This is a genomic window from Mycolicibacterium hodleri, assembly GCF_025822245.1.
GTDB lineage: Bacteria > Actinomycetota > Actinomycetes > Mycobacteriales > Mycobacteriaceae > Mycobacterium > Mycobacterium hodleri.
Genome location: NZ_JACKTL010000056.1, coordinates 1 through 57,671, shown reverse-complemented (window position 1 = coordinate 57,671; position 57,671 = coordinate 1). Strand labels below are relative to the sequence as shown.

43 protein-coding genes and 2 pseudogenes are annotated in these 57,671 nt (G+C 68.8%); 24 read left to right on the top strand and 21 right to left on the bottom strand.

From position 1 onward, the window contains the following. The first annotated feature begins 288 nt into the window (after positions 1 to 288). From pks2 to H7J06_RS24025, 5 genes and pseudogenes are all read left to right on the top strand, one after another. Positions 289 to 6,553: pseudogene (gene pks2 / locus H7J06_RS24045) on the top strand (sulfolipid-1 biosynthesis phthioceranic/hydroxyphthioceranic acid synthase). A 59-nt stretch (positions 6,554 to 6,612) separates the two neighbouring features. Then, a complete protein-coding gene (locus tag H7J06_RS24040; protein WP_264041812.1) occupies positions 6,613 to 8,103 on the top strand; it encodes a condensation domain-containing protein in 1,491 nt (496 codons plus the stop codon). A 6-nt stretch (positions 8,104 to 8,109) separates the two neighbouring features. After that, entirely contained in the window at positions 8,110 to 9,471 is a 1,362-nt protein-coding gene (locus tag H7J06_RS24035) for a hypothetical protein (protein ID WP_264041811.1), read from the top strand. After that, positions 9,468 to 10,799 (top strand): hypothetical protein, encoded by a 1,332-nt coding sequence (locus H7J06_RS24030; protein WP_264041810.1) that lies wholly within the window; start codon positions 9,468 to 9,470, stop codon positions 10,797 to 10,799. Before H7J06_RS24035 ends, H7J06_RS24030 begins: the two co-directional genes overlap by 4 nt. Positions 10,800 to 11,036: 237 nt before the next feature. Beyond that, positions 11,037 to 14,246 carry an MMPL/RND family transporter gene (locus H7J06_RS24025; protein ID WP_264041809.1) on the top strand — a complete coding sequence of 1,070 codons (3,210 nt, stop codon included), beginning with the start codon at positions 11,037 to 11,039 and terminating at the stop codon, positions 14,244 to 14,246. Positions 14,247 to 14,259: 13 nt separating this feature from the next. On the opposite strand, the gene H7J06_RS24020 is transcribed toward H7J06_RS24025, so the two are convergent. The 5 genes and pseudogenes from H7J06_RS24020 to H7J06_RS24000 all read right to left on the bottom strand — a co-directional run. Next, positions 14,260 to 15,051 carry an ABC transporter permease gene (locus tag H7J06_RS24020; RefSeq protein WP_264041808.1) on the bottom strand — a complete coding sequence of 264 codons (792 nt, stop codon included), beginning with the start codon at positions 15,049 to 15,051 and terminating at the stop codon, positions 14,260 to 14,262. Continuing rightward, positions 15,048 to 15,803: an ABC transporter permease gene (locus H7J06_RS24015; RefSeq protein ID WP_264041807.1), complete on the bottom strand. Its 756-nt coding sequence runs from the start codon at positions 15,801 to 15,803 to the stop codon at positions 15,048 to 15,050. Before H7J06_RS24015 ends, H7J06_RS24020 begins: the two co-directional genes overlap by 4 nt. Beyond that, a complete protein-coding gene (locus H7J06_RS24010) occupies positions 15,800 to 16,729 on the bottom strand; it encodes an efflux ABC transporter ATPase subunit, DrrA-related (protein ID WP_264041804.1) in 930 nt (309 codons plus the stop codon). The genes H7J06_RS24015 and H7J06_RS24010 overlap by 4 nt, the downstream gene beginning before the upstream one ends. A gap of 1 nt (position 16,730) precedes the next feature. Beyond that, positions 16,731 to 18,458 carry an AMP-binding protein gene (locus H7J06_RS24005; RefSeq protein WP_264041802.1) on the bottom strand — a complete coding sequence of 576 codons (1,728 nt, stop codon included), beginning with the start codon at positions 18,456 to 18,458 and terminating at the stop codon, positions 16,731 to 16,733. 487 nt (positions 18,459 to 18,945) lie between these two features. Beyond that, positions 18,946 to 19,395, bottom strand: a pseudogene (locus H7J06_RS24000) (PPOX class F420-dependent oxidoreductase); the annotation flags it as partial. A 41-nt stretch (positions 19,396 to 19,436) separates the two neighbouring features. Here H7J06_RS24000 and H7J06_RS23995 point away from each other — a divergent pair. Beyond that, the gene (locus H7J06_RS23995; RefSeq protein ID WP_264041799.1) at positions 19,437 to 19,799 is read left to right on the top strand and encodes a MerR family transcriptional regulator; all 363 of its coding nucleotides are present in this window, start codon (positions 19,437 to 19,439) and stop codon (positions 19,797 to 19,799) included. Here H7J06_RS23995 and H7J06_RS23990 read toward each other — a convergent pair. Continuing rightward, the gene (locus tag H7J06_RS23990) at positions 19,780 to 20,514 is read right to left on the bottom strand and encodes a hypothetical protein (RefSeq protein ID WP_264041798.1); all 735 of its coding nucleotides are present in this window, start codon (positions 20,512 to 20,514) and stop codon (positions 19,780 to 19,782) included. The two genes, H7J06_RS23995 and H7J06_RS23990, sit on opposite strands and share 20 nt — an antisense overlap. A 46-nt stretch (positions 20,515 to 20,560) precedes the next feature. Next, positions 20,561 to 20,926, bottom strand: coding sequence for an XRE family transcriptional regulator (locus H7J06_RS23985; protein ID WP_264041797.1), 366 nt, complete (start codon positions 20,924 to 20,926; stop codon positions 20,561 to 20,563). Between the two features lie 135 nt (positions 20,927 to 21,061). Between H7J06_RS23985 and H7J06_RS23980 the strand changes: the two genes are divergently transcribed. Together H7J06_RS23980 and ileS are read left to right on the top strand one after the other, a co-directional pair. Further along, positions 21,062 to 21,685 (top strand): hypothetical protein, encoded by a 624-nt coding sequence (locus H7J06_RS23980; RefSeq protein WP_264041796.1) that lies wholly within the window; start codon positions 21,062 to 21,064, stop codon positions 21,683 to 21,685. Between the two features lie 229 nt (positions 21,686 to 21,914). Beyond that, positions 21,915 to 25,025: an isoleucine--tRNA ligase gene (gene ileS / locus H7J06_RS23975; RefSeq protein WP_264041795.1), complete on the top strand. Its 3,111-nt coding sequence runs from the start codon at positions 21,915 to 21,917 to the stop codon at positions 25,023 to 25,025. Position 25,026: 1 nt separating this feature from the next. On the opposite strand, the gene H7J06_RS23970 is transcribed toward ileS, so the two are convergent. From H7J06_RS23970 to H7J06_RS23955, 4 genes are all read right to left on the bottom strand, one after another. Next, positions 25,027 to 25,260 (bottom strand): RNA-binding S4 domain-containing protein, encoded by a 234-nt coding sequence (locus H7J06_RS23970; RefSeq protein WP_264041794.1) that lies wholly within the window; start codon positions 25,258 to 25,260, stop codon positions 25,027 to 25,029. 10 nt (positions 25,261 to 25,270) lie between these two features. Further along, positions 25,271 to 26,611, bottom strand: a complete 1,341-nt coding sequence (locus H7J06_RS23965) for a hypothetical protein (protein WP_264041793.1) — start codon at positions 26,609 to 26,611, stop codon at positions 25,271 to 25,273. Positions 26,612 to 26,631: 20 nt separating this feature from the next. Then, positions 26,632 to 27,138: a DUF2505 domain-containing protein gene (locus H7J06_RS23960; RefSeq protein WP_264041792.1), complete on the bottom strand. Its 507-nt coding sequence runs from the start codon at positions 27,136 to 27,138 to the stop codon at positions 26,632 to 26,634. A gap of 109 nt (positions 27,139 to 27,247) precedes the next feature. Further along, positions 27,248 to 27,718: a hypothetical protein gene (locus H7J06_RS23955; RefSeq protein WP_264041791.1), complete on the bottom strand. Its 471-nt coding sequence runs from the start codon at positions 27,716 to 27,718 to the stop codon at positions 27,248 to 27,250. Between the two features lie 176 nt (positions 27,719 to 27,894). On the opposite strand from H7J06_RS23955, the gene H7J06_RS23950 reads away from it, so the two are divergent. After that, the gene (locus H7J06_RS23950; RefSeq protein WP_264041790.1) at positions 27,895 to 29,250 is read left to right on the top strand and encodes a DNA polymerase IV; all 1,356 of its coding nucleotides are present in this window, start codon (positions 27,895 to 27,897) and stop codon (positions 29,248 to 29,250) included. A gap of 6 nt (positions 29,251 to 29,256) precedes the next feature. Here H7J06_RS23950 and H7J06_RS23945 read toward each other — a convergent pair whose 3' ends face one another. After that, a complete protein-coding gene (locus tag H7J06_RS23945; protein ID WP_264041789.1) occupies positions 29,257 to 30,192 on the bottom strand; it encodes an asparaginase in 936 nt (311 codons plus the stop codon). A gap of 73 nt (positions 30,193 to 30,265) precedes the next feature. Between H7J06_RS23945 and lspA the strand changes: the two genes are divergently transcribed. The 5 genes from lspA to dnaE all read left to right on the top strand — a co-directional run bounded on the left by lspA (position 30,266) and on the right by dnaE (position 37,133). Then, positions 30,266 to 30,907, top strand: coding sequence for a signal peptidase II (lspA, locus tag H7J06_RS23940; protein WP_372515404.1), 642 nt, complete (start codon positions 30,266 to 30,268; stop codon positions 30,905 to 30,907). After that, positions 30,907 to 31,836: an RluA family pseudouridine synthase gene (locus H7J06_RS23935; protein WP_264041788.1), complete on the top strand. Its 930-nt coding sequence runs from the start codon at positions 30,907 to 30,909 to the stop codon at positions 31,834 to 31,836. Before lspA ends, H7J06_RS23935 begins: the two co-directional genes overlap by 1 nt. A 38-nt stretch (positions 31,837 to 31,874) precedes the next feature. Then, positions 31,875 to 32,735 carry an EamA family transporter RarD gene (rarD, locus tag H7J06_RS23930; protein WP_264041960.1) on the top strand — a complete coding sequence of 287 codons (861 nt, stop codon included), beginning with the start codon at positions 31,875 to 31,877 and terminating at the stop codon, positions 32,733 to 32,735. Positions 32,736 to 32,873: 138 nt separating this feature from the next. Further along, on the top strand, positions 32,874 to 33,575 hold the full coding sequence (locus H7J06_RS23925; RefSeq protein WP_264041786.1) for a TetR/AcrR family transcriptional regulator: 702 nt from the start codon (positions 32,874 to 32,876) through the stop codon (positions 33,573 to 33,575). Between the two features lie 12 nt (positions 33,576 to 33,587). Further along, positions 33,588 to 37,133, top strand: coding sequence for a DNA polymerase III subunit alpha (gene dnaE / locus H7J06_RS23920; RefSeq protein ID WP_264041785.1), 3,546 nt, complete (start codon positions 33,588 to 33,590; stop codon positions 37,131 to 37,133). Here dnaE and H7J06_RS23915 read toward each other — a convergent pair. Continuing rightward, complete coding sequence (locus H7J06_RS23915) at positions 37,130 to 37,882, bottom strand: hypothetical protein (RefSeq protein ID WP_264041784.1); 753 nt, start codon at positions 37,880 to 37,882, stop codon at positions 37,130 to 37,132. The genes dnaE and H7J06_RS23915 overlap by 4 nt on opposite strands. Before the next feature lie 29 nt (positions 37,883 to 37,911). On the opposite strand from H7J06_RS23915, the gene H7J06_RS23910 reads away from it, so the two are divergent. After that, a complete protein-coding gene (locus H7J06_RS23910; protein ID WP_264041783.1) occupies positions 37,912 to 38,298 on the top strand; it encodes an SRPBCC family protein in 387 nt (128 codons plus the stop codon). Here H7J06_RS23910 and H7J06_RS23905 read toward each other — a convergent pair. Continuing rightward, positions 38,295 to 38,492, bottom strand: a complete 198-nt coding sequence (locus H7J06_RS23905) for a hypothetical protein (protein ID WP_264041782.1) — start codon at positions 38,490 to 38,492, stop codon at positions 38,295 to 38,297. The genes H7J06_RS23910 and H7J06_RS23905 overlap by 4 nt on opposite strands. Positions 38,493 to 38,603: 111 nt before the next feature. On the opposite strand from H7J06_RS23905, the gene ilvA reads away from it, so the two are divergent. Further along, positions 38,604 to 39,899: a threonine ammonia-lyase IlvA gene (gene ilvA, locus H7J06_RS23900; protein WP_264041781.1), complete on the top strand. Its 1,296-nt coding sequence runs from the start codon at positions 38,604 to 38,606 to the stop codon at positions 39,897 to 39,899. Between the two features lie 28 nt (positions 39,900 to 39,927). On the opposite strand, the gene H7J06_RS23895 is transcribed toward ilvA, so the two are convergent. Together H7J06_RS23895 and H7J06_RS23890 are read right to left on the bottom strand one after the other, a co-directional pair. Then, entirely contained in the window at positions 39,928 to 40,650 is a 723-nt protein-coding gene (locus H7J06_RS23895; protein ID WP_264041780.1) for a GAP family protein, read from the bottom strand. A gap of 30 nt (positions 40,651 to 40,680) precedes the next feature. After that, complete coding sequence (locus H7J06_RS23890) at positions 40,681 to 41,970, bottom strand: glycosyltransferase (protein ID WP_264041778.1); 1,290 nt, start codon at positions 41,968 to 41,970, stop codon at positions 40,681 to 40,683. Positions 41,971 to 42,135: 165 nt separating this feature from the next. On the opposite strand from H7J06_RS23890, the gene H7J06_RS23885 reads away from it, so the two are divergent. Further along, positions 42,136 to 43,326, top strand: a complete 1,191-nt coding sequence (locus tag H7J06_RS23885; RefSeq protein ID WP_488199454.1) for an Rv1490 family membrane protein — start codon at positions 42,136 to 42,138, stop codon at positions 43,324 to 43,326. 14 nt (positions 43,327 to 43,340) lie between these two features. Here the strand turns inward: H7J06_RS23885 and treZ are convergent, their stop codons facing one another. Genes treZ through sucT form a run of 4 tightly spaced genes read right to left on the bottom strand, consistent with a single transcriptional unit; the run spans position 43,341 to position 51,628 of the window. Continuing rightward, positions 43,341 to 45,074: a malto-oligosyltrehalose trehalohydrolase gene (treZ, locus tag H7J06_RS23880; RefSeq protein ID WP_264041776.1), complete on the bottom strand. Its 1,734-nt coding sequence runs from the start codon at positions 45,072 to 45,074 to the stop codon at positions 43,341 to 43,343. Beyond that, positions 45,067 to 47,325: a malto-oligosyltrehalose synthase gene (treY, locus tag H7J06_RS23875; RefSeq protein WP_264041775.1), complete on the bottom strand. Its 2,259-nt coding sequence runs from the start codon at positions 47,323 to 47,325 to the stop codon at positions 45,067 to 45,069. The genes treZ and treY overlap by 8 nt, the downstream gene beginning before the upstream one ends. A 5-nt stretch (positions 47,326 to 47,330) precedes the next feature. After that, positions 47,331 to 49,466, bottom strand: a complete 2,136-nt coding sequence (glgX, locus tag H7J06_RS23870; RefSeq protein ID WP_372515403.1) for a glycogen debranching protein GlgX — start codon at positions 49,464 to 49,466, stop codon at positions 47,331 to 47,333. Beyond that, entirely contained in the window at positions 49,463 to 51,628 is a 2,166-nt protein-coding gene (sucT, locus tag H7J06_RS23865) for an acetyltransferase SucT (RefSeq protein WP_264041773.1), read from the bottom strand. The genes glgX and sucT overlap by 4 nt, the downstream gene beginning before the upstream one ends. A 77-nt stretch (positions 51,629 to 51,705) precedes the next feature. Here sucT and H7J06_RS23860 point away from each other — a divergent pair, with 77 nt between their 5' ends. Genes H7J06_RS23860 through H7J06_RS23845 form a run of 4 tightly spaced genes read left to right on the top strand, consistent with a single transcriptional unit; the run spans position 51,706 to position 55,390 of the window. Continuing rightward, complete coding sequence (locus H7J06_RS23860; RefSeq protein WP_264041771.1) at positions 51,706 to 52,998, top strand: adenosylmethionine--8-amino-7-oxononanoate transaminase; 1,293 nt, start codon at positions 51,706 to 51,708, stop codon at positions 52,996 to 52,998. Positions 52,999 to 53,038: 40 nt separating this feature from the next. Then, positions 53,039 to 54,199 carry an 8-amino-7-oxononanoate synthase gene (locus tag H7J06_RS23855; RefSeq protein WP_308205827.1) on the top strand — a complete coding sequence of 387 codons (1,161 nt, stop codon included), beginning with the start codon at positions 53,039 to 53,041 and terminating at the stop codon, positions 54,197 to 54,199. Beyond that, on the top strand, positions 54,196 to 54,870 hold the full coding sequence (gene bioD, locus H7J06_RS23850; RefSeq protein ID WP_264041770.1) for a dethiobiotin synthase: 675 nt from the start codon (positions 54,196 to 54,198) through the stop codon (positions 54,868 to 54,870). The genes H7J06_RS23855 and bioD overlap by 4 nt, the downstream gene beginning before the upstream one ends. Position 54,871: 1 nt before the next feature. Continuing rightward, positions 54,872 to 55,390 carry a 2'-5' RNA ligase family protein gene (locus tag H7J06_RS23845; RefSeq protein ID WP_264041769.1) on the top strand — a complete coding sequence of 173 codons (519 nt, stop codon included), beginning with the start codon at positions 54,872 to 54,874 and terminating at the stop codon, positions 55,388 to 55,390. Here the strand turns inward: H7J06_RS23845 and H7J06_RS23840 are convergent. Further along, positions 55,343 to 55,972, bottom strand: a complete 630-nt coding sequence (locus H7J06_RS23840; RefSeq protein ID WP_264041768.1) for a TetR family transcriptional regulator — start codon at positions 55,970 to 55,972, stop codon at positions 55,343 to 55,345. The two genes, H7J06_RS23845 and H7J06_RS23840, sit on opposite strands and share 48 nt — an antisense overlap. Before the next feature lie 28 nt (positions 55,973 to 56,000). Between H7J06_RS23840 and bioB the strand changes: the two genes are divergently transcribed. The 3 genes from bioB to H7J06_RS23825 all read left to right on the top strand — a co-directional run. Then, positions 56,001 to 57,041: a biotin synthase BioB gene (bioB, locus tag H7J06_RS23835; protein ID WP_264041767.1), complete on the top strand. Its 1,041-nt coding sequence runs from the start codon at positions 56,001 to 56,003 to the stop codon at positions 57,039 to 57,041. A gap of 1 nt (position 57,042) precedes the next feature. Continuing rightward, positions 57,043 to 57,243 (top strand): biotin synthase auxiliary protein BsaP, encoded by a 201-nt coding sequence (gene bsaP, locus H7J06_RS23830; RefSeq protein WP_264041766.1) that lies wholly within the window; start codon positions 57,043 to 57,045, stop codon positions 57,241 to 57,243. Between the two features lie 2 nt (positions 57,244 to 57,245). Then, positions 57,246 to 57,671 (top strand): DUF2567 domain-containing protein (locus tag H7J06_RS23825; protein WP_264041764.1); only part of this gene is annotated, 426 nt, incomplete at its 3' end.

Below are 57,671 nucleotides of genomic sequence, written 5' to 3'. Positions count from 1 at the left end.
AGCTGTCGGTGTAGTGTCCCGACCGAAGAATGTTGAAGTGGAAAGGGGGGTAACGGATTTGCCGAGTTTTTCGTACTAATGGTTCGTACTAAAAGTTCGGTTTGCTGGTCCGGAACTCCTTATCAATACTCAACCCCAGGTGCAAATGGAAAGGTCACGCAACTGATCCACAGCGCCGAAGGACCGACGTCTTCATGCAGCACAACCGGGTCGGGAGCCTTGGTTCGTTCGTTGGAGAGGGTGAAGTAAGTGGCAGAGACACCGGTCTCCCCAATAGCCGTGATCGGCATGGGGTGCCGTCTTCCCGGTGGCATCGACTCGCCAGCGGGTCTGTGGGCTGCGTTGTTGCGCGGCGTCAACGCGGTGACGACGGTTCCGCTGGATCGCTGGGACGCCGAGGAGTACTTCGACCCGGAGCCCGGTGTGCCAGGACGGTCCGTCTCCAAGTGGGGCGCGTTCATCGACGACGTCGCCGGATTCGACGCCGACTTCTTCAACATCAACGAGCGCGAAGCGATCGCGATCGACCCCCAGCAGCGCCTCCTCCTGGAGACCGCGTGGGAAGCCGTCGAACACGCAGGCATCGACCCCGCGACCATCGCGAGCTCGCTGACCGGCGTCTTCATGGGGATGACCCACCAGGACTATCAACTGCTCGCCGCCGACGCCAACGCCGTCGAGGGTCCGTACGGATTCACCGGCAGCAACTTCAGCTTGGCCTCGGGGCGCATCGCCTACCACCTCGGCGTGCACGGTCCCGCGTTCACCGTCGACTCGGCCTGCTCGTCGAGCTTGCTCGCCGTGCACATGGCGTGCCGCAGCCTGGACGACCGCGAGAGCGACATGGCCCTGGCCGGCGGCGTCTCCATCATGCTGGAACCCCGCAAGATGTCCTCCGGCTCTGCGCAGGGCATGTTGTCCGCTACTGGCACCTGCCACGCCTTCGACGTGCACGCGGACGGCTTCGTCTCCGGCGAGGCGTCCGCAGTGCTGATGCTCAAGCGCCTCGACGACGCGCTCGCCGACGGTGACAACGTGTTGGCAGTCATCCGCGGGACGGCGGCCAACCAGGACGGTCACACGGTCAACATCGCCACCCCGTCGCGGGACGCGCAGACCAAGGTCTACGAGGCAGCCCTGGCGGCGGGTCACGTCGACCCCGCCACCATCGGCATGGTCGAGGCTCACGGCACCGGAACGCCGGTCGGCGACCCGATCGAATTCGCCAGCCTGGCGGCCGTCTACGGCAAGTCCGGGCCGGTTGCGCTCGGATCGGTGAAGACCAACTTCGGGCACGGCCAGTCCGCGTCGGGCGCGGTCGGGCTGATGAAGGCGATTCTGTCGCTGCAACACGGCGTGGTTCCGAAGAACCTGCACTTCACCGAGATGCCGGACGAGATCGCCAGCATCGAGTCCAACCTCTTCATCCCCATTGAGGAAACCCCGTGGCCGGTCGAGGGCGACCACCCGCGGCGCGCCGCCGTGTCGTCCTACGGCCTGTCCGGAACGAACGTGCACGCCGTCCTCGAGCAGGCACCCGCCGCCCAGGCGACCCGCACCGTCGACTCGACGACGACACCCGAGCTGGCCGGTCCCACGCTGTTCCCGCTGTCCGCCACGACGCCCGAGGAGCTGCGGCGCACGGCAGGCAGGCTCGCCGACTGGATCGAGAGCCAGACCGACGAGGACTCCAAGACGGACCTGTCCGACCTCGCGTACACGCTCGCTCGCCGACGCGCTCATCGCCCCGTCCGCACGGTCGTCCTCGCGAACGATCATGCCGAGCTCGTCGCCGAACTCCGCCGCGTCGCCGACGGTGACGACCCGTACGAAGCCGCGGTCGGCAAGGGCGACCGCGGCCCGGTCTGGGTGTTCTCCGGGCATGGGTCGCAGTGGGCGGGCATGGGCTCGGCCCTGCTCGCCTCCGAACCGGTGTTCGCCAAGACCGTCGCGGAGATCGAACCTCTGATCGCCGCCGAATCCGGGTTCTCGGTCACCGAGGCCATGACCTCGGCCGACGTCGTGACCGGCATGGACAACGTGCAGCCCACCGTGTTCGCCGTTCAGGTGGCGTTGGCCGCCACGATGAAGTCCTACGGCGTCGTGCCCGGCGCGGTGATCGGCCACTCCATGGGGGAGGTCGCCGCCGCCGTCGTCTCCGAAGCGCTCTCGCTGGAGGACGGCGTCAAGGTCATCTGCCGCCGGTCCCGCCTGATGGCCACCCTCGACGGGTCCGGTGCCATGGCGTCGGTCGAACTGCCCGCCCAGCAGGTGCTGTCCGAACTCGCGGCGCGTGGCGTCAACGACGTCGTGCTCTCGGTCGTGGCCTCCCCGCAGTCCGCGGTGGTCGGTGGCGCCAAGGAGTCGGTGCGCAAGCTGGCCGCCGAATGGGAAGCACGCGGGCATCATGGCCCGCGAAATCGCCGTCGACGTCGCATCGCACTCCCCGCAGGTCGACCCGATCCTCGACGAGCTGACCGAGGCGTTGCAGGACATCGAGCCGAACGAGCCGACGGTGCCGTACTACTCGTCGACGCTGTATGACCCCCGGGACCCCGCCGACTTCGACGCGTACTACTGGGCCGACAACCTGCGGCATGCGGTCCGCTTCGCCGCCGCGGTCCAGGCCGCCCTCGAAGACGGCTACCGCGTGTTCGGGGAACTCTCGCCGCACCCGCTGCTGACCTACGCGGTGGACCAGAACGCCCGCAGCCTCGACGTCCGCCTCGCGGCCCTGGCCAGCTTGCGACGCGAGCAGGAGCTGCCCAGCGGACTCCGCGGTTTCGTTGCCGCGCTACACGGTGCCGGTGCCGCGGTCGACTACGCCGCGCTGTGGCCCGTCGGCGCGCTCGTCGACGCACCCCTGCCGACGTTCCACCACCCGCGCCTGATGCTCACCAGGGACGGCCAGGAGCAGGGCACGTCCACCCTTGCCGTCCATCCGCTGCTCGGTGCGCACGTTCGGCTGCCCGAGGAGCCGGAACGCCACGTGTGGCAGTCCGACGTCGGCACCGACGCCCAGCCGTGGCTCGCCGACCACCAGGTGCACGGCGTCGCCGCCCTGCCCGGCACGGCGTACTGCGAGATGGCCATCGCGGCGGCCCGCACCGTCTTCGGCGACGCGTCCGAAGCCCGCGACATCGTGTTCGAGGAGCTGCTGCTGCTCGAGTCCGAGACGCCGATCTCGGCGGTGGCCTCGCTCACCGCGGACGGCATGACCGACTTCCAGGTGACCACCCGACTCGAGGGCGAGGAGATCCGGCGGGCCACCGCCGTGCTGCACACCGCCGAAGACTCCGCCGACCCAGCCACCTACGACGTCGCCGCACTCCGGGCCGAGCACCCCGTGGAACTCAGCGGGGCCGAGATGCGCGACTGGTACGACGCCAGAGGCATCCAGTACGGACCGGCGTTCACGGGTCTCGTGGCCGCGCACACCACCCAGGGCCCCGGCGGCTCCGTGTTCGCCGAGGTGGCGCTGCCCGGCTCCATCCGGTCGCAGCAGGGCGCCTACGGGATCCACCCCGCGCTGCTGGACGTCTGCTTCCAGGCCGTGGGTGCGCACCCCGACCTCCACACCGACGCCACCGGCACGCTGATGCTGCCGCTCGGGGTGCGGCGGCTGCGGGCGCATGCGTCGACCCGCAACGCCCACTACTGCTACGTGCAGCTGGTGAACGCCAGTGCCGGTTCGGTCGAGGTCGACGTCGAGGTGCTCGACGAGCACGGTGCGGTCGTGCTGACCGTGGCCGGCCTTCGCCTGGGTACCGGCGTGTCGGAGCAGGGACTGCGCGACAAGCGGCTCAACGAGCGGCTGCTGACCATCGACTGGCGTCGTCAGGAACTGCCCGCCACCGACGTAGTCGGGCACGGGCACTGGATCCTGCTCAGCACGTCCGACGAGCCCGACATGCTGGCCCACCAACTCGCCGACGTGCTGAAGGCCGGCGAGGCCGACGTCACCGCGATGACGTGGACGGCCGACGGCGATCACGCCGCCTGCGCCGAGTTGCTGCGCCGGACGCTCGTCGCCCGGCCCAGCGCGGGCGTCGTGGTGATCCAGGACCCGCGGACCGCCGAGGCCGACCTGGTCGCCGACGGAGCGGACCACGTCCGTCACCTCGTCCGCGTGACCAAGGTGCTGCCCGACGTCGCCGGCGAACCGCCGCGGCTGTTCGTGCTCACCAGGGGCGCGCAGACGGTGCTCCCCGGTGAGGTGCCAAACCTCGCCCAGGGCGGCCTGCGTGGACTCGTCCGAGTCATCGGGATGGAACACCCGCGGATGCGGCCCACCCAGATCGACGTCGACGACGCCACCGACGTGAAGCTGGTCGGCGCCGAACTGCTGTCGTTGTCCGACGAGGACGAGACGGCCTGGCGCGACGGTCACTACTTCACCGCCCGCCTCAACGTCACGCCGCTGCAGCCCGAGGAACGCCACAGCACCGTGGTGCACCCCGACCGCGACGGCATGCGGCTGCAGATCCGCACCCCTGGAGACCTGCAATCGGCCGAACTGGTCAGCTACGAACGGATCCCACCGGGACCCGGCCAGATCGAAGTGGCCGTGTCGGCGTCGAACCTGAACTTCGCCGACGTCCTGGTCGCCTACGGTCGCTACCCGTCCTTCGAAGGTCGCATGCCCCAACTGGGTGCGGACTTCGCCGGCGTGGTGACGGCCGTCGGTGCGGGTGTGACCGACCACGAGATCGGTGACCGCGTCGCGGGCATCTCGGCCACCGGCGCATGGTGCACGTTCGTCACCTGCGATGCGAACCTCGCGGTTCGCATCCCCGCCGAACTGCCGGACGCCACCGCCGCCGCGGTTCCCAGCGCGCACGCCACCGCGTGGTACTCGCTGCACAACCTCGCCAGGATCAGCTCGGGCGACAAGGTGCTGATCCATTCCGCCACCGGCGGCGTCGGTCAGGCCGCCGTGGCCATCGCACAGGCCGCCGGGGCAGAGATCTACGCCACCGCCGGCAGCCCGGATCGTCGGAAGATGCTGGCCGACATGGGCGTAACGCACGTCTACGACTCGCGCAGCACCAAGTTCGCCGACGAGATCCGGCGCGACACCGACGGCTACGGGGTCGACGTCGTGCTGAACTCGTTGCCCGGTGCGGCACAGCGGGCTGGGCTGGAGTTGCTGACCTTCGGCGGCCGGTTCGTCGAGATCGGCAAGCGCGACATCTACGGCGACACCAAGATGGGGCTGTTCCCGTTCCGCCGGAACCTGTCGTTCTACGCGGTGGACCTCGCCCTGCTGACCCTCGTCGCACCGGACACGCTGCGGAGCCTTCTCGAGGTCGTCTACCAGCAGATCGCCGACGGCGTGCTGCCGCCACCGCAGACCACGCACTACCCGTTGGCCAACGGCGCCAACGCGATTCGCGCGATGGGTGCCGCCGAACACACCGGCAAGCTGGTGCTCGACGTACCGCGCACGGGTCAGTTCGCCGCCGTCGTGCCCGCCGACCGGGCGCCGGCGTTCCGCTCCGACGGCGCGTACGTCGTCACCGGCGGACTGGGCGGCCTCGGACTGTTCCTTGCCGAGAAGATGGCGGCGGCCGGTTGTGGCCGCATCATCCTCAACGGTCGGTCGGCGCCGAAGCCGGAGACGCAGCGCGTCATCGAGCGGCTCCGCAAGTCGGGCACCGAGGTCGAGGTCGAACTCGGCGACGTGTCCGAAGCGGCGACGGCGGCCCGAATGGTCGCCGCGGCGACCGCGACGGGGATCCCGCTGCGCGGCGTGCTGCATGCCGCCGCGGTCATCGAGGACGCCACGCTCGGGAACATCACCGACGAACTGATCGACCGGGACTGGGCGCCCAAGGCGATGGGCGCATGGCGACTTCACGAAGCCACCGCCACCGCGTCACTGGACTGGTTCTGCTGCTTCTCGTCGGCCGCCGCCATGGTGGGTTCGCCGGGACAGGGCGCCTATGCAGCCGCCAACAGCTGGCTGGACTCCTTCGCGCGGTGGCGCCGCGCCCAGGACCTGCCCGCCCAGGTGGTGGCGTGGGGGGCGTGGGCGCAGATCGGCGCCGGCCAGGCCATGGCCGACAACGAGGGCATGGCCATTGCCCCCGAGGACGGTGCGTACGCCTTCGACACCCTGATGCGTCACACCCGGGTGTACAGCGGCTACGCCCCGGTGGCAGGCGCGGCGTGGCTGACCGCGTTCGCGCAGACCAGTCCGTTCGCCGAGGCGTTCGCGTCGATGGGCCAGGACCGGACGGGGTCGAGCGAGTTCCTCGAGGAGCTGCGGCTGCTGCCGCGCGAGGAGTGGGCCGCCCGAGTCCGCCGCCTGATCTCGGAGGAGATGAGCCTGATTCTGCGGCGTTCGGTCGACGCGGACCGGCCGCTGTCGGAGTACGGCCTAGACTCCCTCGGGACGTTGGAGTTGCGCACCCGGCTGGAGTCCGAGACCGGCGTGCGGATCGGCTCGACCGACGTCACCACGGTGCGCGGTCTCGCCGAGCGACTCAGTGAGATGATCGCCGTGGATCTCGACGTCGACTCCGCCGCTGCTCCGGCGGTGTCGCCATGACCATCGAATCAGCGCCGATGACGTCGCTCACCGAAGTTTCAGGACCAGGGGAGAGATAGATGGTTGCGATCAAGGCGATCCATGACTGGATCGGGGCATCCGGTGACGTGGTGTCCTGGCACCCGTCGCCCGCCAGCCGGGCCAAGGTGATGAACGCTCCGGTGAGTGCCGTGCCGCCCAGCTATCAGCAGGCTCAGCACATTCGCGGCTACCTGGACCACCTGTCCAAGGGCAGCGACATGGCGCGGCTCAACATCCCCGCGTGGGACATGCCGGGCCAGTGTGACCTTCGCGCGATGTCTCACGTCATTACCGCGTACCTGCGCCGCCACGACACCTACCACAGCTGGTTCGAGATGGCCGACGACGGCCAGATCGTGCGCCGGACCGTGGCCAACCCGCGTGACATCGCGTTCGTGCCCACCAAGTACGGCGAGATGACGGCGAACGAGTGGCGCGAGCACGTGCTCGGCACGCCCAATCCGCTGCAGTGGGATTGCTTCTCGTTCGGCATCATTCAGCGCGCCGACCACTTCACCTTCTACATCAGCGTCGACCACGTGCACACCGACGCGATGTTCATGGGTCTGGTGCTCGTCGAGATCCACATGATGTACGCGGCCCTGGTCAGCGGAGCGGGTCCGATCCCGCTTCCCGCGGCGGGCAGCTACGACGAGTACTGCGTCCGGCAGAACGCGCTGCTGTCCGGCCTGACGCTGGAGTCGCCGGAGGTGCGGGAGTGGATCCGCTTCGCGGAGTGCAACGACGGCACGCTGCCGCACTTTCCGTTCCCGCTCGGCGATCCGCCGTGGTCCAAGACCGGTGACCTGGTGACGGTGCGGCTGCTGGACAAGCAGCAGTCGGACCGGTTCGAGGCCGCCTGCACCGCGGCCGGTGCTCGCTTCATCGGTGGCGTCTTCGCGTGCGCGGCCATGGCGCAGGAGGCGCTCACGGGTTCGACGGACTACCACGTGATCACGCCGACCACGACGCGGTCGACGCCCGAGGAGTTCCAGACGACCGGGTGGTTCACGGGCGTGGTTCCCGTCTCGGTGGCCGTCGACCCCACGTCCTTCGGCGACACCGCCCGCGCGGCGCAACGCTCGTTCGACGGTCGGATGTCGTTGGGCCCCATCCCCTTCGACCGCGTGCTCGAACTGGCCGACGGGAAGCACGGGCTGCGCGCGCCGGACCCCGGGGTGCCGATGGTGTCGTTCCTCGACGCCGGTCTGCCGCCGCTCTCGCCGAGCATCATCGCCGAATGGGAGCGGATGAACGGCAGGGTCTTCAGCGACGCCCGCTCCGCCTACCAAATCGGGTTGTGGGTCAACCGCGGCGAGCGGGAGACCTCGGTGACCGTGGCGTTCCCGGACAACCCCATCGCCCGGGAGTCCGTGGACCGCTACCTGGCGGCCATGGTCGCGGTGTACCTGAGCGTCGCCGACGGTGCGATGGCAGCACCCAGTCGTGGTCACGTGCGGCACGGGGAGGCACTGCACCGCAACGCCGTTCGCGATCGTGAGCCGCTGTTGCCGATGGCCAAGGGCTGACCCCGGGTGCCGACGGAGACTCGGCCGGGCACCGACTCCCTGCTCGACCACGTCGACCAGGCGCTGTTCCTCGGTCTGCGCGCCACCGGACAGTCCGCCGCCATGCAAATGGTCTGGGTCTACGAGGACGCCCCGAACTGGGATGAACTGCGGCGCTCTCACCAGGACTTCGGATTCGGCCTGGCCGGCAGGCTGATCGAGCCGTCGGTGCTGCCGTTCGGCCGGCACCGCTGGGTGTCGTCGCTGGGGCCCGCCGCCCCGCTGGACGTGGCGGTCACGCCCCGGCCACGGGCCGAGCTCAGCGACTGGATCGACGAACGGGCGCAGCTGCCGATCGACCCGGAGCATGGCCCCGCCTGGCACATGGCCGTGCAGCCGCTGACCGACGGGTCGACCGCGGTCACCCTGGTCGGTTCCCACTGCATCGGCGACGGCGGGGCGGCCTTCCTGTCGGTCTTCGAAGCCGTCATGGGTGCCCGCCGCGACCTGGGTTATCCGTTGCCCAGGTCACGCACCCGGCGCCAGGCCTTGCTTGCCGACACCCGTCAGACGGTGCGCGACCTCCCCGAGCTGGGGCGGACCCTGGTCGCCGCGGCCAAGTTCCTCCGGGCCAAGCGGAAGACTTCGGACGCACCCCCGTCGGCGCCGAAGCGCGCCGCGGTGAGCCGTCCGGGCGAGACGGTGATCGTGCCCGCCATCTCGGCGTTCGTCGACCTGGCGAAGTGGGATGCACGCGCGGAAGCGCTTGGTGGCAACGGCCATTCACTGCAGGCCGGTCTCGCGGCCCGGCTCGCGGTACACCAGGGCCGGGCGCTGGCCGCCGACGGCACGGTCGGGCTGATCGTTCCGATCAACGACCGCACCCTGGAGGACACCAGGGCCAACGCGGTCAAGTTGGCGTACGTCCGCGTCGACCCGACGCACGTCGCCAAGGATCTGACCGACACCCGCACCGCGGTGCGCGAGGCGCTCAAGGTGATGCGGGAGAAGCCGGACGAGGCGTTGGCCCTGCTGCCGCTGAACCCGTTCGTGCCCAAGGTGGCCGTTCGGCACAGCGCGGACCTGGCGTTCGGCTTCACCGACCAACCGGTGTCCAGTTCCAACGTCGGCGACCTGCCCATCCAGGTCGCCAGCCCAGGCGGCGCTCCGGCGCAGCAGGTGATGCTGCGCGGCATCGACCAACGCATCACCCGTGGCGTGCTCGAAGAGCGCAGCGGGCTGTTGACCGTCGTGTCGGGACGGCTGAACGGCAAGGTCACGATCACCGTCGTCGGCTACCAACCCGGTGCCGAGAACACCAAGCAGGCGTTGCGCGACCGGTTGGCCGCGGTCTTCGAGGAATTCGAACTCACCGCGGTGATCGTGTGAGCGACCGGTTGGCCTACATCGACCAGGCGACGTTCCTGTCGATGCAGGCGACCGGCCGCTCCCAGTTGGTCCAGTACGTGTGGGTCTACACCCATCCGGTCGACATGCAGCGGTTGCGGCGCTTTCACCGAAACGTCGGGCACGGATTTGCCGGACGCCTCGTCGAACCGTCGATTCTGCCGTTCGGACGGCATCGGTGGGTTGCCGCAACCGGGCCGGCGGCACCCCTCGACGTCGACGACGCGCGCGCTCCCGGCGAGCTGGGCACGTGGCTCGACGAGCGGTCCCAGCTCCGAGTCGACCCGGTCCGCGGACCGGGATGGCACCTGGGCGTGCTGCCGATGACCGACGGTACGACGGCGGTGACCCTGGTGGCGTCGCACTGCCTGCTGGACCACGGGGCCTCGGTCAGCACCGTGGTCGACGCCGTCGGCGACGCGCCGCGCGACTTCGGCTACCGCTTGCCACGATCCCGGACGCGGCGGGCTGCACTGGCCTCAGACGCCCGCCAGGTGGCGCGCGACCTGCCCGACTTCGGGCGCACCGTGATCACCGCGGCGAAGTACGCATACCGGAGCCGGAAACAGATCTCGGCGTCGAGCGCAGCCCGGCCGCAGGCGGCGCCCGAGGGGCCGGACGGCCCACTGGTTCTGGCCGCGGTGTCGGCGGTGGTCGACGCCGCGGACTGGGACGCCCGTGCCGGTGATCTGGGTGGCACCGGATACTCGCTACTGGCCGGCTTCGGGGCCGTACTGGGGGAGCGGATGGGCCGGGCGCGACCGTCCGACGGCGCCGTCACGCTGCTCATCGCGTTGAGCGATCGCGGGGGGCCGGAGGATCGGCGCGGCAACGCCATGCAGATTGCCACGGCGACCGTCGATCCCACCTCCGCGACTGGGGACCTGACGGTAGCCAGATCGGCTGTGCGAGAAGCGTTTTCCGCGGTCCGCGAGGGCGTCGACGACAAGCACGCCCTGCTGCCCATCACGCCGTTCGTGCCGACGCGAGCCGTGCGGCGCACGGCCGAGGTCATCTTCGGCGATCTTCCGGTGTCGTGCTCCAATCTCGGAGAGATCCCCGCCGCGATGGCTCGCGCCGACGGGACCGACGCCGAGTTCATGCTGTTCCGCCCCGTCGACCAGGGCGTCACCCGGGCCGCCCTCGAGCGGGCCGGCGGCCAACTCGTCGTGGCGGCCGGACGCGTCACCGGCAACGTGTCGCTCAACGTCGTGGGTTACGAAGTGGGCGCGGACAACACCCGGGAGTGGTTGGCCGACAAGGTCGTCCGCACGCTCGCCGACTTCGGCCTCAAGGGCACCGTCATCTAGGCGCGGCCAGCGTCTCGCTCACCTCCGCCCGCTCCTCGCAGTTCTCCCGCGACGTCGAATCTCGTCGACCGCGAAGCGGTCGATCGGTACGAAACGTGTTGGTTTTCCGACGATCTGCCGGTTTTGCCCGCAGCGCACACGGTGGGTGCACGTGGGTCCTCAGAACGTCGCCGCGAGTGCGCTGGACGCCGCCGTCGGCTGGACCGGCACCGTTGCTGGCCGGTGTAACCTCACATGATGTTCACCCGCGGCGATACTCGTGGCGTCTCGGTGCACGAAGTGTTCGAGGCGCTGGGTCGATTCGTCGTCCGGCGCCCCATCGCGATCATCGTCTTCTGGTTGGCTCTGGTCGGCACGCTGTTCCTGTTGATCAGTCCGCTGTTCGTCGTCGCGCAGAGGAACCCGCCGGATCTGCTGCCGAAGGACTCGCCGATCCTCGCCGCGGGCGACCACATGAAGAACGCCTTCAAGGAGGCCGACGGCGGCAACGTCGCCGTCGTCGTCCTGTCGAGTGACGGCGAACTGACGTCGGCCGACGAGGACGTCTATCGGAAATTGGTGGCCGCGCTTCGCGCCGACACCGAGAGCGTCAAGTCGACCCAGGACTTCGTCACCATCCCCGAACTCCGCGACGCGATGACGAGCAAGGACAAGCACGCCTGGACGCTGCCGATCAGCCTGGAAGGCGCCATGGGCTCCGGGCCGGGTCAGGCGGCCTACAGCAAGGCCCTCGACACGGTGGAGGAGGTCACCAAGGATTCGTCCCTCAAGGTCAACGTCGTGGGTGCGTCGGCGACGTTCGAGGACCTGAACAAGCTCGGTGAACACGACCAGACGATCATCGAGCTCTCGACCGTGATCACCATCTTCACCATCCTGGTCATCGTCTATCGCAACCTGGTCGCGATGTTGATGCCGCTGATCACCATCGGCGTGTCGATGGGCGTCGCACAACAGGTGGTCGCCGGACTCGGTGAACTGGGCCTGCCGATCGGTCCGCAGACCATCGTGCTGATGACGGGCATGTTGATGGGCGCCGGCACCGACTACGCGGTGTTCCTGTTCAGCAGATACCAGGAGTGTCTGCGGCGGGGGATGGCCTCCGACGATGCCGTGGTGTACGCGCTGGCGACCATCGGCGAGGTGATCGCGGGCTCGGCCGCGACGGTCGCGCTGACATTCATGGGTCTGTCGTTCGCGACGCTGGCGGTCTTCTTGACCGTCGGGCCCTCGTTGGCCGTCACGATCCTCATCGCGGTGCTTGCGGCCATGACGTTGCTACCCGCTCTCATGGTGCTCGCCGGCCGGCGGGGATGGGTCAAGCCGCGCAAGGACATCACCGGGCGGTTTTGGCGCACCTCGGCCGTGCGCATCGTGCGACGGCCCCGGGCCTTCCTTGCCGCCAGCCTCGTCATCCTGCTTGCCCTCGCCGGCTGCGCGACGCTGATCAAGTACAACTACGACGACCGCAAGAATCTCCCCGACGACGCGCCCAGCAACCAGGGTTACGACGCGCTCGTCAAGCACTTTCCCGTCAGCACCACCATGCAGCAGTTCATCCAGATCTACGCGCCCAACGTCGACCTTCGGTCGCCCAAGTCCCTGGCCGACCTCGAGCAGATGGCCACCCGCATCAGCCAGGTCCCTGGCATCGACTCGGTGCGTGGCATCACCAGGCCCAACGGCGAGATGCTGCAGGAAGCGAAGTCGACCTACCAGGCCGGCGAGGTGGGTGGCAAGCTCGCCGATGCGTCCGGCCTGATCGCGACCAACGACCAGAACCTCACGTTGCTGGCCAACGGCGCGCACCAGCTGGCCGACGTCAACAACCAGATCCGCCTGCAGTTGCTCGGCTCGATGGGATCGATCCGCGAGGTCTTCAGCGGGCTCATCCAGGTCAAGGAGGCCATGGGTGACGACGTCACCTTCGACGACCTGAGCAAGCAGGCTGCCGTCTTGGCCAACATGCGGTCGGTGGGGGATTCGCTGGGCAACAGCCTGGACACCGTGACCAACGCCTACGACTCGTCGAAGTCGATGCTGGTGGTGCTCAACAGCAGCATGGCCTGCAACATCGACCCGGCCTGCGTGAGCTCGCGGGCCGAACTGCAACGCCGCGTGGACGGCTACAACCCCGGCGACATCACCTATCTGAAGGCGCTCAGTGCCGGACTGAAGGACACCAAGGGCACCGACCGGCTCGACGACGTCATCCGCAAGGTCGGTACCAATCTCGAGCGGGCCTTCGCCGGCCTGCAGCAGCTCGGGATCGAGGACGAGGGCGATCTGGACGCCAAGCTCGGCGAACTACGCCAGAACGCGAACAAGCTCGCCGACTCCAGCAAGCAGCTCGCCGACGGCGTTCAACTCCTGGTCGACCAGACCCGCAACATCGGCGGCGGCCTGGATCAAGCGTCGGGATTCCTGCTCGCGATGAAGCGCGACGCCTCCGACCCGGCGATGTCGGGGTTCTACATTCCGCCCCAGGTGCTCACGCAGAAAGAGTTCAAGAAGGCCGCGCAGCTGTTCGTCTCCGACGACGGGCACACCGTCCGGTACCTGGTCCAGACGGCGCTGAACCCGTTCGGTGCCGAGGCGATGGACCAGGTCGACCTCATCCTCAAGGCCGCCGACAGCTCCAAGCCCAACACCAGCCTCGCCGACGCGCAGATCACGATGGTCGGGTTCTCGGCGTTCCAAAACGACATCCGAAACCACTACGACCACGACTTGACCTACATCGTCATCATGACGCTGGTCGTGGTGTTCCTGATTTTGGTGGCCTTGCTCCGAGCGATCGTCGCGCCCATCTATCTGGTCATGTCGGTCGTGCTGTCATTCGTCTCGGCCATGGGAATCGGCGTCGTGTTCTTCCAGTTCATCCTGGGTCAAGACATGTACTGGAGTGTCTCGGGCATGGCGTTCCTGGTGCTCGTGGCAGTCGGCGCCGACTACAACCTGCTGCTGATATCTCGAATTCGCGACGAAGCGAAGTACGGCGTGAGGTCCGCGGTCATCAAGACCGTCGGAGCCACCGGAGGCGTCATCACCTCGGCGGGCCTGATCTTCGCCGCGTCGATGTTGGCGCTGACGGTCAGCAGCTTGTCGACGGTGGTTCAGCTCGGCTTCGTGATCGGCGTCGGTCTGCTGCTCGACACGTTCATCGTGCGGACCATCACCGTCCCGGCGGTCGCCGTCCTGATGGGCGACCGCAACTGGTGGCCGTCGAAGACGCCCCGGCAGATGATCGAGGAGAAGCGTCGGCACGCCCGGGCCGAGGCCGCGCAGGCTTACGAGGACGAGGGACCGACCGGTCCCATCCGAACCGGCGCCGTCGACTACGACGCCCACGACGACGAGGCGGACGACGCCGAGGGGGACGACGGCTATGCGGTCGCGGTGCAGACCGCCAGCCGCATCAACGCCGCGTGGCGCGACGACGAGTAGACGCGCCGCTCCGTCAGCGGGCGGACCGCGCTGCGGTGCGGTAGGAGCGCATCACGAGCATCCCGGCCACGATGGCGATCGCGACGATCCAGGCGACCGTCAGCAAAAGGGGTTGCACGGCGAAACTGCCACGCGCAAGACTCGTCATCGCCTCGATCGTGGCGGACATTGGCTGGTACCGGACCACCGGGCGAATCCACGCGGGGAAGAGCTCGAGCGGGGCCACCCCCGAGCTTGCGAACACCGCGCCGAGCGACAGTCCGTTCAACCAGTTCAGCAAAGCGAGGCTGTGACAGCGAAGGGCAATGAGGATGACCACGGTTGCGTACACCGTCACCCACAGCACCGGGATTGCCGCAAACGCCAGCGCGGCAAGGAGGCCACCGTGGAATCGCATCCCGAGCACCGTTCCGACGATCGCGATCACGACGGTCGCCACCACGGTGCGAACAGCCTCCGCCAGCAGGGTCCCGGTGAGGGCACTGGCCCGTCTGACGGGCATCACCCAGAAGCGAGCCATCAGACCGTTCTCCCGCTCCGACGGGATCGACAGGGCGGCGGCGACCGATCCCGACATGCCGCCGGCCAACGCACACATCGACACGACGGTGTCCAGGCTGTCGGTGCCCGTCAGGCGGGTCATCGACTTGCTGACGAGCATGTAGTAGACGATCAACAGAATGGTCGGGAACAACAGCGACTGCAGCGGAACCAGGGGGTTGCGCCGCCACCGCGTCATCAACCGGCCCGCGAAGACCGCACTCTCGACGGCGAGCGGAAACCGCCGGGCCTCGACGACGGTCATCCGCGCGGCCCCCGTTGCCGACCGTGGCCCGTGATCGCGAGGTATCCGAGCCCGAGCAACAGACCGACGCACCAGGCCAGCGTGATCGCCAGGTTCACCCCGTCGACGTGGCCGCTGGCGAAGCCGCGCAGGGTCTCGGTGATCTGCGAGATCGGCTGGTACTCGACGAAGGGCTGCACCCAGGTGGGGAACGACCCGACCGGCGCCATTCCCGTCGAGAGCAGCACCAGCAGCAGTTGCGGGATGAGAAGCAACTGACTGGAGGTGTCCGACCGCTTGGCGCGGGTTCCGGTGGCCTCCGCGCCGAACGACAGCGCCAGCGTCAGCGTCAGGCAGAGCGCGACGAACATGATTCCGAACGCGGGGCCGCCGTCCATCCGGAAGCCGAACGGGTAGGCCACGGCGAACGCCGCGATCAACGCGAGGGCGCCCCGGATCAGGCAGTACAGCATCCGCGCCATCATGGGCGCGTACACCGAGATGGGGAACGTCCTCAGCCGGACGCCGAACTCCGAGGCACGCTCGTGCGCCGCCAGGTCGGTGGTGTTGAGGGCGCCGAAGAGCATCGCCTGCACGACCACCGCGGGCAGCACGTACTGCGGGTAGCCGATGCCGCCGGTGTCGATGACGTTGCGCAGCCCGACGGTGAACCCGACGAAGGTCAGCACGGGCACCAGCACCGCGAACACGATGTCAAGGTTGCGGACGGAGGCCCTCACTTGGCGTTCGGTGAGCGCGACGACTGCCGTCATACCGTCAGCGTAGGACCGGTGAGATGCAGGAACACCTCGTCGAGCGACGGTTTGCGCAGCGAGATGTCCATCAATTCGACACCCAACTCTTCGAGCTTGCGGAACACCTCGCCAAGCGTGGTCACCCCGTGTGGCGCCGGCACCGACACCGTGTTGGCGGCGGTGTCGACCTCGGCGCCTTCGTAGCCGCCCAGGACCGACACCACGCGGGCCAGGTCCTCGGGGTGCAGGGGAGTGACCTGGCAGTAGCTGTGCCCCATTCGGCGCTTCAGCTCCTCGGCGGTGCCGCTCGCGATCACACGACCGGCGTCGAGGATGACGATGGAGTCGCTCAGGACGTCGGCTTCCTCGAGGTACTGGGTGGTGAGCAGCACGGTGACGTCCTGGGCGGCGAGCGAGGACACCAGCGTCCAGACGTCCCGTCGGCTGCGGGGATCGAGCCCCGTCGTCGGCTCGTCGAGGAAGAGCACCTTCGGCGGCACGATCAGGGAGACCGCGATGTCGATGCGCCGGCGCATGCCGCCCGAGTACGTGGACACCTCGCGGTCGGCGGCGTCGACGAGGTCGAAGCGTTCGATGAGTTCGTCGGCTCGGCCACCGGCCTGCTTGCGCTTCATCCCGCGCAGCCGACCGAACAGCACCAGGTTCTCGCGTCCCGTGAGGGAGCCGTCGAGGGCCGCGTCCTGACCGGTGACACCGATGCTCCGGCGCACCTGGTCGGCGTCGTCGACGACGTCGAACCCGGCGACGGTCGCCGTGCCCGTGGAGGGTTCGAGCAGGGTCGAGAGGATCTTGACGATGGTGGTCTTGCCGGCGCCGTTGTGGCCGAGCAGGCCGCACACCGAGCCCGTCGGTACCGTGAAGCTCACCTCGCGCAGCGCGGGCAGCGGGCCGAAGGTCTTGCTGACGCCGTCGACCTCGATCACGTTAGGCGTCCAACCGGACGAAGCTCCCCTGGCGATACAGGTCGACACATGCCTGCCGACGAATCTTGCCGCTGGTGGTGATCGGGATGGCGCCCCGCGAGACGAACACCAGGTCGGCCGTGCTGATCCCGTGTGCCGTCGAGATGGCCGCCGTGACGTCGCTCTTGACGGCCGCGAGCCTCTCCAGCGTCTCCTCCTGGGTGGCCCGCTCCTTCATCTCGACGATCGTCACCAACTTCTCGGTGCCGTCGTCCTCCACCGAGATGGCGGCGACGCGCCCGTTGGAGACCGCGCCGACGGTCGCTTCGATGTCGTCGGGGTAGTGGTTGCGGCCGCGGACGATCAGCAGGTCCTTGATGCGTCCGACGATGAAGAGCTCGTCGTCCACGAAGCCCAAATCGCCTGTCCGCAGCCACATGTCGGCCGGGATGTCGTCGGCGGGATCCGCGATGACGCCACGGAAGGTGGCCTCGGTCTCGTCGGCCTTGTTCCAGTATCCGGCGCAGACGTTGTCACCGTGCACCCAGATCTCGCCAACCGTGCCGGCGGGGGCCTCCTGCTGCGTCTCGGGATCCACGATCCGGACCAGGGGAGACTCGGGGCTGCCGTAGCTGATCAGCGACGTTCCGGTCGACGTCCGCTTGGCCATGCCCGCGGTGAGCTTCTCGGTGTCGAAGGTGACCACCGACGGCGGTTCACCCGGCTCGCGGGTCGCGACGAACAGCGTCGCCTCGGCGAGCCCGAAGGACGGCCGGATGACCTTGCCGGGAAAGTTGAACTTGGCCAGTCGGGACGTGAAGCGCTTGACCGACACCGGCTGGACGCGTTCGGCCCCGCAAATGATCGCGAGGACGTCGCCCAGGTCGAGGCCGGCCAGGTCCTCGTCGGTGGTGCGGGCGGCGGCCAGGTCGAGTGCGAAGTTGGGCGTCGCGGTCAGGGCGCGCGACCGGATCGCCAGCTGTTGCAGCCACCGCGCGGGACGTTGCAGGAAGGCAATGGGACTCATGATGACGGAATGCCAGCCACCGAGGATGGGCGCACAGATTCCGAGGATGAGGCCCATGTCGTGGTAGAAGGGCAGCCAGGACACCACGGTCGTGTTCTGCGGGCCGACCTTGCCGTAGTCGCTGAGGAGGGCCCCAACCTGCTGCTCGAAGTTCGACAGCAAGTTTCGCTGCGAGACCATCACGCCGGCGGGCGTCCGGGTCGACCCCGAGGTGTACTGCAGGTAGGCGGTGTCCGGCGGCGTTTCGCGCCGTGACGTCGACCGCCGCCGCACGCTGAGGTCCAGCCGGTCGACCTCGAGAACCACCGGCGCCGGGTCGCCGTCCTGCGACGTGGCGTACGGGGCCACGGTCGGGGCGGTGTGGGCCGTCGTGAGGATGACGGTCGGGCGGGCGTCTGCCATGACCGCGGCGACTCGCTCGTCGTGCGCGCCGACCGAGGGGGTGGACAGCGGCACGGCGATCACGTTGGCCTCGAACGACGCCAGGAAGCCGAGGATGTAGGACATGTTCTGCGGCGCGAGGATGACGACGCGGTCGCCGATCTGGGCGTGCTCGCGGATCTCCGCGGCCAGGGCGACGACCTGCTGCTGAAGTTGCCCCCACGTCAGAGTTTCCTCGACGCCTTCCCACTCGCGGTCGTAGTCGATGAAGGTGAAGGCGGGGTCGTTGGGCTGCAGGCTCGCCCGCTCGCGAAGAATCGCGGGAATCGACGAGTCCAGCATGGGCGGCCCTTTCTGCAGCGCAACGATACGTGTGGGTCGAGCTTAGGGAACGCGACCACGCAATGCGCAATGTAGCGAGAATGACTATGGCACAGCCGGTTAGGCGCCTCGACCGCGCTGGAGTCACTGCCGCTTCGGGGAGCATTGTCGCAAACTGATTGGTGTTCACCAAAATTGAATACCTTTTGCCCGAAACGCTGCCTGCCGAGCACTCGACGACGCCCTGAGCTCTTGCTCGCTTGATCCGCCGCGGGCGGGCATCCCGCCGGTGACGGGCCTCCCGAGGTAGCCGACCGCCCGCATGGTTCATCTTTGGACGGTCCGTCGGATTCGTCCGTCGTCGACGCTCGCCGGCGCGGGTGGTCGCCGTCGACGGAGTCACTCAGCTACCGGCGGATCACCTGTGTGACGCGGGGCCGTCCCGGTGCGAAACGTCCTCGGCGCCGGTCGTTCTCGAATCGGTCGGCGCATCGCCGCGGACGAGTGCCACCTCGACGATGGCACTGTCCGGCCAGACGCCGTTCATCGTCGCCCGGCGCAGCTTCTCGCGCAGGGGCAGGGCGTGGTCGACGTTCTTCACGCCGGGGAGCCGCACGAGCGGCAGGACGTTGAACTGCCAGCCGTAGCGCCGGTGCAGTGCGGCGTTGGCGGCTTCGGCGGCCGGACCCGAGATGATCGTCGCCCGTCCGCGCACGGTCGGTACGCCCGCGGGGTAGCGGCCGCGGTAGTCGCACGGCCACACTTCGACGCTCGAGTTCGCCGCAATGCGGGTGGTCTTGGGCCCCCGTTTCGTCCGAAACACCAATACGTCTGCGTCCAACGCGAACCAGATGGGCGTGTCCACGGCGCTTCCGTCGCGGCGGAAGGTCCTGAGCTGGGCGTACGCGCCGCGCCGAGGGCGGCGAGCATGTCGTCGTCGTTCACGTCGTCCATTCAACGACTTCGAGTTGACTCGAAGTCAAGGTCGGGGATGATCAGGTGGTGTCCCTCTCCATCGGCCGGGTTGCCGAACGTTCCGGCGTCGCGGCGACGACGCTGCGGTTCTACGAGGCGGAGGGGCTCCTCAGCGCCCCTGGCCGGGTCGGCGGTCGTCGTCGATACGACGAGGGCGTGTTCACGCGGCTCGAGGTCATCGGGCTGTGCAAGGCGGCGGGTTTCAGCCTCGAGGAGATTCGCGTCCTGCTGTCCGACGACAGTCCGGGGCGCTCGGCGAGCCGGTCCTTGGCGGAGGCCAAGCTGGCGGACGTCGACGCTCAGATGGCCACGTTGGTCCGGGCGAGGGAGATCATCGAGTGGGCGATGGAGTGCCCAGGCGAACCGCTCAGTGGCTCGTCTTGCTGAACCACTTGGTCTTGATGCGCCACGAGTGGGCCGACGTCAGGGCGAAGCCGGCCCCGCACATGCAGGCGAAGAACCACACCAGGTTGCCGTCTTCGACCGACTGCAGCGAGGGCACCAAGGCGGTCACGACTCGGACCACGCAGGCCATGACGCCGCTGACCGAGGCGGCCAGGTAGACGTTCGCCACCACGCGCGAGCGGGGATCCTTGCGCAGGATCAACAGTGCCCGCGAGCCATATCCCAGCAGGTAGATCAACGTTCCGCAGAGCACCAGCCAGTACGTGGTCAACCAGAAGTCGGTGTGCAGTTCGAAGAAGTCGGGGGCGTAGATCTTCGCGCCGTTGCCGAGCGAGAACGCGGCCAACAGCAGCGGAATGCAGAGCGTGGCGGGGCGCTCGACGTACTGCTTGAAGGTCACCTGCATGGCGTGGTCGTCCTGCAGCCTGCCCAGCGAGTTGTAGACGATCGCCGACGCCGCCACGATGTACATGTCGTGACCGATGTAGTCCTCGAGGTTCCACAGCCCGGTGAGGGAATGCAGCCAGTGCCCGAGGGTCTCCGACGCCAGCGGCGACATCAGCATCACGGTCGCGCCCTGGAGCGCGATGTTGAGGGTGGCGGCAACCTCCCAGCGGCACGACCACGTCACCCGGCGAATCCACAAGCTCCACGCCACACACAGGAGTGTGATGGTGATGAGGACTGCCAATCCCATGAGCTTCGCTTTCGGACTTTGAGTTGCTGTCGGCAAATCGTACGGGTTAGAGCGGGGGAGCGTCGGCTCGCGGCGTGAGGTCGCGGAGCCTGGGCCGCCGCACCGTTCGCCGTTGCGTCGTGGACTCCGCGATGGTGGCCACCGACATCGGCGCCGACTCGACGTAGTTCCAGACTTCCTCGCGGGTCATCAACCCGAACCGAACCTGCAGGTCGGGGTAGCTGAGGTTGAACCGATCCGCCACCAGACGCATCTCTTCGGCGTTGGGGTAGTCGGGTTCCTTGATGCGCCGGTAATAGGTACTGCTCGAGGTTCCGAGCGCGTCGTAAATGGCCCTCGCGTCGACCTCTCCGTCGAGGAGGTAGTCCAGCAGGGTCTTCAGCTGACGGCCGTTCTCATCAGTCCGTGGCACGGCGTTAGCTTAACCGCTCGTCCGTCGCTTGGGCAGTACGCGCCGCAAACGGATTTTGCGCTCTCTAATTGACATGGCCGTCACAGTTTTGGCAGATGTGTCCCATTTCTGGGACAGCCGTGTAGCGTTCCACGCATGACGCGCGCAAACCTGCAGCTGACCGATTACGACCCCGAGGGCCGCCCTCGCGTCGAGGACTTGGTGCTGATCTCGGCTCCCCTGTCGGCGCTGTTGACCATGGAGCTCCACGGAGCCGCCGCGGTCCTGGAATTGACGACCGACGACATCCTGCTTGCCGCGCTCGGCCGCGCGATCGAACGCACCATCGGTACCGGCGTCGTCGGCGTCGACGTGCCGTGCCATTCGACCGGCATGCAGCCGGTGGAGTTGTCCTGCGCGGCGCCCGCACAGCTGGACGCCGACGAGATGCTGGCCGGCGTGCACCATCAGCTCGGCGCGACCGCCGTCCACCGCGTCGTGCGCGGCGTGCCGGACCAGCTCCCGGCCGAGTCTCCGTCGCCCGTGCTGTTCGTCACCGGCGAGGCTGCCGTGGAGCGTCCGCACGCCGGCCACCTCCTGGAGCTCCGCGCCTCTCGCCAGGGTGACGTCATCGCCCTGGACTGGTGGTTCGACGCCCGCAGCTTCGAGCCGTACACCGTCGCCGAGCTGGCCGACCAGTTCCCGCTGGCCATGATCGAGCTGACGTCCGAGGCCACGCCGCCGGTGCACGCGAACCACGAGTTGGCGCTGGCCCACTAGCGATCAGTAAGATCTGCGCAAAGGCACCGATCCGGCCATCACCGGGGAGCCTTCGGAAGAACGGCGTCCCGACTTCGGTCGGCGCTCAGTAGAACCGAACGGCAGGGCCCGTCATCGCCCATTCGAGCGGCGCACCCCGGTGCGCAAGCGGGGTGGTACCGCGGTGTTCGCGCACGAGCGCGACGTCGTCCCCGTGCCTTGTACGACATGGGCACAGGAGACGAACACGGTGACGGCCTACCCGAGACCGGCGAGCGGATCGCCGAGCTTCCCCGACCTCGAGCTCGAGGTGCTCGACTACTGGGACGGCGACGGCACGTTCCGCGCCAGCATCGACCGCCGTGACGGGGCGCAAGAATACGTCTTCTACGACGGACCGCCGTTCGCCAATGGTCTGCCGCACTACGGCCACCTGTTGACGGGATACGTCAAGGACATCGTCCCGCGCTATCAGACGATGCGCGGCTTCAAGGTCGAGCGCCGGTTCGGCTGGGACACCCACGGACTGCCCGCCGAGCTGGAGGCGCAACGTCAGCTCGGCATCACCGAGAAGGCCCAGATCGAGGAACTGGGCATCGACGCCTTCAACGCGGCGTGCCGCGCGTCGGTCCTCAAGTACTCCGCGGAGTGGCGCGCCTACGTCACCCGCCAGGCCCGCTGGGTCGACTTCGACAACGACTACAAGACACTCGACCTCGGCTACATGGAGTCGGTGCTCTGGGCGTTCAAGCAGCTGTGGGACAAGGGATTGGCCTACGAGGGCAACCGCGTCCTCCCGTACTGCTGGAACGACGAAACCCCGCTGTCCAGCCACGAACTGAGGATGGACGACGACGTCTACCAGAACCGGCAGGACCCGGCGGTGACGGTGGGGTTCCGGATCGCCGACGGGCCCCTCGCCGGCGCCCGTCTCCTGGTGTGGACGACGACGCCGTGGACGCTGCCGTCCAACCAGGCCGTCGCCGTCAACCCCGACGTCACCTATGTTCAGGTGGAGGGCGTCGACGGCTCGCGTTACGTCCTGGCCGAGGCCCGGGTCGCGTCGTACGCGCGCGAGCTGGGCGAGGAGCCGACGGTCACGAGTTCGCACTCCGGTCGGGAGCTGCTCGGTGTGGAGTACGTGCCGCCGTTCCCCTACTTCATGGACTCGCCCAACGCGTTTCGCGTGCTGGCGGGGGACTTCGTCACCACCGACGACGGCACCGGCATCGTGCACATGGCCCCGGCGTACGGCGAGGACGACAAGGCCACCGCGGATGCGGCCGACATCGTCGCCGTCACACCGGTGGACTCCAAGGGGCGGTTCGACGCCACGGTGCCCGACTACGCCGGCCAGCACGTGTTCGACGCCAACGCGCAGATCATCCGCGACCTGAAGAACGGCACCGGCTCCGCCGCGGCCAACGGCGCCGTCCTCCTGCGACACGAGACCTACGACCACTCCTACCCGCACTGCTGGCGGTGCCGGAACCCGCTGATCTACCGGGCGGTGTCGTCGTGGTTCGTCAAGGTGACCGAGTTCCGCGACCGGATGGTCGAGCTGAACCAGCAGATCACCTGGTATCCCGAACACGTCAAGGACGGCCAGTTCGGCAAGTGGCTGTCGAACGCCCGCGACTGGTCGGTGTCACGAAATCGCTACTGGGGCAGCCCGATTCCGGTGTGGAAGTCCGACGATCCGGCCTACCCGAGGATCGACGTCTACGGCAGCCTCGACGAGTTGGAGCGCGACTTCGGGGTGCGTCCGACGGATCTGCACCGGCCCTACGTCGACGAGCTGACCCGGCCCAATCCCGACGATCCGACCGGAGCGTCGACGATGCGGCGCATCGAGGACGTCTTCGACGTCTGGTTCGACTCTGGCTCGATGCCGTATGCGCAGGTGCACTACCCGTTCGAGAACGTCGACTGGTTCGAGGGCCACAACCCGGCCGACTTCATCGTGGAGTACATCGGTCAGACCAGGGGCTGGTTCTATCTGCTGCACGTCCTCGCCACCGCCCTGTTCGACCGGCCGGCCTTCCGGATGTGCGTGTCCCACGGCATCGTGCTGGGCAGCGACGGCCAGAAGATGAGCAAGTCGCTGCGCAACTATCCGGACGTCACCGAGGTGTTCGACCGGGACGGTTCGGACGCGATGCGCTGGTTCCTGATGGCCTCTCCCATCCTTCGGGGCGGCAATCTGGTGGTGACCGAGCAGGGCATCCGCGAGGGGGTCCGGCAGGTGCTGCTGCCCCTGTGGAACGCGTACTCGTTCCTTGCCCTCTACGCCCCGCAGAAGGGGACGTGGCGGACGGATTCGACGAACGTGCTGGACCGGTACATCCTGGCCAAGCTCGCCGCGTTGCGGGACGACCTCACCGCCTCGCTGGACGTGTGCGACATCTCGGTGGCGTGCGAACAGCTGCGCCAGTTCACCGAGGCGCTCACGAATTGGTATGTGCGACGGTCGCGTTCGCGATTCTGGGACGAGGACGCCGACGCGATCGACACCCTGCACACGGTGCTGGAGGTGACCGCACGGCTGGCCGCACCGCTGCTGCCGCTGATCACCGAGGTGATCTGGCGTGGCGTGACCGACGGCCGGTCGGTGCACCTGACGGACTGGCCGGAGGCCGGCGAGGTGCCCGCCGATCCCGCCTTGGTGGCCGCCATGGACCAGGTTCGCGACGTGTGTTCGGTGGCGTCGTCGGTGCGCAAGGCGAAGAAGCTCCGCGTGCGGCAACCGTTGCCGAAACTGACGGTGGCCGTACATGATCCGGACTCACTGCGTCCGTTCGCGGATCTGATCGCCGACGAGCTCAACGTCAAGGCCGTGGAGTTGACCGACGACATCGACGCCTACGGCCGCTTCGAGGTGGCGGTCAACGCGAAGGTCGCCGGTCCGCGGCTGGGCAGGGACGTCCAGGCGGCCATCAAGGCCGTCAAGGCTGGGGAGGGCGTCGTCAACCCGGACGGCACCCTGACCGCCGGTCCGGCCACGCTGCAGCCGAGTGAGTACACCACCAAACTGGTTGCCGCGGAACCGGAGTGGACCGCCGCGCTGCCCGACGGCGCGGGGCTGGTGGTCGTCGACGGCACCCTCACTCCCGAGCTGCGAGCGGAGGGGTGGGCCAAGGACCGCGTCCGTGAACTGCAGGAGCTGCGCAAGTCCTCCGGGTTGGAGGTGTCCGACCGGATCACGTTGACGATGTCGGTGCCGGCCGAATACCGGGAGTGGGCCGAGGCGCACGCCGACATGATCGCCGGTGAGGTGCTGGCCACCGGCTTCGCGTTCGGCGAGTCGGTCGACGGGACCGAGATCGGCGACGGAGTGCGGGTCTCCATCACCAAGGCGTGACCTAGTCGGGGGAGTCGGTCACCCTGGCCGTCTGGTCGCCGAACGCCACGGTGTCGCCGTGCCGCAACTGGCGCCCGCGGCGGGTCTCGACGGCGTCGTTGACGCGCACCAGCCCGTCGACGATGACGCCCTTGGCGTCGGCACCGCTGTCGATCATCCCGGCGTACTTGAGGAATTGGCCGAGGCGGATCGACTCCGACGAGATCGGTACGTCCCGTGCACGCTGCGCCGCCATGTGCGCAAGGTTATTCGACGGTGCCGACGAGGCCCATGTCGGCCAGCGCCGTGGCGAACGACTCGCGCAGCGCGGCCCGCGTGTTCGTGCCGCCGACGACCCAGCTGCCGACGGTGACGAAGACGCGGCGATCCGTACGTCCGGATCCCATGAAGAGCAGTCCACCCATGCGGTCGAGGACCGTCGTGGTGATCTTCGGCTCCAGCATCCGCAGCGTGAGGTAGTCGGCCTCGGTCCCGTCGGGACGGTTGGTCTCCGGTGCCAGCACGCCGAGGTTGGAGCATCCGATGGGGTTGCCGACCTGTTGCACCAAACCCTCGAGGCGACGGACGAGGAAGGCGGGCGTCAGCGGCACCAACGCCAGCGGGCCGAGGAGTTCGTTGGGCGCGTCGGCCAGGGCCGTCAGGGCGTCCCTGAGGTCGCGGCGGACCTCGCCGAGGTCGGTCGTAACCTTGCTCGGGTCGACGGTCACCGCGGTTGCGGTCAGTGCGTTCGCCCGGGTGTCGCCCGGGGTGCGCTCGCTGACCGGCAGCGATACCCGCACCATCCCGTCGTCGTCGACGCGCCCAAGGATCTGGCCGAGGCGTGCACTCAGCCCGACGAACAGCGAATTACTGCTGCCACCAAGCTCTTTCGCGCGACGGTCCCACTGTTCGACGTCGAAGAAGACCGCCGAGTTGGGTACCACGACCTCACCGGAGGCCGCCCCGTCGACCCGACGCGTGCGTGGCTTGCCGCCCGACTTCACCGACGTGGAGAGCCCGTCGCTCTCCTTCCTGGCCACCCGTGCCGCCGAGACCACCGCCCTTGCCATCTCCGGCACGTCTCGCAGCGCGCGCCGGGCGTCTTCGCGCACTGCCTGCCGGCGCGGACGGGATCCCGGCGGCGGATAGCCGAGGTCGCGGCGGACCCCACCCACGGCGTCGACGATGGCGTCGATGATGGCCTTCGCGTCGCCCACCGAGTGCGACACGATCAGGGTGACGGCCGTGCCGCCGCCGGTCAGGGGTTGCACCCCGAGATGCCATGCCGGCCCGTGCTGGGGGTCGACCGGAAGGCGTAGCCGTTCGTCGGCCCAGGTCCACACGTCGGCCCTCGGCCGATCCTCGGCGGCGATCTCGATGGTGGGCGGGCCGGGGGCAGCGACCCAGCGGTCGCGGCCGAACGGTAGCGACGACCGCTCGATGTGCCGGCCCAGCAGCCCGAAGCCGAGGTTGGCGTGGAATCTGCGCAACCCGTCCAGGTCGACGGCGCGCTCGTAGATCCAGGTGAACTGGATCAGGGGGCCGCGGCCGAGCGCCCGCAACGCGAGGAAGGAGCCCTGGTCGATGTAGGCGAGCGTATTGTCCACTGCCACATGCTAAGCGCCGGTCAGCGCTGCTCGGACAGCCAGGCGTCGGTGACGGCGACGACGTCGACGATCCCGGTGGCGAGCTGGTGGGCGACGAACGAGGCGATCGTGCCGCCGATCAGCGGCACGTTGACCTTCACCGTGGCGGTGCCGGTCAGTGTCGTACCCGGCCCGTTCGGGGCCAGGTCGACGGCGCCGCGTCCGGACATCGGGGTCCGCGAGGCGTGCACGGTGATCTCGCCGCGCGCTCGACCGTCGTCGCCGGGGAACCACACCTCGCGCTGCACGATCTCCAGCGACGCCAGCCGCAGCCGCCGAATCGGATCGGGGAGTTGGTCGCCGCCGAAGCGCATCGTCATCGCGACGGTGGTCCGGCCCGCGGAATCGGTGTCCAGCGCGTCCAGGGTGGGCGAACCGCCCTCGAAGGCACCCAGTCGCGCCCGCCAATAACGGGCGTCGCGAAAAGCCGCGAGGATGTCTGGCAACGGGTGGGGAGAGTGCGCGGTCAGCGGCACCGAACGCGACACCGAACGCCCCCGGCACCTAGAAGGAATACTGCTCGAAAGAATGGTGCCCGGCGATCACCGATCGTCGGGCACCACTGGGTTGAAGATCTGCTGAACGGAATTCCCGGCGTCAGAACGGTGGCGGGGGAAGGCCGAGCGGGTTGAGCGGGTTGATGGCCGGCGGCCCGGGAATTCCACCGAGCTGCGGTTGCAGGTTGACCGCGAGGTTGGGCACCAAACCCAGGCCGACGCTCGGCAACACGACGTCGGGCAGGTTCACGGTGCCCAGCGACGGAATGCCGCCTGGAAGACCACCCAGGCCACCGCCGAGTCCGCCACCGCCGGCCGCCAGCGAGGGCGGGGGCGGCAGGGCCTGCAGCTGCTTGCTGATGCCGGCGACCAGGTCGACGCACTGGTGGTTCTCTTCATCGACGACCGTGCCGTCGGGGCAGTTCAGACCCTTGTTGGAGCTCGACGAACTGGCACCCGTGTCGGCGTGGCCGAGAGCAGGAACGACGACGGTCCCGTAGAGCAAGGGGCCCACGGCGAGCGCCGAGCCGGACGCGAGGGTGAGCAAAACTCGCTTCAATCGGACGGTCATGAAATTCCTGACATGAATGGAGAAATGAGTGAATCGAATTGAGTGTAGACAATTGTGTAGGCGCTGCCCACCGCTGAGCAAATCCGGCAGAAGGAATGTTTTGCGACACTGCTCGTGGGCTGGTCAGGCTGCCCTCGCTGCCGGAGCCGTCGGTCGAGCGCCCTAGCATCGCCTGCATGGAGGGGCGGTGGGTGCTGCATTTCGACATGGATGCGTTCTTCGCCTCCGTCGAACAATTGACGCGCCCTACTCTTCGCGGACGGCCGGTGCTGGTCGGCGGGCTCGGCGGCCGGGGTGTCGTCGCGGGGGCGAGTTACGAGTCGCGCGTGTTCGGCGCCCGATCGGCCATGCCGATGCATCAGGCCCGCCGGCTGGTCGGGCCCGCGGCGGTGGTGTTGCCGCCGCGTGGCGTCGTCTACGGGGTGGCCAGCGGCAAGGTGCTCGACACCGTGCGCGCCATGGTTCCCGTCTTGGAGCAGTTGTCGTTCGACGAGGCGTTCGGCGAGCCCACCGAATTGGCGGGGGCCGACGCCGAGGACGTGCGCCGGTTCTGCGAGGAGCTGCGCGCCCGGGTGCGCGCCGAGACCGGGTTGGTCGCGTCGGTCGGGGCGGGTTCCGGCAAGCAACTCGCCAAGATCGCGTCCGGGCTGGCCAAGCCCGACGGCATCCGCGTCGTCCGGCGCGACGAGGAACGCGAACTGCTGGCCGGGCTGCCGGTCCGGCGGCTGTGGGGGATCGGGCCGGTCGCCGAGGAGAGGTTGCACCGCCTCGGCGTCGACACCGTCGGCGCCTTGGCGGCCCTGAGCGCCTCCGAGGTCGCCGACATCCTCGGCGGCACCGTCGGGCCGGCCCTTCACCTGCTGGCGAGGGGCGTCGACGACCGTCCGGTGGCGGAACGCCTGAGCGCCAAGCAGATCAGCGCCGAGTCGACCTTTGCCGCGGATCTGAACACGTTGGATCAGCTGCGCGACGCGACGGGCCCGATCGGCGAGCACGCCCACGCGCGCCTGCTCCGCGACGGCCGGGGTGCGCGCACCGTCACCGTCAAGCTGAAGAAGTCCGACATGAGCACGCTGACCCGGTCGGCGACCCTGCCGTACGCCACCGCGGACGCCGCCACCTTGATCGGCACCGCCCGCCGGCTATTGCTCGACCCGGTCGAGATCGGCCCGGTCCGGTTGCTGGGGGTGGGCTTCTCCGGGCTGTCCGACGTCCTCCAGGAATCCCTGTTCCCCGACCTCGACCAGGCCCTGGAGGCCTCCGTCGGCCAGCACGCCGAGCCGGCGACCGGGGACCTTGCGCCCGCCGACGCGGGGTGGCGCATCGGCGACGACGTCACGCACTCCCGATTTGGGCACGGCTGGGTGCAGGGCGCCGGGCACGGCGTGATGACGGTGCGCTTCGAGACCCGCGCGACCGGGCCGGGGCAGGCCCACACCGTGCCCTACGACAGCCCCGACGTCGTGCGGGCCAACCCGGTGGACAGCCTCGACTGGCCGGAGTACGTCGCCGCCATGGCCCAGGCGGAGTGACCGGCGCTACCGCACGCCCGCCGGCCGGACGTCCGGTACGTCGCCCCACCTGGCGAACACGTCGTCGACCGGTTCCCCGGCGGCCAGCGCGGCCATCAGGAGCACGCGCGACTGCGGCGGCGGCAGCGTCGACGCGACCACCGCTCCGGCGTCCACCAGCATCCGGCCAGGCCCGTACCCGACGGTGACGCGCGCGCCGGGCACCCGGCTGGAGATGACGATCGCGACGCCGGCCGCACGGGCCCGGCGGACCCCGTCGATCACCGCGGCACCGGCGTTTCCCGATCCGAGCGACTCCAGCACGACGCCCCGGGCGCCGGCGGCGACGCACGCGTCGAGTGCCACTGCGTCGCTGCCCGCGTAGGTCGCGACGACGTCGACCCGCGGTGCCTCGGCAGCGGACAGGTCGCCGATCGACGCGCGCCGCCGGGCGTGCGGGACCACGTCGACGCCCACGAAGCCGGCGCCAGTCTTGGTGAGCCCCAACGGTTGCCAGATCGTGCCGGCCAGTGTCACGACGACGCCGATGTCCCTGGCATCTGGGTTCGCGGCCAGCGTCACGGCGTCGTGCAGGTTGGCGGGCCCGTCGGCGTCGTGGGCGTCGGCGCTGCGCATGGCGCCGGTCAGCACCACCGGAACGTTGCCGCCGTGGGTCAGCTCGAGCCAGAGCGCCGTTTCCTCCATCGTGTCCGTGCCGTGGGTGATCACCACCCCGTCGGCTCCGCCCTGGGCCGCCGCGGCCACCGCCGCGCTCATCCGATCCCAGTCCGAGGGCACCAGCTGGGAACTGTCCACCGCCATCAGGTCGACGACGTCCACGTCGACGTCGAGCCGCAGCCCCGCCGTCAGGTCGTCACCGGTCTGGGTGGGACGCGCCACGCCGTCGGCGCCGGTGCTGGTGGCGATGGTGCCGCCGGTGGTGATCACGACGACCCGGCTCATCCGGTGACGACCCACGGGCCCGCTTCGCTCATGCGGCGATTGTTCACCATGGAACCTTTGGGATGATGGGCGCGTGACTGACGAATCAACGGGATCGACGGAGTCCGCGACTGCGGGCGACGAGACCGACGCACCGCCGCGGCGGCGTCGACTGCGCCTGTTGCTCTCGGTTGCCTCCGTCGTGCTCCTTCTCGACGTGGTGACGAAGGTGCTGGCGGTCAAGTGGCTGACGCCGCAGCAGCCGGTGTCCATCATCGGCGACACGGTGACGTGGACGCTGGTGCGCAACTCGGGCGCCGCGTTCTCGATGGGGACCAGCTACACCTGGGTGTTGACGCTCGTCGCGACCGGTGTCGTCATCGGCATCATCTGGATGGGCCGGCGTCTGGTGTCGCCGTGGTGGGCGCTCGGGCTGGGCATGATCCTCGGCGGGGCGCTTGGCAACCTGGTCGACCGGTTCTTCCGGTCCCCTGGCCCGCTGCGTGGCCACGTCGTGGACTTCCTGTCGATCGGCTGGTGGCCGGTGTTCAACGTCGCCGACCCGGCGGTGGTGGGGGGCGCGATCCTGTTGGTGGCGCTGTCGTTGTTCGGCTTCGACTTCGACACCGAGGGGAGGCGCCAGCCGGACCGAGCATCGGACCCCGAGGCGCCCGACGACGCACCGGAACAGACCACCGCCGGCCAGGCCGTCGAAGCCGATACCGAGAGGGACTGATGACGACCCGGTCGATGCCGGTGCCGGAGGGACTCGCGGGGATGCGCGTGGACGCCGGCTTGGCGCGGCTTCTCGGGTTGTCCAGGACCGCCGCGGCCACCCTGGCCGAAGACGGCGGCGTCGACCTCGACGGCGCCGCGGTGGGCAAGTCCGACCGCCTGGTCGCCGGCGCGTGGCTGGAGGTGCGTCTGCCCGAAGCGCCTGCGCCACTGGACAATCCGCCGGTCGAGATCGAGGGGATGGACATCCTCTACGCCGACGACGACATCGTCGCCGTCGACAAGCCGGCCGGGGTGGCCGCGCACGCGTCGGTCGGGTGGACCGGCCCCACGGTGCTCGGCGGATTGGCCGCCGCGGGCTTTCGGATCACCACCTCGGGTGTCCCGGAGCGCAAGGGCATCGTGCAGCGCCTCGACGTCGGCACCTCCGGGGTGATGGTGGTGGCGATCTCCGAGCACGCGTACACGGTGTTGAAGCGTGCGTTCAAGGAGCGGACGGTCGAGAAGCGGTACAGCGCACTGGTTCAGGGGCACCCCGACCCGTCCAGCGGAACCATCGACGCCCCCATCGGTCGACACCGGAGCAACGATTGGAAGTTCGCGGTCAGCGAGGGCGGCAGGCACAGCATCACCCACTACGACACGGTGGAGGCGTTCGCGGCCGCGAGCCTGCTCGACGTGCATCTGGAAACCGGCCGCACACACCAGATCCGGGTGCACTTCTCGGCGTTGCACCACCCGTGCTGCGGCGACATGACCTACGGCGCCGACCCCACCCTGGCCAAACGCCTCGGCCTGGAGCGCCAGTGGTTGCACGCCCGCCAACTGGCGTTTGCGCACCCCGCCGACGGCCGGCGCGTCGAGATCACCAGCCCGTATCCGGCCGACCTGCAGCACGCGCTCGACGTCTTGCGTCACCACGACTCGTGACCGACGGCTCGGCGGCCGCGTCGCGGCGGCGCTCCGGCATGTTGGCCGGTATCGGCGCCTACACCTGGTGGGGGCTGTGCCCGGGGTTCTTCCCGCTGCTGTTGCCCGCCGGCTCGCTCGAGGTGCTCGCGCACCGGATCGTGTGGAGCGCGGTGTGTCTGTGCGTGGTCCTCGCGGTCGCCGGTCGGTTCGGGGACCTGCGCACCCTCGGCGGACGGACCTGGTTGCTGCTGCTGGCCGCCTCGGCGTTGATCTCGGTCAACTGGGGGATCTACATCTGGGCCGCGACCAACGGCCACGTCGTCGACGCGGCCCTGGGTTACTTCGTGACGCCCCTGGTCACGGTGGCGCTCGGCGTGCTGGTGTTCCGCGAACGCATCGGGCGGTGGCAGCTCGCCGCCCTGGCACTCGCCGTCGTCGCGGTGGTGGTGTTGACCGCGGAGGTGGGTGAGCCGCCGTACGTCGCGGTCGGGCTCGCCACCTCGTTCGGGTTGTACGGCCTGGTGAAGAAGGTGGTGGTGGCCGACCCGCGGGTCAGCGTCGCCGTCGAGACCCTTCTCGCGTTGCCGTTGGCGGGCGGCTACCTGGTCGTGTTGCAGATCCTCGGGCAGGGCCACGTGGTCGGCTACGGCGCGTGCCACGCCGTGCTGCTGGTGCTGGCCGGCCCGGTGACGGCCGTGCCGCTGCTGCTGTTCGCGGCCGGCGCGCAACGGCTGCCGATGGTGACCATGGGACTGCTGTTCTACCTGAATCCCGCGCTGCAGATGGCGTGGGGTGTGTTCGTCGCCCACGAGCCGATGCCGGTGGGGCGGTGGATCGGGTTCGGTTTGATATGGGTCGCGCTCGGGGTGCTGACCGTCGGCTCGGTGCGCCGGCGCGAGGCCTCGCCCGTGCCGTAGCCGGGCGAATCGTGGCAACGAACAGCGGCGGTGTGACAGCTCCTGCCAGGAGCGGACTCTTGGCCCGCAACCAGCGCACATGGTGTTCCGCCCGTCAATAGTTGACCTCGAGACAGCAATGCCCTACGGTTTGCCGACATGGCTCAGGGTGACGATCGGCCGGTCGCGGTTGCCCGCCGGCGAGGACGTCCCGTCAACTCGGATTCCGTCGAGACGCGCAACCGCATCCTTCGAGCCTCCCGGCAGGTCGTCAACGAGCGCGGCTATCAGGCGGCGACGTTTCAGGCCATCGCGGTGGCCGCCGGACTGAGCCGGCCGACGCTGCACTACTACTTCGCCTCCCGCGAGGAGATCTACCAGAGCCTGGTCGTCGAGGCGGGCGCGGTCGTGGCCGAGTTGGCCGATCGGGCCCGGCGCCCAGCCACCCTGGTGGGCCAGTTCGCCGCCCTCGTGGAGGCGGTCCGCGAGGCCGACTCCCGCGATCGCTCGCAGATCGCGTTCATCGTCAGCGCCCGGTTGGAGTCCGCCAGGAACCCGGAACTGCGCCCCTACGCGAGCACGGGGCTGCGCGACTGCCTCGCGACGCTGGTGAGCGCCGCCCGGGCCCGCGGGGAACTGTCCGACGGCGTCGAGGTCGCGACGGTCGTCGACGTGCTGTACGCGATGCTGTTGGGGGTCGTGTTCTACGCCGGCTTCGTCGACGACGCCGACGACGTGTTCCCCATCACCAGCCAGCTGGTGCACCTGGTGTCGCACGGACTGGTCTCGGACGGCCGGATCTCGGCGACTCGCTGCGACACGAACGACGACACGCCGAGCGTCGTCGGAGGCCAGCTTTAGACTGGCTGCCCTATGAGCAAGTCGTTCGTGCACCTGCACAATCACACCGAATATTCGATGCTCGACGGTGCCGCGAAGGTCAAGCCCATGTTCGCCGAGGCGCAGCGGCTCGAGATGCCCGCCATCGGCATGACCGACCACGGAAACATGTTCGGTGCCAGCGAGTTCTACAACGCGGCGACCGACGTGGGCATCACGCCGATCATCGGTGTCGAGGCCTACATCGCACCTGCCTCGCGGTTCGACACCAAGCGTGTGCTCTGGGGTGACCCCGGTCAGAAGTCCGACGACGTCTCGGGCAGCGGTGCGTACACGCACATGACCATGGTCGCGGAGAACGCCACCGGTCTGCGCAACCTGTTCAAGCTGTCGTCGCTGGCGTCGTTCGAGGGCCAGCTCGGCAAGTGGTCGCGGATGGACGCCGAGATCATCGCCGAGCACGCCGAGGGCATCATCGCCACCACGGGCTGCCCGTCGGGCGAGGTGCAGACCCGGCTGCGGCTGGGCCACGTCGACGAGGCCGTGGCCGCCGCGGCGAAGTGGCGTGAGATCTTCGGCCCCGAGAACTTCTTCCTCGAGCTGATGGACCACGGCCTCGACATCGAGCGCCGCGTCCGCGAGGGGTTGCTCGAGGTCGGGCGCAAGCTGAACATCCCGCCGCTGGCCACCAACGACTGCCACTACGTCACCCGAGACGCGTCCCGAAACCACGAGGCGCTGCTGTGCGTGCAGACCGGCAAGACCCTCTCGGATCCGACGCGCTTCAAGTTCGACGGCGACGGCTACTACCTGAAGTCGGCCGAGGAGATGCGCGCCCTCTGGGACGACCAGGTGCCCGGGGCCTGCGATTCCACCCTGCTGATCGCCGAGCGGGTGCAGTCCTACGCCGACGTCTGGGCGCCCAAGGACCGGATGCCGATCTTCCCGGTGCCCGACGGTCACGACCAGGCGTCGTGGTTGACCCACGAGGTCAACGCCGGACTGGAGCGCCGGTTCAAGGGCGCGCCCGTTCCCCAGGAGTACACCGACCGGGCCATGTTCGAGATCAAGGTCATCTGCGACAAGGGCTTCCCGTCCTACTTCCTGATCGTCGCCGACCTGATCAACTACGCCAAGTCGGTCGACATCCGGGTGGGGCCAGGCCGTGGTTCGGCCGCCGGGTCACTGGTCGCCTACGCCATGGGCATCACCAACATCGACCCGATCCCGCACGGTCTGCTGTTCGAGCGCTTCCTGAACCCGGAACGTCCGTCGGCACCCGACATCGACATCGACTTCGACGACCGCCGCCGCGGTGAGATGCTGCGCTATGCCGCCAACCGATGGGGCAGCGACCGGGTGGCCCAGGTCATCACCTTCGGCACCATCAAGACCAAGGCGGCACTGAAGGATTCGGCGCGCGTCAACTACGGCCAGCCCGGCTTCGCCATCGCCGACCGGATCACCAAGGCGTTGCCGCCGCCCATCATGGCCAAGGACATCCCGCTGTCGGGCATCACCGACCCCACCCACGAGCGGTACAAGGAGGCCGCCGAGGTCCGCGCGCTGCTCGACACCGATCCCGACGTCCGGGCGATCTACGAGACGGCCCGGGGCCTCGAGGGCCTGGTCCGCAACGCCGGCGTGCACGCGTGTGCGGTGATCATGAGTTCCGAGCCGCTGATCGACGCGATTCCGCTGTGGAAGCGGCCGCAGGACGGCGCCGTCATCAGCGGCTGGGACTACCCGTCGTGCGAGGCCATCGGCCTGCTCAAGATGGACTTCCTGGGCCTGCGCAACTTGACGATCATCGGTGACTGCATCGACAACATCAAGGCCAACCGGGGCCTCGACCTCGATCTCGAGGCGCTGGAGCTCGACGACTCGTTGGCCTACGAGTTGCTGGGCCGTGGCGACACGCTGGGCGTCTTCCAGCTCGACGGCGGGCCGATGCGAGATCTGTTGCGCCGCATGCAGCCAACGGAGTTCAACGACATCGTCGCTGTGCTCGCGCTGTACCGGCCCGGCCCGATGGGCATGAACGCGCACAACGACTACGCCGACCGCAAGAACGGCCGGCAGGCGATCAAGCCGATCCATCCGGAGCTCGAGGAGCCCCTCAAGGAGATCCTCTCCGAGACCTACGGCCTGATCGTCTACCAAGAGCAGATCATGTTCATCGCCCAGAAGGTCGCCGGCTACTCGATGGGCAAGGCCGACGCGCTGCGCAAGGCCATGGGCAAGAAGAAGCTCGAGGTCCTCGAGGCGGAGTACAAGGGCTTCCGCGAGGGCATGACGGCCAACGGTTTCTCCGAGGCCGCGGTGAAGGCGTTGTGGGACACCATCCTTCCGTTCGCCGGGTACGCGTTCAACAAGTCGCATGCCGCCGGCTACGGGCTGGTGTCCTACTGGACGGCCTACCTCAAGGCGAACTTCCAGGCCGAGTACATGGCGGGCCTGCTGACGTCGGTCGGCGACGACAAGGACAAGGCAGCGGTCTACCTGGCCGACTGCCGCCGCCTCGGCATCACCGTGCTGCCGCCCGACGTCAACGAGTCGGTCGTCAACTTCGCCTCGGTGGGCGAGGACATCCGGTTCGGCCTCGGTGCGGTGCGCAACGTCGGCGCGAACGTGGTCACCTCTTTGATCAACACGCGCAACGAGAAGGGCAAGTACACCGACTTCTCGGACTACCTCAACAAGATCGACGTCACCGCCTGCAACAAGAAGGTGACGGAGTCGCTGGTCAAGGCCGGCGCGTTCGACTCGCTCGGACACCCACGCAAGGGCTTGTTCTTGATCCACACCGACGCCGTCGACTCCGTGCTCGGCACCAAGAAGGCCGAGGCGATGGGGCAGTTCGACCTCTTCGGTGGGGGAGACGGCTCCGACGCGGACACCGGGGGCTCGGTGTTCGCGATCAAGGTGCCCGACGAGGAGTGGGAGGACAAGCACAAGCTGGCGCTGGAACGCGAGATGCTCGGGCTGTACGTGTCCGGCCACCCGCTCAACGGCATCGCGCATCTGCTGTCGGCCCAAGTCGACACCCACATCCCGGCGATCCTCAACGGTGACGTGGCCAACGACTCCCAGGTGCGGGTCGGCGGCATCCTGGCGTCGGTCAACCGCCGGGTCAACAAGAACGGAATGCCCTGGGCGTCAGCGCAATTGGAAGATCTCACCGGTGGCATCGAGGTGATGTTCTTCCCGCACACGTACTCGACCTTCGGTGCCGAGATCGCCGACGACACCGTCGTGATCGTCAGCGGCAAGGTCAACTCGCGCGACGACCGGCTGTCGCTGATCGCCAACGACCTCGTCGTCCCGGACTTCTCCAGCGCGCAGGCCGACCGTCCCGTGGCGGTCAGCCTGCCCACCAGACAGTGCACGGTCGAGAAGGTGGTCGCCCTCAAGCAGGTGCTGGCCAATCACCCCGGGACGTCGCAGGTGCGGTTGCGGTTGATCAGCGGCGATCGCATCACCACGCTCGAACTGGACCAGGCGCTGCGCGTCACGCCGTCGTCGGCGTTGATGGGTGACCTCAAGGCACTGCTGGGTCCCGGCTGCCTCGGCGGCTAACCCAGCACGTTCACCGCGCGGGCGATCACCAGTGCGATGGTGGTCGTGGAGACCAGCGCCTGCACCGTCATCATGCCCTTGGCCCAGCGCGCCAGCGGCATCGTGTCGGTGGGGGAGAACGCCACCACGTTGGTGAAGCTGACGTAGAGGTAGTCGACGAACGTCGGTCGCCAGTCCGGCCTGGCATGACTCGGATCCGTCATCTGAGGGAACAGGAAGTCGGGGTAGGGCTTCTCTCCGGATCGTCGTACGAACGGGCCGCCGCGGTCCAGTTCCCAGAACCAGATGCCGAAGGCGATGACGTTGGTGACGAAGATGGCTGCGCCGCCGCCGAGCAGTACGGCCGCGTTGTTGCTGACCTCGCCGCTGAGGATTCGCTTGGCCAGCACGACCGCCGACGCGGTGTTGTCGACGGTGATCGCGGCGGTCAGGATCAGGCTGGCCCAGCGGCCGACGGTGGTGGGCCGCGAGATGCGCATCGGGTTGACGACGAGCATCACCGCCAGCAGCAGCAATTCCATGACGATCAGCGGCCAGCGGGGCAACACGGTGTACTGCAGTGGAATCGCGTGCTGGATCACGATGACGGACAGGATCGCGATCAGTACCGGCCAGCGGTTCTCGGGGTCCCCCGGCCGGAGCCACGACGGGACGCGATGCTCGGCACCGGAGGCGAGGCGTTCGGCTCGGCTGACGAAGGCCGCGACTTCCGGTGGCGGCTCGTAGGCGTCTTGTTCGTCGGAACCCATCAGGACAGTGTGTGCGCCACCATTGAGGAATGAGCGACGACACGACTGTTGATTCCCTACACGTCAGCCAGTGGGTCGACGCGGACGCCGCCGAGGTCTACGCCTTCGCCGCCGACCCGGCCAATCTGCCGCGCTGGGCCGCGGGCCTCGCCGATCCGAAACTGGCCGCGGTCGAAGTGGAGTTCGCCGCGCCCAATGAGTTCGGTGTGCTCGACCACCTGGTCACGCTGCCGTCCGGGGAACGCTTCTTCAACCCGATGCGGGTGATTCCCGCGGGGCTCGACGAACCGGGATGCGAGGTGGTGTTCACGCTGCGTCGGCTCTCGGGAGTCACCGACGAGGAGTTCGACGCCGACGCGGCCGCGGTGGCGACGGACTTGGCGACGTTGCGGAGCCTGGTCGAGCGACCGGACTAGGCGTCGGGGGACCGGAGCAGGGCCTGTCCGACCCAGACGGCGACCGCGGCGGCGGTGCCGCTCAGCACGGCGGGGGCGGCACTGGCCGTCACCACGCCGACCGCGACGAACACCAGGGCACCGACCACGAGGGCCAGCACCTTGTAGGCAGGCCACGGGACGCCGGCGATGTGAACTTCCGAGGGCGTGGTCATTGCTCCACGATAGCTCGTAACTTAGATTTCGGGAAGCCGAAACCCTGGATTGGGCGCGTCGCCCACCAAACCCGTTTTCGCTGCCCGGCGGGGTAGTGGCACCATTGATCGGTGTCCGCCGAACTGAGTCAGACGTCTCGCCGTCCCGCGCCGCTCGGCGCCTCGGACATCGACGAGGCCGCTCACCGAATTTCGGCGGTGGTGAGCCTGACCCCACTGCAGTACAGCGACCGGCTGTCGGCGATCACGGGTCTCGAGGTCTACCTCAAGCGCGAGGATCTGCAGGCCGTCCGCAGCTACAAGCTTCGCGGTGCCTACAACCTGTTGATGCAGCTGACGCCCGACGAGCTCGCCGCCGGCGTCGTGTGCGCGTCCGCCGGCAACCACGCCCAGGGCTTCGCACTGGCCTGTCGGTCGATGGGCATCCACGGTCGCGTGTACGTCCCCGCCAAGACGCCGAAGCAGAAGCGCGACCGCATCCGGTATCACGGCGGCGACTTCATCGAGCTGATCGTCGGTGGTGCCACGTTCGACATCGCGGCGGCCGCGGCACTGGCCGACGTCGAGCGGACCGGCGCCACCCTGGTTCCGCCGTACGACGACCTCCGCACCATGGCGGGCCAGGGCACGATCGCCGTCGAGATCCTCCAACAGCTCGAGGCGGAGCCCGACTTGGTGATCGTTCCGGTCGGTGGCGGCGGCTGCATCGGCGGCATCACCACCTATCTGGCCGAGCGCACGGCGAAGACCTCGGTGCTCGGAGTGGAACCGGCCGGCGCCGCGGCGATGGTCGCCGCCCTGGCCACCGGTGAGCCCGTCACCCTCGAGCACGTCGACCAGTTCGTCGACGGCGCCGCCGTCGCCCGCGCGGGCGCGCTGCCGTACGCGGTGCTCTCGGCGGCCGGCGACATGGTCTCGATCACCGCGGTCGACGAGGGCGCGGTCTGCACCGCGATGCTCGACCTCTACCAAAACGAGGGCATCATCGCCGAACCCGCGGGTGCGCTGTCGGTGGCGGCGTTGATGGAGGCCTGCACCGAGGGCACCGTCGAACCGGGCTCGACCGTGGTCTGCCTGATCTCGGGCGGCAACAACGACGTGTCGCGGTACAACGAGGTGCTCGAGCGGTCCCTGGTGCACCTCGGCCTCAAGCACTACTTCCTGGTCGACTTTCCCCAGGAGCCGGGCGCCCTGCGGCGGTTCCTCGACGAGGTGCTCGGCCCCGGCGACGACGTCACCTTGTTCGAGTACGTCAAGCGGAACAACCGCGAGACCGGTGAAGCCCTGGTCGGCGTCGAGCTCGGGTCGGCGGCGGACTTCGACGGTTTGATGGAGCGGATGCGCCGCTCCGACATGCACGTCGAGGCGTTGGAGCCCGGCTCGCCGGCGTACCGCTACCTGACCTGAGCGGGCCGAGTTCCCCGAGCCCGCCGCGTCACAGGCTGAACGCGCCGATCGCGATCAAGAGGGCGCCGACGACGCCGACGAACAGGCCCGCTTGCCTGCGCGTGCGCCGGCGAATCCACGAACTCAGTCCGTTCACCCAAATGCGAGTCTTCGCCGGCGCCACGATGAAGCTGAGCAGCGGAATGGACGCGCCGGCCCCGGCGAGCAGAAGAAAGGTCAGCAAGGCCAAGGCCTGCTCGAGCGCTCGTGCCTTGGAGGCGATGATGATGGCCAGCAGGACGAAGTAGTCGATGCTCGGCATTGCCGTCGCCGCTCCGATGGAGGCCGAGAGCGCGGACGACTCGCCTCTGACGAAGCGCCGTACCCGGTGTAGAGCTTGCGTGCGTCGAGTCGTCGGGGGCGGGGAGACGTCCGCGGCGGCCGCGTCGTCGACACCACCAGTGTGAGGAACAGCCTGCCGGGAGAACCGATTCAACGGAATGTTGGATGCCAGCACCGCGGCCAGAAGCAGCAGTACGACGCCGAAGGCGATCTGAAGGGGCGCGGGACTGACGTGGCTCTTGCCGAAGAAACTGTGGTGGAAGACGAACAAGACGGTCAAACCCACACTCAGGCTAATCGTCAGACCCGTTATCTGAAACACGATCAGGTGCCGAATGGGACGCGGCCTCGTGAGGAGCAGCGCGATCAATCCGAGGCGGGTGGGCTCGATGCTCACCGTGAGGCCGAGCAGTACGACAGTCGTCCACACGAGCGGGAACGTACCGTCTCTGGCTGCGGCTTAGCAAACCGTGTCAGCGGGACGGCCGGCGCGAGCCGCCCCCTCGAGCAGGTCGGCGGCTGTCGTGACGCTCTCGGAAGGCCGGCTCATCTGCCCGGCTATTACCCGCGCGCGCTCAGATGTGTTGCGAGCCAGCACCGTCCGCAGATCGGCGAGCAACGACTCGCGGGTGGTGGCGGAGAACCGGCGGTACGTACCGACGCCGAGGCGTTCGACCTGTTTGCCCCAGAGCGGCTGTTCGGCGGCCACCCACAACACCAAGGTGGGGACGCCGGCACGCAGTCCGGCAGCCGTCGTGCCGGCCCCGCCGTGGTGCACGACGGCGCGGCACCTCGGAAACACCGCGGCATGGTTGACGGCGGCGACGACCTTGACGGCGTCGGTGGTGGCGATGTCGTCGACGGCGGACGATCCCGTACAGATCAGTGCTCGGGTGCCGAGCGCGCCACAGACGTCACGAATGAGACCCACGGTGTCGGCGAAGTCGTCCACGGGCATGCTGCCGAATCCGAAGTAGACGGGTGGGGAGCCCGCGGCGATCCACGACTCCACCTCGCCGTCGATCTCGGTGGGGAGCAGAAGCGTCATCGACCCGATGAGGGGGCGCTGGGCGCCCCACTCCTGCGCCAGTGCCGGAAAGAACACCGGATCGTAGGCTTGGAGTTCCAGGGCGCCGCCGCCCACGATGCGTGCCACCGGCCGAGTGGTCGCCGGCGGAAGTCCCAGCACCCGTCGCTGCCGGCTCTCCGCGGGTTTGAGCAATTGCCAATGCATCCATTCACCGACGGCATACGCGCCTCGGACCACCGTCGCGGGTAGTCGAACCGGCAGCACGCAGGTGTTGGCACGGACCGGAAAGTAGTGCACTTCCGCCAAGGGGATACCCCGGTGTTCGGTGACGTTGCTCGCGATCTCCTGATACGCCGTGCCGGTGAGGACCAAGTCGGCACCTGCGGTCATCGACGACAGTGTCTGGCTCATCTCGTCCCAGCCCCGGGTGGCGGCGGCCCGGGCCTTGCGCAGCGCGTCGAGCGGGTTGCCCAGTCGCAGCCAATCCGACGGTGCGGCCGCCGTGAGAGCGTCCGGTCGTTCGAACACGTCGCCTTGCAGCTGCTGTTGGGAGTCGGGGCCATAGCCGACCGCAGGCAGGCCCGCGGATTCGACGAAGCCGACCAGGTTCGGTGGTACCGCTGCCTGCACGTCGTGTCCGCGGTGCTGCAGTTCGAGGGCTACGGCTGCGCACGGTTCGACGTCGCCCCGCGTGCCGTGGATGGCGACCACGATCTTCATCGGTCACCGCAGCGCGGACGGGACACCACCGGTTCAGCGCTCACACGGACAGACCCTATACTCGGCCGGCGGAAGTGCGTCGTCGAGCACGGACCGCGAACGCCGAGATTCGGGGGCCAGTTGTCGAACACCGCAGTCAGTGCCGGCCCCGGCCGTCGCCGCCACGTGACGTTCGCGTTGCTGTTGGTGGTGTGGATGGCATCCTTGTTGGCCATCGCGACGAGCTTCGTCCCGGACGGCTACTTCTACTCGTACTTCTCGGTCGACTACTCACGTGGCTTCGTCCGGCGTGGACTTGCCGGCGAGATCGTGAATCTGTTTCCGCGCGACGACTACTTCGGCGCTCTGCGCGTACTGCGGTGGAGCCTGACGGGGGCCTACAGCCTCGGGCTCGCCGGGCTGATGTGGTCGGTGCTGGGCCGAGGGCGGCGTTCACGGCGAAAGTGGCTCTTGGCGTTACTGATTCCGGTCTTGCCGTTCGGGTTCGCCTTCGGTTTGTTCTCTGCGCGCACGGACTTGTTCGGCGCCGCGGCACTGGCCGCGTTCGCGGTGTCGTTGACGACGGTCACCAGCCGCCGCGGGATCGTGGTGCTCAGTGCGGCGTTTGGCACGGTCCTGGCGGTCCTGACCCTGATGCACGAAGCCACACCGTTCCTCTTCGGGCTGGGTGCCCTCGCCGCGCTCACCGTGCTGGCACCTGGGCTCACCGGCAGCGTCTTTCGGTCGTGTTCGGTGTTGGCGGTGGGGCCGGGTCTCGCGACGGCGCTGGCGGTGACGGTGTTCGGTCAGCAAGGGATTGCGCAAGCGCTGTGCCAATCGGTGCCGCACGGACCCGTAAACCATCCAATGGCCGGCAAACTCACTGCCTCGCAGATTCTCCACGGTGTCCGCTACGACATCGACTATCACGACTGGATGTGCCGCGCCATCCTGCCGCTGTTCGATCAAAGTTTCGGCGACGCAATGCAGTTCGTCCGGGGTATCGGCGTGCTGGCGCTGGCCGGCTCGACGCTTTTCGGGATCGGGGTGCTCGCCGCGTCGACCTATCTCATCGCGCAGGCTTCGGGGGTACCCGTACGACGCTTCAGGGACGTTCTGCTGACCCGGAAAGTGGCTGTCGCCCTTGGCTTGGTGCTGTTCTTGCCGGTGTTTCTCACCGGGGTGGACTGGATCCGCTGGTGGACCACGATCGCCTATGACCTCGGAATCGTGTTCGTGCTGTACGCGACTCGCCAACCCGAAATCGGCGAACCACCGACCCGGCGGTCGACCACCGTCGTCGCGGTGGCCGGGATCGTGCTTGCGCTACTACCCGTCGGCGTCATTCCCGTCTTCGGTGCGCCGACGCCGATGTGAGCCGGCCGGCCAGCCTAGGACGCGGCCGTACGCACCACCGCGAACGACTGCTTCGGCAGCGTCGTCGCGTCGCCGACCTCGGATTCGGCCGACGCCAGCACCACCTCACCGCCGACCGGCACGGTGACCGACTCGTCACCCAGATTGCACACGATGGTGAACGCACCCCGATGCAGCGCGATCCAGCGTTGCTCCTCGTCGTAGTCGACCGTCATGTGGTCCAGCCACGGGTCGGCGAAGTCGGGCTCCCGGTGCCGCAGCTCGATGAGCGACCGGTACAGCCCGAGCAGCTTGGCGTGGTCGCCGGAGTCGACCTCGTCCCACTTCAGCTTGGACCGTTGGAACGTCTCGAGGTCCTGTGGATCCGGGATCTCGTCGGCGTCCCATCCGTGGGCGGCGAACTCCGCCTTGCGACCCTCGGCGGTGGCTCGCGCCAGCTCCGGTTCGGGATGGGAGGTGAAGAACTGGAACGGGCTCGAGGACGCCCACTCCTCGCCCATGAAGAGCATCGCCGTGTAGGGCGACGCGAGGACCAGGGCGGCCTTGACGGCGAGCTGGCCGAACGTCAGGTTCTGCGAGGGCCGGTCGCCGACCGCCCGGTTGCCCACCTGGTCGTGGTCGGAGGTGTAGGCCAGCAGTCGGGTGGCGGGGATGGTCGCGGTGTCCAGCGGTCGGCCGTGCCGCCGATGCCGGAACGACGAGTACGTGCCCGCGTGAAAGTAGCCGTGCGTCAACGTGTTCGCCAGTGACTCCAGGGAACCGAAGTCGGAGTAGTACCCCTGCCGCTCACCGGACACCGCGGTGTGGATCGCGTGGTGGATGTCGTCGTCCCACTGCGCCGTCATCCCGTACCCGCCGCGGTCGCGCGGGGTGATCAGCCGGGGATCGTTGAGGTCGCTCTCGGCGATCAACGACAGCGGACGCCCCAATTGTTCGGCGAGGGAGTCGGTTTCGGCCGACATCTCCTCGAGGATGTGGATCGCGGTGTGGTCGGCCAACGCGTGCACCGCGTCCAGCCGCAGACCGTCGGTGTGAAAGTCCCGCATCCAGCGCAGGGCGCAGTCGAGGATGTACTGGCGCACCTCGTCCGCGCCGGCCCCGGAGACGTTGACGCCCTGGCCCCAACCGGTGTTCGCCTCCGTTAGATAGGGCCCGTACTTGGGCAGGTAGTTGCCCGACGGTCCGAGGTGGTTGAAGACCGCGTCGATCAGGACACCGAGGCCGCGGGCATGACAGGCGTCGACGAGGCGCACCAATCCGTCTGGGCCGCCGTAACTTTCCTGCACGCTGTACCACAGCACGCCGTCGTAACCCCAGCCGCGCGTGCCGCTGAAGGAGTTGACGGGCATGAGCTCGACGAAGTCGACGCCCAGGTCGACGAGGTAGTCGAGCTTCTCGATGGTCGAGTCGAAGGTGCCGTCGGGGGTGAACGTGCCGACGTGCAGTTCGTAGATCACCGCGCCCTCGACGGACTTGCCCGCCCATCCGCCGTCCGTCCACGCCACCGTCGACGGATCCCACAGCTGGGACCGCTCGTGCACGCCGTCGGGTTGCCGCGGGGACCGCGGATCCGGCAGCACGGTCTCGTCGTCGTCGAGGACGAAGCCGTACCGAGCGTCGACGTGTGCGTCGACGGTGGCCCGCCACCACCCGTCGTCCGAGCGCGTCATCGGGTGCAGGGTCCCGTCGACGTCGAGGCGGACCAGCTCGGGCAGTGGTGCCCAGACGGCGAATTCGTGATCAGGCACGGGTGCGCTCCAACAGGGTGGCGGGAAGGTCGGTGAACAGGTCGGTCGCAGTGGCCCGGCCGCTGAACGCACGGCCGGTGAGCCGGTCGACCCACTCACCGTCGGGCAGGGGCAGGGACGTGTCGCCCCAACCGGTTTCGGTCAGGTCGACGGTCCACCGCCGAACGGCGACCAGCACGTCGTCGCCGCGCCGGAAGGCGATCAGATGATCGGCCGCCGCGCCCTCGGGCAGCACCGGGTGATAGCCGCCGGAAAGGTAGGACTCCGGGCGCTCGGCGCGGGAGTGCAGCGCGGCGAAGACGATGCGTAGCTTCGCGTCGCTCGCCGAGGACAACGCCGCGCGACGCGTGGCGTAGTCGACCGCGCGCCGGTTGTCGGGGTCGACGAGGCTGTCGTCCCACAGTTCGGTGCCCTGGTACACGTCGGGAATGCCGGGCACGGTCAGGGACAACAGCTTCTGCACCTGCGAGTCGCTTTGGGCGTGGGTGTCCAGTTGCGCCACCAGACTGGACATCTCGACGCCGACGGGGCCGTCGACGACGTCGTCGAGCCAGGTGTGTACGGCCTTCTCGAAGTCCTCGTTCGGTTCGTTCCAGGTGGTGTGGACCGCCGCTTCCCTGATCGCCTTCTCCGCGTATGCGTGCAGCCGGGCGCGCAGGTCGTCGGTGACGGGGCCGTCGACCGGCCAGATGCCGAAGGCGATCTGCCACAGGAATCGTCCCGTGTCACCGTCGGGCGGTGGGGTGGCCACCACCCACTTGGCGATCAGCTCGGTCCACAGCGAATGCACTTGCGACAGCACGCCAATGCGCGCGCGGACGTCCTCGCTGCGCTTGGTGTCGTGCGTCGACAGGGTCACCATCGCCGACGGCCAGAAGCGGGCCCGGAGTGCGGTGGCGTGGTGGAACTCTGCCACGCTGACGCCGAACCGCTCGGGTTCGCCGCCGACCTCGTTGAGTGACACCAGCCTGGCGTCGCGGTAGAACAGGCAGTCCTCCACCGACTTGGCGGTGACGGCGCCACACAGCTGCTGAATCCTGGTGGCCGGTTCCACGTGCTCCAGGGCCGCGGCGACGAGCGTCAGCGGGGTGGCCAGAGTTGGCTCCGCAGCGGCGGTTTCGGCCAGCGCCGTGGGCATGATCGCGGTCAGCCCGCGGTAGTCGGACCGGTAGACGCCGATGTGGGAGAGCAACGCGGCGACGGCGTCGGGAATCAGGGGGTGGTCGGCGCCGACCGCGGCCACGACGGCCCGGTGCACCCGGGCCAGCTCGCTGGCCAGGGTGCCGGTGGAGGTGGCGACCTTGAGCTCGCGGATCACCGGCTCCAGCGGCTCCGCGTCGCCGGCGGCGGACGGGTCGACCAGCACGCCGCCGATCTCGCGGAGCGCGTCGTAGCCCGTGGTACCGGCGACGGGCAACGTCGGCTCGAGCGCTTCGTCGGGCGCCAGGATCTTCTCGATGACGATCCAGGCGTCGGGTCCGGTGAGCTCCCGTAGCCATTCGAGATAGCCTGCGGGATCGGCCAATCCGTCGGGATGGTCGATGCGCAGCCCGTCGACCAGACCTTCGGTGAACCACCGCTTGACCTCGACGTGCGTGGCGTCGAAGACGGCCTTGTCCTCTTGCCGCAACGCCGCCAGCGAGGTGATGGAGAAGAACCGCCGGTAGCCGCAGACGTTGTGCTTCCAGCCGATCAGCTTGTAGTGCTGGCGCTCGTACACCTCGGCCGGCGATCCGTCGCCGGTGCCCGGGGCGATCGGCCAGGTGCGGTCGCCGAGCCGCAGCACGTCACCGTCGACCGCGAGGTCGTCGAGGTCGCCGTCGTCGCCAAGCACGGGGAGGACGATCTTGCCGTCCGGGTCCAACGTCCAGTCGACGTCGAAGTAGGTGGCGTAGGAGGACGATCGGCCGTGGGTCAGCATGTCCCACCACCAGGAGTTCTGGGTGGGGTCGTCGACGCCGACGTGGTTGGGCACGACGTCGACGACCACGCTCATCCCGCAGGCGTGCACCGCCTCCGACAGCCGGGCCAGCCCGGCGGCCCCGCCGAGTTCTTCGGACACCGTGGTGGGGTCGGTGACGTCGTAGCCGTGGGTGGACCCCGTGCTGGCGGTCAGGATCGGTGACAGGTAAAGGGTCGAAACCCCAAGGTCCTGAAGGTAATCCAGCTGCTCCAGCGCGTCGGCGAACGTGAACGCCTCACCGCTGGATGGTCCGCGCATCTGCAGGCGGTAGGTCGAGAGAATCGTCATGGTGATCAGGCCGTCTTTCGCAGGGCGATGATGGATCGGGCCGCGACGGTGAACATCTCGCCGGCCTTCACCACCAGGTCGCTGGTTCCGGTTGGTCGCGCCGAGTCCACTTCCGCGGTCCACTCGGCGGCGTAGTCGCCCTCGGCGGCGACGAATTCGACGGGGTCCTCGTGGGCGTTGAAGCACAGCAGGAACGAGTCGTCGACCACCCGCTCACCGCGGGCGTTGGGTGCGGGGATGGCCTCGCCGTTGAGGAACACCGCGACGCACTGAAAGCCCGAGTTCCAGTCCGCCGGGGTCATCGGGACGCCGGCGGCGGTCAGCCACGCGATGTCGCGGATCTCTTCGTCGCCGCTGCGGATCAGCTTGCCGTCGAAGAACCGTCGGCGCCGAAACACCGGGTGGTTCTTGCGCAGCGTGGTCACCGTGCGGGCGAACGTCATCAGGTCGGCGTTGGTTTCGCACAACGACCAGTCCATCCAGGCGATCTCGGAGTCCTGGCAGTACACGTTGTTGTTGCCGCCCTGCGTGCGGCCGATCTCGTCGCCGTGGCTGATCATCGGCGTGCCCTGGCTGACCATCAGCGTGGCCAGCACGTTGCGCATCTGCTTCGCGCGCAACTCCAGGATGGCGGGGTCGTCGGTGGGGCCCTCGACACCGCAGTTCCACGACCGGTTGTGGCTCTCGCCGTCGCGGTTGTCCTCGCCGTTGGCCTCGTTGTGCTTCTCGTTGTAGGACACCAGGTCCGCCAGGGTGAAGCCGTCGTGGGCGGTGACGAAGTTGATGCTCGCGCTGGGCCGCCGCCCCGTCGCCTCGTAGAGGTCCGACGACCCGGTGAGTCGCGAGGCGAATTCGTTGAGTGTTGCGGGTTCTCCCCGCCAATAGTCACGCACAGTGTCGCGATATTGCCCGTTCCACTCGGTCCACAAACCAGGGAAGTTCCCGACCTGATATCCGCCCTCACCGATGTCCCACGGTTCGGCGATCAGTTTCACCTGGCTGATTACCGGGTCCTGCTGGACCAGGTCGAAGAACGCCGAGAGGCGGTCGACGTCGTAGAACTCGCGGGCCAGGGTCGACGCCAGGTCGAACCGGAAGCCGTCGACGTGCATGTCGAGCACCCAGTAGCGCAGCGAATCCATGATCAACTGCAGCGAGTGGGGGTGGCGCACGTTGAGGCTGTTGCCCGTGCCGGTGAAGTCCTTGTACAGCCTCTGGTCGCCGTCGAGCAGCCGGTAGTAGCCGGCGTTGTCGATGCCGCGGAAGTTGACGGTGGGGCCCAGGTGGTTGCCCTCGGCGGTGTGGTTGTAGACCACGTCGAGGATCACCTCGATGCCCGCCGCGTGGAAGGACCGGACCATGTTCTTAAACTCGGCGACGGCGCCGCCCGCGCTCTGGTTGGACGCGTACTGATGGTGTGGCGCGAAGAAGCCGAAGGTGTTGTAGCCCCAGTAGTTTCGCAAACCGAGCTCGAGCAGACGGTGGTCGTGCATGAACTGGTGCACCGGCATGAGTTCGATCGCGGTGACGTTGAGCGACTTGAGGTGCTCGATGATCACCGGGTGACTCAGCCCGGCGTAGGTGCCGCGCTGATCCTCGGGGATGCCCGGGTGCGTCTGCGTCATGCCCTTGACGTGCGCCTCGTAGATCACGGTCTCGTGGTACGGGGTGTTGGGGGCCCGGTCGGAGCCCCAGTTGAAGAAGGGGTTGATGACGACGCTGGTCATCGTGTGGCCCAGCGAGTCGACGCGGGGTGGAGTGCCGCCGGTGGCGAGGTCCTCGGCCTCGAGGTCGTAGGAGAACAGGGCCTGGGTGAATTCGAAGTCGCCGTGGAACGACTTGCCGTACGGGTCGAGCAGGAGTTTGGAGTCGTCACAGCGCAGCCCGGCGGCCGGATCCCACGGGCCGTGCACCCGGAAGCCGTACCGCTGGCCGGGGGTGACGGCCGGCAGGTAGGCATGCCAGACGTAGCCGTCGACCTCGTCGAGGTTGACGCGCTCCTCGCTGCCGTCCTTGCCGATCAGACACAACTCGACCTTCTCGGCCACTTCGGAGAACAGCGAGAAGTTGGTGCCCGCACCGTCATAGGTGGCGCCGAGGGGATAGGCGGTGCCGGGCCACACCGAGGAGACCACCGTCACCACCAACCGGTGGCGAGGGCCATCTGACGGCCGAGTTCAGCGGTCATGGTGCGCATGTACGTCGCGGAAATGTGGTGAGAGTCGTGATACACCAACACGTTTCCCTCCACAGCACGGCAATAGTCCGGACGGCACACCGCGTTGCTCATGTCGAGCGGCTTGAGCATGGGGAACTGCGCGAGGTAGTCGAGGGTCGGATTGTGGTCCGACAGCACCTCGGATCGCTTGATGCCACAGGAGACGGCGTCGCCCCCGTCGGCGAGGCAGTCCGCGGGGAAGAACGGCTTGCCGTCCTTGACCAGCCACGGGGTGTCGCGCATCGCGAGCACGGGGATGCCCGCGTCGGACAGTTCCTTCCAGATGCCGAGGTAGAAGCTGGGCATCACGTCGCCGTCCTTGATGTTCCACGGCCGGGTCGAGGTGGTGAAGACGAAGTCAGGGTGATCGGAGATCAGCTTCGGCATCACCTTCTGATTCCACTCGCGACAGTTCGGATAGGCCCGGTTGTCGCCCATGACGAGCGGATTCTCCTCGGTGGTCAACGGACAACCCATCTTGAGATATGTGACGACCTTGAAGTGGTGCATGCGGCCCAGCAGATCCAGCGCGGTGATCCAGTGTTCGGCGTGTGACCCACCGGCCACGGCAATGGTTCTGGCGGCGTTGTCGTCACCGTAGGTGCAGTTGATGACGTCGACGTTGCCGAAGTCGCTGATGCAGCCCTGCATGGTGGAGATCGGCAGGTCGTCCTTGGCCTCCAGGACGGTGGGACGCATCGGCAGCTTGGGCACCCGGGCGTTGTTGACCAGTGCCCGCGCGCCGGGGTAGTCCCGCGCCGAGAGGCCCGCCAATTCCTTGCCGTTGGCGCGCTGGATGGTCATGTGTTCGCGCCAGGTGAACGACGTGGCGGTCAACGCCACCCCGAGAAGGGTGACGATCGACCCGAGCACGATGGTCGGTCGCCGAAGCCGGGTGCGCAGCGGAATCACGCTGGCCTGCTTGGGCTTGGTGGCCGAGGCCCGCAGCCGTAGCGGGTCCTCGACGAACTTGGTCGTCAGCCAGGCCAGGAGGCCGGAGACCAGCAGGACGATCGCGCCGTCGAGGAAGCCGGCGTGGGTGTCGCCCGAGTAGGCCAGCCAGAAGATCAGCAGCGGCCAGTGCCACAGGTACAGCGAGTAGGCCATCGACCCGAGCGACACGAACGGCTTGGTGGCGAGCAGTCGGCTGACCGCGGGCAACCGTCCGTCGACCGAAGCCAGGTGCGGGTCGGCCATCCGGTTGGCCCCGCTGAGGATGAACAGAATCGTCGCGCCGACCGGCACCAGGGCCCACGGTCCCGGGAACTCCTTGACGCCGTCGATCAACGCGCCGCAGGACAGGATCGCGGCGAGGGCGACGACGGCGATCGTCGAGCGCAGCCACATCGGCCACTTCACGTAGGGCACCAGCGCCCCGACGAGGGCGCCGAGCAACAGTTCCCAACCCCTGGCGAAGCTGTTGTAATACGCCGTCGACTGGTCGGCGTCGTGGGCGATGATCGCGTAGACGAACGACGCGACCGTCAGCGCTGCGAGGACGACGATCAGCGCGGTCCTGGTGTAGGACCGCAGGAGCGTGCGGAAGGCGACTGCGAACCCGAACACCAACGCGAGGAACGCAATGTAGAACTGCCCCTGCACCGACATCGACCAGAGGTGCTGCAGCGGGCTGACGGCCTCGCCGGCCCGCAGGTAGTTCGACGCGGTGTTGGCCAGCTCCCAGTTCTGGTAGTAGCCGAGGCTGGCGAGGCTCTGGTCGGCGAAGGTCTCCCAACGGGTCTCCGGCTGGACCAGGATCGTCAGCACGGCGGAGGCGGCCAGCACCACCACCATGGCGGGCAGCAGCCGGCGGATCAGTCGCTTGACCTCGGGAACGGGGGACAGCGACGAGCCGGGGGTCAGCGCGGTGCGCAGCAGCCGACCGCCGAAGAAGAACCCGGACAGGGCGAGGAACACGTCGACGCCGCCGGAGACCCTGCCGAACCAGATGTGGAACACCGCGACGAGCGCGATCGCGATGCCGCGGAGCCCGTCGAGGTCGTACCGGTAGAAGCCCGAGTTGGCGCGCCGGGTGGCGCCGGATCCGGTGGGGGGCACCGTCCGGGCTGGAGAGAGGGTCAACATGGTCGTCGGACAATCTACCCAACCGACGGCGATACGGTGTTTTGTCAGGATCGCAGGTCCTGGGGGATGGTGGTTCCATGCCGTCGTTGACCCCCGACCAGATCAGCGCCGTCGACGCCGCCCACGTGTGGCATCCGTACAGCCGGATCGCCGCCGACGCGACCCCGCCCCTGGTCGCAGTGGGGGCCCGCGGAGCGTCGCTCACGCTCGTCGACCGCGGCCGACGCGTCGAGGTAGTCGACGCCATGAGTTCGTGGTGGACAGCGATCCACGGGCACGGCCACCCCGTTCTCGACGAGGCGATCACCCGTCAACTCGCGACGATGAACCACGTCATGTTCGGCGGCCTGACCCACGAGCCGGCGGCCCGTCTTGCGGAGTTGTTGGTCGAGATCACCCCCGCCGGACTGGACACGGTGTTCTTCAGCGATTCGGGTTCGGTGGCCGTCGAGGTGGCCGCGAAGATGGCCCTGCAGTTTCAGCGCAGTCGGGGCAAGCCGGGCAAGCACCGGCTGATGACGTGGCGTGGCGGATATCACGGCGACACGTTCACGCCGATGAGCCTGTGCGACCCCGACGGGGGCATGCACTCCATCTGGACCGACGTGCTCACCGCCCAGGTGTTCGCGCCCGAGGTGCCGGGAGAGTACGACCCGGCCTACAGCGCGGCCTTCGAGGAGCTTCTCGCCGAACACGCCGACGAGGTGGCGGCGGTGATCGTGGAGCCGGTCGTGCAGGGCGCGGGAGGCATGCGGTTCCACGATCCGCGCTACGTACGCGACCTGCGCGCCGCCTGCACCCGGCACGACGTCCTGCTGATCCTCGACGAGATCGCGACCGGATTCGGCAGGACGGGCGAGCTGTTCGCCGCCGACCACGCCGGGGTCCGGCCGGACGTGATGTGCGTCGGCAAGGCGCTGACCGGGGGCTACCTCACGTTGGCGGCGACGCTGTGCACGCGCGAGGTCGCCACCACCATCAGCGAGGGCGAACCGGGTGCGCTGATGCACGGCCCGACGTTCATGGCGAACGCGCTGGCGTGCGCGGTGTCGGTGGCGTCGGTGGAGTTACTCCTGAGCCAGGATTGGCGAGCCCGCGTGCACGAGATCTCCGACGGGCTCCGCGCCGGACTGGCCCCGGCAGCCGAACTGGCCGGGGTGGCCGACGTGCGGGTGCTCGGCGCGATCGGCGTGATCGAGATGCGCGAGCCGGTCGACATGGCGGTGGCCACCGCGGCCGCGGTGGCGCACGGCGTCTGGCTGCGCCCGTTCCGCAATCTGGTCTACGCGATGCCGCCGTACGTCTGCACGCCCGACGAGGTGGCCACGATCTGCTCGGCGATGGTGGCCGTGGCGCGTGCGCTAACCTGAACGCCGTTCAGGTGGGTGTGAGTTCGGAAGGATCCCAGACGTGACGCGTGCGATGACCTCCCCGCTGGCCTGGCTCGACGACGTCGAGCGGCAGCGTCGCACGGCCGGTCTGCGGCGGTCGCTGCGCGTGCGTCAGGCCGAGGACGCCGGTCTGGACCTGGCCTCCAACGACTACCTCGGGTTGTCGCGGCATCCCCGCGTCGTCGACGGCGGGATGGAGGCCCTGCAGACCTGGGGCGCCGGGTCGACGGGCTCGCGGTTGGTCACCGGAAACACCGCCCTGCACGAACGGTTCGAGACCGCGCTGGCGGAGTTCGTCGGCGCCGAGTCCGCCCTGGTCTTCTCCTCCGGCTACACCGCCAACCTCGGGGCCGTGGTGTCCCTGTCCGGTCCCGGCTCGGTCGTGGTGTCCGACGCGCTGACCCATGCGTCGCTGGTCGACGCCTGCCGGTTGTCGCGGGCCCGGGTGGTGGTTACGCCGCATCGGGACGTAGACGCCGTCGACGCCGCGCTGCGGGACCGCGCCGAGGAGCGCGCCGTGGTGGTCACCGACTCGGTGTTCAGCGCCGACGGTGTGCTGGCCCCGCTGCGGGATCTGCACGACGTGTGCCGCCGCCATGGCGCGCTGCTGATCGTCGACGAGGCCCACGGGCTCGGGATCCGCGGCGACGGCGGGCGCGGCCTGGTGGCCGAGGTGGGTCTGGCGGGTGCCCCCGACGTCGTCGTGACGACGACGCTGTCGAAGGCGCTCGGCAGCCAGGGCGGCGTGGTGCTGGGCCCGGCGGCGGTGCGCGCGCACCTGGTCGACGCCGCGCGTCCGTTCATCTTCGACACCGGCCTCGCGCCGGCGGCGGTCGGCGCGGCACTGGCCGCACTTGAGGTCCTGGTCGACGAACCCTGGCGAGCCGGTGCGGTGCTCCGGCACGCCGCCACGCTCGCGGCCGCGTGCGGCGTGGCCGACGTGCCGGAGTCGGCCGTGGTGTCGGTGGTGCTGGGCGAGCCCGAGGTGGCCCTGGCGGCGGCCACGTCGTGTCTGGACCGGGGGCTGCGGGTCGGGTGCTTCCGTCCGCCGTCGGTGCCGGTTGGCACGTCACGCCTGCGGCTGACCGCGCGTGCGTCGCTCACCCCCGACGAGGTCGACCTGGCGTGCCGCGTGCTCGTCGACGTGCTGACCGAGTCGCGGTCGGGGGCCCGCCGATGAGCACGCTGGTCGTCACCGGCACCGACACCGGCGTCGGCAAGACCGTCGCGACGGCAGCGCTGGCGTGCCACGCCCGACTGGCCGGCCTCGACGTCGCGGTGTGCAAGCCCGTCCAGACGGGGATCGCCGACGGCGACGACGACCTGAGGGAGGTGGGACGGCTCTCCGGCGTCGACGTCCTGGTCCCGGGGTGGCGCTACCCCGAGCCATTGGCCCCGGTCGCCGCGGCGGAGCGGGCGGGCCTGCCGTTGCCGACCAGGGCCGAGTTGGTCGACCTGGTGGACGGAGTCGTCCGTCCCGGTCGCCTGGTCGTCGTCGAGGGCGCCGGCGGGCTGCTGGTGGAACTTGGCGACGGGGGAGTGACGCTGCGCGACCTGGCGATCGATCTCGACGCCACGGTGCTCGTCGTGGCGCGGGCCGGCCTCGGAACGCTGAATCATGCCGCTCTCACCGTGGAAGCCCTTGCCGCGGTGGGTGTTCCGTGCGCCGGCCTGGTCGTCGGCGCGTGGCCGGCGGAGCCAGGGGTGGTCGAGACGTCCAATCGCACGGCCCTCGAGCGCATCGCCGCGGTCCGCGCGGTACTGCCGAGCGGCGCGGGCGCGCTGACGGCGCCGGACTTCGCCGAGCTGAGTGCCGGCGCGTTCGCGACCGAGTGGGTGCGGAGCCTCTGACGTGGCGCACTCCGTCGAGCTGTTGTTCGACCCGGAGGTCGAGGACGCCATCCGAGGGCAGTGGGCCGCGCTCGCGCAAGTGGGGCTGCCCAGCCAGGCGCACCACCGTTCGCCGACCAATCGGCCGCACGTGACGCTTACCGTGGCCGCGCGCATCGAGCCGGCCGTCGACGCGGCCCTGCGGGAGCTGGCCGGGCGGCTGCCGTTGCCCTGCCGGATCGGCGCCCCGCTGGTGTTCGGGCACCGATCCGTCGTCCTGGCCCGCCTGATCGTGCCGGACCGCGGGCTCCTGGACCTTCACGAGTCGGTCGACGCGATCTGCGAGCCGCACCTGCCGTCCGGACCGTTTCCGCACGCCCGTCCCGGGCAGTGGACGCCGCACGTGACGTTGGCGCGGCGGTTGGCGCCGACCGACCTCGCGGCGGCCCTGGAGGCCGTCTCCGCGGAGACGGCCGACGGCACGTTCGCCGGGTTACGGCGCTGGGACGGTGACGCCAGGGTCGACACCGTGGTCGCGTGACGCGGACGCGTGCGTGGCCACGCCGTCGACCAGCAGACGCAGCCCAAAGGTGAAGCGGCCGTTGGGATCGGTCGTCATCACCGACTGGCCGTCGGCAAGCGCACCCGCGGCGTCCCATTGCAGCCGGGACTGCTCGTCGGCGGTGAAGCCCAGGACGTAGTAGAGCACCGACCGGGCCGCCAGATCGGCATGCGAGCCGTCGATGCCGGCCTCGGCCGCGGCGATCGTGAGCCGGTCCAGGATCTCGGCCATCTGCTCGGACTTGCCCGCGGCGAAGCTGGCCGAGACCAGCTCGGCGCCGTCGGTGGTCGACAGCAGCGCGTCGCGCAGGCCGGTGCAGATGAGGTGCACGCGTTCGGCCCACCGACCGCTCGACGGCGTCGCGGTGGACGCGAGGATCCGGTCGGCCACCGCGCCGAGCAGCGCCTGCTTGTCGGCGAAGTGCCAGTAGAGCGCGCCGGGGGTGACGCCCAGTTCGCGGGCCAGCCGACGCATCGTCAGGTCGCCGATTCCGTACTCGTCGAGGAGCTGGGCGGCCTTGTCGACCACATCTGACCGGGCGTGGCGGCGGGCGGTGTGCACCCCTGTAGCCTAAACACCGTTCAAGTTCATGGTGCAGGAGGAGTATCGGGTGACGCAGTCGGCTTCAGAGGTACGCGCGGACGTGTTGGGTCTGGCACGAGAGCAGGTACTCGACCGCGGCGAGGGCCTCACCCAGGAGCAGGTGCTGGCGGTGCTCCAGCTGCCCGACGACCGGCTCGAGGAACTTCTCGCGCTAGCCCACGACGTGCGGATGAAGTGGTGCGGCCCCGAGGTCGAGGTCGAGGGCATCATCAGCCTCAAGACCGGTGGCTGCCCCGAGGACTGCCACTTCTGTTCGCAGTCGGGGCTGTTCGCCTCGCCCGTCCGCAGCGCGTGGCTCGACATCCCCAGCCTGGTGGAGGCGGCCAAGCAGACCGCGAAGTCCGGGGCCACCGAGTTCTGCATCGTCGCCGCGGTCCGCGGACCCGACGAGCGCCTGCTGGCCCAGGTCGCCGCGGGCATCGAGGCCATCCGCAACGAAGTCGACATCCAGATCGCCTGCTCGCTGGGCATGCTGACCCAGGAGCAGGTCGACCGGCTCGCCGAGATGGGCGTGCACCGCTACAACCACAATCTGGAGACCGCGCGGTCCTACTTCACCAACGTCGTCACCACCCACACCTGGGAGGAGCGCTGGGGCACCCTCGAGATGGTCCGTGCCGCCGGCATGGAGGTCTGCTGCGGTGGCATCCTCGGCATGGGTGAATCGCTGGAGCAGCGCGCGGAGTTCGCCGCCAACTTGGCCGAACTCAACCCGCACGAGGTGCCGCTGAACTTCCTCAACCCGCGTCCCGGCACCCCGTTCGGCGACCTCGAGGTGCTGCCCGCCTCTGACGCCTTGCGGGCCGTCGCCGCCTTCCGGCTGGCGATGCCGCGCACGATGCTGCGCTTCGCCGGCGGCCGGGAGATCACCCTCGGCGACCTCGGCGCCAAGCAGGGCATCCTCGGCGGCATCAACGCCGTCATCGTCGGCAACTACCTGACCACGCTGGGTCGTCCCGCGGAGTCCGATCTCGAGCTGCTCAACGATCTGCAGATGCCGATCAAGGCTCTCAACGCGACGATTTAGCATGCCGCCCACGTTCAACGTCTACACCGGCGAGCCGGAGGGCGGGACGGTGCCGGCCGCCGCACGCCTGGGGCTCGAGCCCCCGCGGTTCTGTGCCGAGTGTGGCCGGCGCATGATCGTCCAGGTGCGTCCGGACGGGTGGTCGGCGAAGTGTTCGAGACACGGCGAGCTGGACTCGAAGGACCTGGAGACGAGACGTTGAGCATGAACACCGTTGAGCCACCCAGTCTTTCGCATCGGCGGGCGGCGATCCGGGTCGCGCTGAGCCTCGTCGGCGTCGGTGTCCTCCTCGGGCTGGCGTGGGCCTGGCTCGCACCGCCGATCCAATTGGTGATCGCCTTGACCAAGTCCGGTGACCGGGTGCGCGGCTACGTCGGCGACGAGTCAGATCTGCTGTTCCTCGGCGCCTTCGTCATGACCGGGCTGCTGTTCGCGATGGCCGTGGCGGCCGCGGTGGCGGTGTGGCAGTGGCGGCCGCACCGCGGACCGCTGATGGTCGCGGCGCTGTCGGTCGGATCGCTGGCGGCGGCGGGTGCCGCGGCCGGCGTGGGTGCGGCGGTCGCCCGCTGGCGCCACGGTGCGGTCGACGTCGCGGCGGCGCCCATCTCGCCGGAGCACCGGGTGTTGTAC

Coding starts and splice junctions, on each gene's coding strand:
- H7J06_RS24040 (WP_264041812.1), top strand. CDS start 6,613: ATGGTTGCGATCAAGGCGATCCATGACTGGATCGGGGCATCCGGTGAC.
- H7J06_RS24025 (WP_264041809.1), top strand. CDS start 11,037: ATGTTCACCCGCGGCGATACTCGTGGCGTCTCGGTGCACGAAGTGTTC.
- H7J06_RS24020 (WP_264041808.1), bottom strand. CDS start 15,051: ATGACCGTCGTCGAGGCCCGGCGGTTTCCGCTCGCCGTCGAGAGTGCG.
- H7J06_RS24015 (WP_264041807.1), bottom strand. CDS start 15,803: ATGACGGCAGTCGTCGCGCTCACCGAACGCCAAGTGAGGGCCTCCGTC.
- H7J06_RS24005 (WP_264041802.1), bottom strand. CDS start 18,458: ATGCTGGACTCGTCGATTCCCGCGATTCTTCGCGAGCGGGCGAGCCTG.
- H7J06_RS23990 (WP_264041798.1), bottom strand. CDS start 20,514: ATGGGATTGGCAGTCCTCATCACCATCACACTCCTGTGTGTGGCGTGG.
- H7J06_RS23980 (WP_264041796.1), top strand. CDS start 21,062: ATGACGCGCGCAAACCTGCAGCTGACCGATTACGACCCCGAGGGCCGC.
- H7J06_RS23970 (WP_264041794.1), bottom strand. CDS start 25,260: ATGGCGGCGCAGCGTGCACGGGACGTACCGATCTCGTCGGAGTCGATC.
- H7J06_RS23955 (WP_264041791.1), bottom strand. CDS start 27,718: ATGACCGTCCGATTGAAGCGAGTTTTGCTCACCCTCGCGTCCGGCTCG.
- H7J06_RS23950 (WP_264041790.1), top strand. CDS start 27,895: ATGGAGGGGCGGTGGGTGCTGCATTTCGACATGGATGCGTTCTTCGCC.
- H7J06_RS23945 (WP_264041789.1), bottom strand. CDS start 30,192: ATGAGCCGGGTCGTCGTGATCACCACCGGCGGCACCATCGCCACCAGC.
- H7J06_RS23935 (WP_264041788.1), top strand. CDS start 30,907: ATGACGACCCGGTCGATGCCGGTGCCGGAGGGACTCGCGGGGATGCGC.
- rarD (WP_264041960.1), top strand. CDS start 31,875: ATGTTGGCCGGTATCGGCGCCTACACCTGGTGGGGGCTGTGCCCGGGG.
- H7J06_RS23925 (WP_264041786.1), top strand. CDS start 32,874: ATGGCTCAGGGTGACGATCGGCCGGTCGCGGTTGCCCGCCGGCGAGGA.
- dnaE (WP_264041785.1), top strand. CDS start 33,588: ATGAGCAAGTCGTTCGTGCACCTGCACAATCACACCGAATATTCGATG.
- H7J06_RS23915 (WP_264041784.1), bottom strand. CDS start 37,882: ATGGGTTCCGACGAACAAGACGCCTACGAGCCGCCACCGGAAGTCGCG.
- H7J06_RS23910 (WP_264041783.1), top strand. CDS start 37,912: ATGAGCGACGACACGACTGTTGATTCCCTACACGTCAGCCAGTGGGTC.
- H7J06_RS23905 (WP_264041782.1), bottom strand. CDS start 38,492: ATGACCACGCCCTCGGAAGTTCACATCGCCGGCGTCCCGTGGCCTGCC.
- H7J06_RS23890 (WP_264041778.1), bottom strand. CDS start 41,970: ATGAAGATCGTGGTCGCCATCCACGGCACGCGGGGCGACGTCGAACCG.
- treY (WP_264041775.1), bottom strand. CDS start 47,325: ATGACGATTCTCTCGACCTACCGCCTGCAGATGCGCGGACCATCCAGC.
- sucT (WP_264041773.1), bottom strand. CDS start 51,628: ATGTTGACCCTCTCTCCAGCCCGGACGGTGCCCCCCACCGGATCCGGC.
- H7J06_RS23860 (WP_264041771.1), top strand. CDS start 51,706: ATGCCGTCGTTGACCCCCGACCAGATCAGCGCCGTCGACGCCGCCCAC.
- bioD (WP_264041770.1), top strand. CDS start 54,196: ATGAGCACGCTGGTCGTCACCGGCACCGACACCGGCGTCGGCAAGACC.
- bioB (WP_264041767.1), top strand. CDS start 56,001: ATGGTGCAGGAGGAGTATCGGGTGACGCAGTCGGCTTCAGAGGTACGC.
- bsaP (WP_264041766.1), top strand. CDS start 57,043: ATGCCGCCCACGTTCAACGTCTACACCGGCGAGCCGGAGGGCGGGACG.